52 protein-coding genes and 1 pseudogene (2 of these 53 only partly in view) are annotated in these 55,537 nt (G+C 72.3%); 23 read left to right on the top strand and 30 right to left on the bottom strand.

The window, feature by feature from the left end; translation table 11 throughout:
* The 4 genes in view from IE153_RS03380 to IE153_RS03365 are tightly spaced (at most 56 nt apart) and all read left to right on the top strand, a layout consistent with a single transcriptional unit that may run on beyond the window.
* On the top strand, nucleotides 1-1,152 hold the 3' portion of the coding sequence (locus IE153_RS03380; protein WP_189588252.1) for an FAD/NAD(P)-dependent oxidoreductase. Its footprint begins 213 nt before the window's first position; the window shows 1,152 of its 1,365 coding nt (coding positions 214-1,365); its start codon lies beyond the left edge, outside the window; its stop codon occupies nucleotides 1,150-1,152.
* The gene (locus tag IE153_RS03375; protein ID WP_189588251.1) at nucleotides 1,149-2,039 is read left to right on the top strand and encodes a dihydrodipicolinate synthase family protein; all 891 of its coding nucleotides are present in this window, start codon (nucleotides 1,149-1,151) and stop codon (nucleotides 2,037-2,039) included. The genes IE153_RS03380 and IE153_RS03375 overlap by 4 nt, the downstream gene beginning before the upstream one ends.
* A gap of 56 nt (nucleotides 2,040-2,095) precedes the next feature.
* Nucleotides 2,096-3,097 carry a proline racemase family protein gene (locus tag IE153_RS03370; RefSeq protein ID WP_189588250.1) on the top strand — a complete coding sequence of 334 codons (1,002 nt, stop codon included), beginning with the start codon at nucleotides 2,096-2,098 and terminating at the stop codon, nucleotides 3,095-3,097.
* Nucleotides 3,098-3,138: 41 nt separating this feature from the next.
* Complete coding sequence (locus IE153_RS03365) at nucleotides 3,139-3,810, top strand: GntR family transcriptional regulator (RefSeq protein ID WP_189588249.1); 672 nt, start codon at nucleotides 3,139-3,141, stop codon at nucleotides 3,808-3,810.
* An 83-nt stretch (nucleotides 3,811-3,893) separates the two neighbouring features.
* Here IE153_RS03365 and IE153_RS03360 read toward each other — a convergent pair whose 3' ends face one another.
* The 3 genes from IE153_RS03360 to IE153_RS03350 are packed head-to-tail and all read right to left on the bottom strand — an operon-like array spanning nucleotide 3,894 to nucleotide 6,072.
* Nucleotides 3,894-4,829 carry a PDR/VanB family oxidoreductase gene (locus IE153_RS03360; RefSeq protein ID WP_189588248.1) on the bottom strand — a complete coding sequence of 312 codons (936 nt, stop codon included), beginning with the start codon at nucleotides 4,827-4,829 and terminating at the stop codon, nucleotides 3,894-3,896.
* Complete coding sequence (locus IE153_RS03355) at nucleotides 4,826-5,005, bottom strand: hypothetical protein (RefSeq protein ID WP_189588247.1); 180 nt, start codon at nucleotides 5,003-5,005, stop codon at nucleotides 4,826-4,828. Before IE153_RS03355 ends, IE153_RS03360 begins: the two co-directional genes overlap by 4 nt.
* Nucleotides 5,002-6,072 (bottom strand): Rieske 2Fe-2S domain-containing protein, encoded by a 1,071-nt coding sequence (locus tag IE153_RS03350; protein WP_189588246.1) that lies wholly within the window; start codon nucleotides 6,070-6,072, stop codon nucleotides 5,002-5,004. Before IE153_RS03350 ends, IE153_RS03355 begins: the two co-directional genes overlap by 4 nt.
* 162 nt (nucleotides 6,073-6,234) lie before the next feature.
* On the opposite strand from IE153_RS03350, the gene IE153_RS42860 reads away from it, so the two are divergent.
* Both IE153_RS42860 and IE153_RS03340 read left to right on the top strand, forming a co-directional pair.
* The gene (locus IE153_RS42860) at nucleotides 6,235-6,660 is read left to right on the top strand and encodes a peptidoglycan-binding protein (RefSeq protein ID WP_189588245.1); all 426 of its coding nucleotides are present in this window, start codon (nucleotides 6,235-6,237) and stop codon (nucleotides 6,658-6,660) included.
* Entirely contained in the window at nucleotides 6,657-7,862 is a 1,206-nt protein-coding gene (locus tag IE153_RS03340) for a hypothetical protein (protein WP_189588244.1), read from the top strand. The genes IE153_RS42860 and IE153_RS03340 overlap by 4 nt, the downstream gene beginning before the upstream one ends.
* Here IE153_RS03340 and IE153_RS03335 read toward each other — a convergent pair.
* Nucleotides 7,841-9,124 carry an MFS transporter gene (locus IE153_RS03335; protein WP_189588243.1) on the bottom strand — a complete coding sequence of 428 codons (1,284 nt, stop codon included), beginning with the start codon at nucleotides 9,122-9,124 and terminating at the stop codon, nucleotides 7,841-7,843. The genes IE153_RS03340 and IE153_RS03335 overlap by 22 nt on opposite strands.
* Before the next feature lie 169 nt (nucleotides 9,125-9,293).
* Here IE153_RS03335 and IE153_RS03330 point away from each other — a divergent pair, with 169 nt between their 5' ends.
* The gene (locus IE153_RS03330; protein WP_189588242.1) at nucleotides 9,294-11,345 is read left to right on the top strand and encodes a phosphocholine-specific phospholipase C; all 2,052 of its coding nucleotides are present in this window, start codon (nucleotides 9,294-9,296) and stop codon (nucleotides 11,343-11,345) included.
* On the opposite strand, the gene IE153_RS03325 is transcribed toward IE153_RS03330, so the two are convergent.
* Entirely contained in the window at nucleotides 11,335-12,282 is a 948-nt protein-coding gene (locus tag IE153_RS03325; protein WP_189588241.1) for a DMT family protein, read from the bottom strand. The two genes, IE153_RS03330 and IE153_RS03325, sit on opposite strands and share 11 nt — an antisense overlap.
* Nucleotides 12,279-13,082 (bottom strand): phosphatase PAP2 family protein, encoded by an 804-nt coding sequence (locus IE153_RS03320; RefSeq protein WP_189588240.1) that lies wholly within the window; start codon nucleotides 13,080-13,082, stop codon nucleotides 12,279-12,281. The genes IE153_RS03325 and IE153_RS03320 overlap by 4 nt, the downstream gene beginning before the upstream one ends.
* 167 nt (nucleotides 13,083-13,249) lie before the next feature.
* Between IE153_RS03320 and IE153_RS03315 the strand changes: the two genes are divergently transcribed.
* Nucleotides 13,250-13,858, top strand: coding sequence for a TetR/AcrR family transcriptional regulator (locus IE153_RS03315; RefSeq protein WP_189588239.1), 609 nt, complete (start codon nucleotides 13,250-13,252; stop codon nucleotides 13,856-13,858).
* A gap of 159 nt (nucleotides 13,859-14,017) precedes the next feature.
* Here IE153_RS03315 and IE153_RS03310 read toward each other — a convergent pair whose 3' ends face one another.
* From IE153_RS03310 to IE153_RS03295, 4 genes and pseudogenes are all read right to left on the bottom strand, one after another.
* Nucleotides 14,018-15,139, bottom strand: a complete 1,122-nt coding sequence (locus tag IE153_RS03310) for a hypothetical protein (protein ID WP_438817897.1) — start codon at nucleotides 15,137-15,139, stop codon at nucleotides 14,018-14,020.
* 246 nt (nucleotides 15,140-15,385) lie between these two features.
* Nucleotides 15,386-15,466, bottom strand: a pseudogene (locus IE153_RS41415) (DUF2510 domain-containing protein); the annotation flags it as partial.
* Between the two features lie 53 nt (nucleotides 15,467-15,519).
* The gene (locus tag IE153_RS03300; protein ID WP_189588238.1) at nucleotides 15,520-16,674 is read right to left on the bottom strand and encodes an anhydro-N-acetylmuramic acid kinase; all 1,155 of its coding nucleotides are present in this window, start codon (nucleotides 16,672-16,674) and stop codon (nucleotides 15,520-15,522) included.
* 18 nt (nucleotides 16,675-16,692) lie between these two features.
* Nucleotides 16,693-17,997, bottom strand: a complete 1,305-nt coding sequence (locus tag IE153_RS03295; protein ID WP_189588237.1) for an MFS transporter — start codon at nucleotides 17,995-17,997, stop codon at nucleotides 16,693-16,695.
* A 180-nt stretch (nucleotides 17,998-18,177) separates the two neighbouring features.
* On the opposite strand from IE153_RS03295, the gene IE153_RS03290 reads away from it, so the two are divergent.
* The gene (locus tag IE153_RS03290) at nucleotides 18,178-20,862 is read left to right on the top strand and encodes an ATP-binding protein (protein ID WP_189588236.1); all 2,685 of its coding nucleotides are present in this window, start codon (nucleotides 18,178-18,180) and stop codon (nucleotides 20,860-20,862) included.
* A gap of 66 nt (nucleotides 20,863-20,928) precedes the next feature.
* Here the strand turns inward: IE153_RS03290 and pcaDC are convergent, their stop codons facing one another.
* The 7 genes from pcaDC to IE153_RS03255 form a co-directional block, all read right to left on the bottom strand.
* Nucleotides 20,929-22,047 carry a bifunctional 3-oxoadipate enol-lactonase/4-carboxymuconolactone decarboxylase PcaDC gene (gene pcaDC, locus IE153_RS03285; RefSeq protein ID WP_189588235.1) on the bottom strand — a complete coding sequence of 373 codons (1,119 nt, stop codon included), beginning with the start codon at nucleotides 22,045-22,047 and terminating at the stop codon, nucleotides 20,929-20,931.
* Nucleotides 22,044-23,339, bottom strand: coding sequence for a 3-carboxy-cis,cis-muconate cycloisomerase (pcaB, locus tag IE153_RS03280; RefSeq protein WP_189588234.1), 1,296 nt, complete (start codon nucleotides 23,337-23,339; stop codon nucleotides 22,044-22,046). Before pcaB ends, pcaDC begins: the two co-directional genes overlap by 4 nt.
* A complete protein-coding gene (gene pcaG / locus IE153_RS03275) occupies nucleotides 23,336-23,941 on the bottom strand; it encodes a protocatechuate 3,4-dioxygenase subunit alpha (RefSeq protein ID WP_189588233.1) in 606 nt (201 codons plus the stop codon). Before pcaG ends, pcaB begins: the two co-directional genes overlap by 4 nt.
* A gap of 6 nt (nucleotides 23,942-23,947) precedes the next feature.
* A complete protein-coding gene (pcaH, locus tag IE153_RS03270; RefSeq protein WP_189588232.1) occupies nucleotides 23,948-24,721 on the bottom strand; it encodes a protocatechuate 3,4-dioxygenase subunit beta in 774 nt (257 codons plus the stop codon).
* Between the two features lie 115 nt (nucleotides 24,722-24,836).
* The gene (locus IE153_RS03265) at nucleotides 24,837-26,039 is read right to left on the bottom strand and encodes a thiolase family protein (protein ID WP_189588231.1); all 1,203 of its coding nucleotides are present in this window, start codon (nucleotides 26,037-26,039) and stop codon (nucleotides 24,837-24,839) included.
* A complete protein-coding gene (locus IE153_RS03260) occupies nucleotides 26,036-26,680 on the bottom strand; it encodes a CoA transferase subunit B (protein ID WP_189588229.1) in 645 nt (214 codons plus the stop codon). Before IE153_RS03260 ends, IE153_RS03265 begins: the two co-directional genes overlap by 4 nt.
* Entirely contained in the window at nucleotides 26,680-27,435 is a 756-nt protein-coding gene (locus IE153_RS03255) for a CoA transferase subunit A (RefSeq protein ID WP_189588225.1), read from the bottom strand. Before IE153_RS03255 ends, IE153_RS03260 begins: the two co-directional genes overlap by 1 nt.
* A 206-nt stretch (nucleotides 27,436-27,641) precedes the next feature.
* On the opposite strand from IE153_RS03255, the gene IE153_RS03250 reads away from it, so the two are divergent.
* Nucleotides 27,642-28,106, top strand: coding sequence for a MarR family winged helix-turn-helix transcriptional regulator (locus tag IE153_RS03250; RefSeq protein ID WP_189588220.1), 465 nt, complete (start codon nucleotides 27,642-27,644; stop codon nucleotides 28,104-28,106).
* Nucleotides 28,107-28,155: 49 nt separating this feature from the next.
* Here the strand turns inward: IE153_RS03250 and IE153_RS03245 are convergent, their stop codons facing one another.
* Nucleotides 28,156-29,169, bottom strand: a complete 1,014-nt coding sequence (locus tag IE153_RS03245) for a DUF3048 domain-containing protein (RefSeq protein ID WP_438817895.1) — start codon at nucleotides 29,167-29,169, stop codon at nucleotides 28,156-28,158.
* Between the two features lie 173 nt (nucleotides 29,170-29,342).
* On the opposite strand from IE153_RS03245, the gene IE153_RS03240 reads away from it, so the two are divergent.
* Nucleotides 29,343-30,533: a zinc-dependent alcohol dehydrogenase gene (locus tag IE153_RS03240; RefSeq protein ID WP_189588216.1), complete on the top strand. Its 1,191-nt coding sequence runs from the start codon at nucleotides 29,343-29,345 to the stop codon at nucleotides 30,531-30,533.
* Between the two features lie 7 nt (nucleotides 30,534-30,540).
* Here the strand turns inward: IE153_RS03240 and IE153_RS03235 are convergent, their stop codons facing one another.
* Nucleotides 30,541-31,605: an ATP-dependent DNA ligase gene (locus IE153_RS03235; protein ID WP_189588212.1), complete on the bottom strand. Its 1,065-nt coding sequence runs from the start codon at nucleotides 31,603-31,605 to the stop codon at nucleotides 30,541-30,543.
* 74 nt (nucleotides 31,606-31,679) lie between these two features.
* On the opposite strand from IE153_RS03235, the gene ligD reads away from it, so the two are divergent.
* Nucleotides 31,680-32,711, top strand: coding sequence for a non-homologous end-joining DNA ligase (gene ligD / locus IE153_RS03230; RefSeq protein WP_189588211.1), 1,032 nt, complete (start codon nucleotides 31,680-31,682; stop codon nucleotides 32,709-32,711).
* Here the strand turns inward: ligD and IE153_RS03225 are convergent.
* Nucleotides 32,698-34,842, bottom strand: coding sequence for an OmpL47-type beta-barrel domain-containing protein (locus IE153_RS03225; RefSeq protein WP_189588540.1), 2,145 nt, complete (start codon nucleotides 34,840-34,842; stop codon nucleotides 32,698-32,700). The genes ligD and IE153_RS03225 overlap by 14 nt on opposite strands.
* Nucleotides 34,843-34,886: 44 nt before the next feature.
* The gene (locus IE153_RS03220) at nucleotides 34,887-37,367 is read right to left on the bottom strand and encodes a ThuA domain-containing protein (RefSeq protein ID WP_189588210.1); all 2,481 of its coding nucleotides are present in this window, start codon (nucleotides 37,365-37,367) and stop codon (nucleotides 34,887-34,889) included.
* 189 nt (nucleotides 37,368-37,556) lie between these two features.
* Between IE153_RS03220 and IE153_RS03215 the strand changes: the two genes are divergently transcribed.
* Nucleotides 37,557-38,567, top strand: coding sequence for a multicopper oxidase domain-containing protein (locus IE153_RS03215; protein WP_189588209.1), 1,011 nt, complete (start codon nucleotides 37,557-37,559; stop codon nucleotides 38,565-38,567).
* A gap of 107 nt (nucleotides 38,568-38,674) precedes the next feature.
* Nucleotides 38,675-39,712: a LacI family DNA-binding transcriptional regulator gene (locus tag IE153_RS03210; RefSeq protein ID WP_189588207.1), complete on the top strand. Its 1,038-nt coding sequence runs from the start codon at nucleotides 38,675-38,677 to the stop codon at nucleotides 39,710-39,712.
* A gap of 289 nt (nucleotides 39,713-40,001) precedes the next feature.
* Here IE153_RS03210 and IE153_RS03205 read toward each other — a convergent pair whose 3' ends face one another.
* Nucleotides 40,002-40,787, bottom strand: a complete 786-nt coding sequence (locus IE153_RS03205) for a VOC family protein (protein ID WP_189588205.1) — start codon at nucleotides 40,785-40,787, stop codon at nucleotides 40,002-40,004.
* Nucleotides 40,788-41,022: 235 nt separating this feature from the next.
* Here IE153_RS03205 and IE153_RS03200 point away from each other — a divergent pair, with 235 nt between their 5' ends.
* Nucleotides 41,023-41,268, top strand: a complete 246-nt coding sequence (locus tag IE153_RS03200) for a WhiB family transcriptional regulator (protein ID WP_030841026.1) — start codon at nucleotides 41,023-41,025, stop codon at nucleotides 41,266-41,268.
* 172 nt (nucleotides 41,269-41,440) lie between these two features.
* Here IE153_RS03200 and IE153_RS03195 read toward each other — a convergent pair whose 3' ends face one another.
* The 4 genes from IE153_RS03195 to IE153_RS03180 form a co-directional block, all read right to left on the bottom strand.
* Nucleotides 41,441-42,418 (bottom strand): acyl-ACP desaturase, encoded by a 978-nt coding sequence (locus IE153_RS03195; RefSeq protein WP_189588204.1) that lies wholly within the window; start codon nucleotides 42,416-42,418, stop codon nucleotides 41,441-41,443.
* 192 nt (nucleotides 42,419-42,610) lie between these two features.
* Nucleotides 42,611-43,387 (bottom strand): dimethylargininase, encoded by a 777-nt coding sequence (gene ddaH / locus IE153_RS03190; protein ID WP_189588202.1) that lies wholly within the window; start codon nucleotides 43,385-43,387, stop codon nucleotides 42,611-42,613.
* Nucleotides 43,388-43,578: 191 nt separating this feature from the next.
* Nucleotides 43,579-45,870, bottom strand: coding sequence for an ATP-binding cassette domain-containing protein (locus IE153_RS03185; protein WP_189588200.1), 2,292 nt, complete (start codon nucleotides 45,868-45,870; stop codon nucleotides 43,579-43,581).
* Between the two features lie 10 nt (nucleotides 45,871-45,880).
* Nucleotides 45,881-47,506: an ABC-F family ATP-binding cassette domain-containing protein gene (locus IE153_RS03180; protein ID WP_189588198.1), complete on the bottom strand. Its 1,626-nt coding sequence runs from the start codon at nucleotides 47,504-47,506 to the stop codon at nucleotides 45,881-45,883.
* Between the two features lie 309 nt (nucleotides 47,507-47,815).
* Here IE153_RS03180 and IE153_RS03175 point away from each other — a divergent pair, with 309 nt between their 5' ends.
* Nucleotides 47,816-48,460 carry a GOLPH3/VPS74 family protein gene (locus IE153_RS03175; RefSeq protein ID WP_189588196.1) on the top strand — a complete coding sequence of 215 codons (645 nt, stop codon included), beginning with the start codon at nucleotides 47,816-47,818 and terminating at the stop codon, nucleotides 48,458-48,460.
* 95 nt (nucleotides 48,461-48,555) lie between these two features.
* Here the strand turns inward: IE153_RS03175 and ssgD are convergent, their stop codons facing one another.
* Nucleotides 48,556-48,972, bottom strand: coding sequence for a spore wall synthesis regulator SsgD (gene ssgD, locus IE153_RS03170; protein ID WP_031109063.1), 417 nt, complete (start codon nucleotides 48,970-48,972; stop codon nucleotides 48,556-48,558).
* Between the two features lie 317 nt (nucleotides 48,973-49,289).
* On the opposite strand from ssgD, the gene IE153_RS03165 reads away from it, so the two are divergent.
* Nucleotides 49,290-50,336 carry a WD40/YVTN/BNR-like repeat-containing protein gene (locus IE153_RS03165; protein WP_189588194.1) on the top strand — a complete coding sequence of 349 codons (1,047 nt, stop codon included), beginning with the start codon at nucleotides 49,290-49,292 and terminating at the stop codon, nucleotides 50,334-50,336.
* Between the two features lie 70 nt (nucleotides 50,337-50,406).
* A complete protein-coding gene (locus IE153_RS03160; protein ID WP_030840999.1) occupies nucleotides 50,407-50,730 on the top strand; it encodes a hypothetical protein in 324 nt (107 codons plus the stop codon).
* Between the two features lie 10 nt (nucleotides 50,731-50,740).
* On the opposite strand, the gene IE153_RS03155 is transcribed toward IE153_RS03160, so the two are convergent.
* Nucleotides 50,741-51,034 carry a YciI family protein gene (locus IE153_RS03155; RefSeq protein ID WP_107453970.1) on the bottom strand — a complete coding sequence of 98 codons (294 nt, stop codon included), beginning with the start codon at nucleotides 51,032-51,034 and terminating at the stop codon, nucleotides 50,741-50,743.
* A 65-nt stretch (nucleotides 51,035-51,099) separates the two neighbouring features.
* Here IE153_RS03155 and IE153_RS03150 point away from each other — a divergent pair, with 65 nt between their 5' ends.
* Nucleotides 51,100-51,792 (top strand): endonuclease V, encoded by a 693-nt coding sequence (locus IE153_RS03150; protein WP_189588193.1) that lies wholly within the window; start codon nucleotides 51,100-51,102, stop codon nucleotides 51,790-51,792.
* Here IE153_RS03150 and IE153_RS41410 read toward each other — a convergent pair.
* On the bottom strand, nucleotides 51,780-51,968 hold the full coding sequence (locus IE153_RS41410; RefSeq protein WP_229828782.1) for a hypothetical protein: 189 nt from the start codon (nucleotides 51,966-51,968) through the stop codon (nucleotides 51,780-51,782). The genes IE153_RS03150 and IE153_RS41410 overlap by 13 nt on opposite strands.
* A 65-nt stretch (nucleotides 51,969-52,033) precedes the next feature.
* Here IE153_RS41410 and mmpA point away from each other — a divergent pair, with 65 nt between their 5' ends.
* Nucleotides 52,034-52,180, top strand: a complete 147-nt coding sequence (mmpA, locus tag IE153_RS03145; RefSeq protein WP_189588191.1) for a morphogenic membrane protein MmpA — start codon at nucleotides 52,034-52,036, stop codon at nucleotides 52,178-52,180.
* Nucleotides 52,181-52,223: 43 nt separating this feature from the next.
* On the opposite strand, the gene IE153_RS03140 is transcribed toward mmpA, so the two are convergent.
* Nucleotides 52,224-53,402, bottom strand: coding sequence for a saccharopine dehydrogenase family protein (locus IE153_RS03140; protein ID WP_189588188.1), 1,179 nt, complete (start codon nucleotides 53,400-53,402; stop codon nucleotides 52,224-52,226).
* Nucleotides 53,403-53,493: 91 nt separating this feature from the next.
* Here IE153_RS03140 and IE153_RS03135 point away from each other — a divergent pair, with 91 nt between their 5' ends.
* The 3 genes from IE153_RS03135 to IE153_RS03125 form a co-directional block, all read left to right on the top strand.
* Nucleotides 53,494-53,874 (top strand): MmcQ/YjbR family DNA-binding protein, encoded by a 381-nt coding sequence (locus IE153_RS03135; RefSeq protein WP_189588186.1) that lies wholly within the window; start codon nucleotides 53,494-53,496, stop codon nucleotides 53,872-53,874.
* Nucleotides 53,875-53,983: 109 nt separating this feature from the next.
* On the top strand, nucleotides 53,984-55,129 hold the full coding sequence (locus IE153_RS03130) for a CaiB/BaiF CoA transferase family protein (protein ID WP_189588184.1): 1,146 nt from the start codon (nucleotides 53,984-53,986) through the stop codon (nucleotides 55,127-55,129).
* Between the two features lie 11 nt (nucleotides 55,130-55,140).
* A protein-coding gene (locus tag IE153_RS03125) for an acetyl-CoA C-acetyltransferase (RefSeq protein WP_189588182.1) crosses the window boundary here: on the top strand, nucleotides 55,141-55,537 show its 5' portion. 818 nt of this gene lie beyond the right edge of the window; the window shows 397 of its 1,215 coding nt (coding positions 1-397); its start codon is at nucleotides 55,141-55,143; its stop codon lies off the right edge, out of view.

Here is a 55,537-nt window from a genome sequence, read left to right as displayed (position 1 = left end):
GCCGCCGGCCCCGTACGCGTCCTGACGGAACACCACGTGTGGTGCGTGGAGCGCACGTCGGACGGCTTCACCGTGCACGCCCTGCTCGGCCCGGAGCAGGAGGAGCCCGTCGAGGTGCACGCGCACGCCGTGCTCCTGGCCACCGGCGGCTACGAGCACGTGCTGCCCTTCCCCGGCTGGACCCTCCCGGGCGTCGTCACGGCCGGGGGAGCTCAGGCCATGCTCAAGGGCGGTCTCGTGGTGCCGGGGCACCGAGCCGTGGTGGCCGGGTCCGGGCCACTGCTGCTGCCCGTGGCGACCGGGCTCGCAGCGGCCGGCGTCGAGGTCGCCGCACTCGTCGAGTCCACCGACCCGGGGCGCCTCGCCCGGCACGCCCCCGCCCTGGCCGGCAAGCTCCCCGAGGGCGCCGGACACGCCGCCGGGCTGCTGCGCCACCGCGTCCCGGTCCTCACCCGGCACACCGTCGTCCGCGCCCACGGCGACGACCGGCTGACCGGCGTCACCGTCGCCGCGCTCGACGCCGACGGGCGCGTCCGGCCCGGCACCGCACGGCACCTGCCCTGCGACACCCTCGCCGTCGGCCACGGCATGCTCCCGCACACCGACCTCGCCGAGACCCTCGGCTGCCGGCTCGACGGCCTCACTGTGGCCGTCGACACCGAGCAGCGCACCGACGTGCCCGGCGTGTGGGCGGCCGGCGAGGCCACCGGCATCGGCGGCGCCGCCCTGGCCCTCGCCGAGGGGCACATCGCCGGCTGCTCGGCCGCCGCCCACCTGTACGGCACCGCCCCGGATCCGGCCCCGGCCGCCCTCAAGGCCCGCGCGAAGCTCAGACGATCGGCAGCCGCCCTCGACGCCGCCTGCGCGCCGCCCGTCCACTGGCCCGAGCACCTGACCGACGACACCGTGGTCTGCCGCTGCGAGGAGGTCACCGCGGGGTCCGTGCGCGAGGCCCTGGACCTCGGGGCGGGCGACGAACGCACCGTGAAGCTGCTCACCCGGGCCGGGATGGGCTGGTGCCAGGGCCGGATGTGCGGCACCGCGATCGCCGGTCTCGCCGGCCGCGCACCCACCCCGGCCAAGCGCCCGTTCGCCCGGCCCGTGCCGCTCGGCGTCCTCGCCCGGCAACACCCCCAGGAGGGACAGTCATGACCGAACACCGCCCCTGGCGCGGCGTCCTCGTCGCCACCGCGCTCCCGCTGAACGACGACCTCTCGGTGAACCACGACCGGTACGCCGAGCACTGCGCCTGGCTGGTCGAGAACGGTTGCGACGGCGTCGTGCCCAACGGCTCCCTCGGCGAGTACCAGGTGCTCACACCCGAGGAGCGTGCGCGGGTCGTCGAGACGGCCGTCTCCGCGATCGGCGGGGAGCGCGTGATGCCCGGCGTCGCCGCGTACGGATCCGCCGAGTCCCGGCGCTGGGCCGAGCAGGCCGGCGAGGCCGGCTGCCGGGCGGTGATGCTGCTGCCGCCGAACGCCTACCGCGCCGACGAGCGTTCCGTCCTCGCCCACTACGCCGAGGTCGCCCGGTCCGGCCTGCCGGTCGTCGCGTACAACAACCCGATCGACACCAAGGTCGACCTCGTGCCCGAGTTGCTCGCCCGACTGCACGGCGAGGGGCACATCCAGGGCGTGAAGGAGTTCTCGGGCGATGTCCGCCGGGCCTACCGGATCGCCGAACTCGCCCCCGAGCTGGACCTGTTGATCGGCGCGGACGACGTCCTGCTGGAGCTGGCCGTCGCGGGCGCCAAGGGCTGGGTGGCGGGCTACCCGAACGCGCTGCCGCGGGCCTCGGTGGAGCTGTACCGCGCGGCGGTCGACGGCGACCTCGACACCGCGCTGCCCCTGTACCGGCAGCTGCATCCGCTGCTGCGCTGGGACTCACAAGTGGAATTCGTCCAGGCCATCAAGCTGTCCATGGACATCGTCGGCCGTCACGGCGGGCCCTGCCGCCCGCCCCGGGCGACCCTGCTGCCCGGGCAAGAGGCGGCGGTCCGCGCCGCCACGGAGAAGGCCGTCGCGGCCGGACTGGCCTAGGTCGTGTCCGCAAAGCCCGACCTAGGCCGTGTCCGCACAAGAATCTGGGGACCGACATGCGCAGCAAACTCGTCCTGCACGCCGTCGACTCGCACACCGAGGGCATGCCGACCCGCGTGATCACCGGCGGCATCGGCACCATCCCCGGCGCCACCATGAACGAACGACGGCTGTGGTTCCGTGAACACCGCGACGACGTCAAGCAGTTGCTGATGAACGAGCCGCGCGGCCACTCCGCCATGAGCGGCGCGATCCTCCAGCCGCCGACCCGCCCCGACTGCGACTGGGGCGTCGTCTACATCGAGGTCTCCGGCTATCTGCCGATGTGCGGGCACGGCACCATCGGTGTGGCGACCGTGCTCGTCGAGACCGGCATGGTCGAGGTCGTCGAGCCGGTCACCACCATCCGGCTCGACACCCCGGCCGGCCCGGTCGTCGCCGAGGTGGCCGTCGAGGACGGGGCGGCCCAGGCGGTCACCCTGCGGAACGTGCCCTCCTTCGCCGTGGATCTCGACCGCAAGGCCACTCTCCCCGACGGCCGGACGGTGACGTACGACCTCGCCTTCGGCGGCAACTTCTACGCGATCCTGCCGCTGGAGCAGTTCGGCCTGCCCTTCGACCGGGAACGCAAGGACGACATCCTTGCGGCCGGCCTGTCCCTGATGGCGGCCGTCAACGCCGAGGACCCGCCCGTCCACCCGGAGGACCCGTCCATCCACGGCCTCCACCACGTCTACCTGGCCGCCCCCGGCTCGGACGCCCGCCACTCCCGGCACGCCATGGCCATCCACCCCGGCTGGTTCGACCGCTCGCCCTGCGGCACCGGCACCAGCGCCCGCATGGCCCAGCTGCACGCCCGGGGCGAACTCCCGCTGCACACCGAGTTCGTGAACGAGTCCTTCATCGGCACCCGGTTCACCGGCAGACTGCTCGGCACGACCGAGGTCGCCGGACGCCCGGCCGTGCTGCCCAGTTTCACCGGACGCGCCTGGATCACCGGCACCGCCCAGTACCTGCTGGATCCCGAGGACCCGTTCCCGGCCGGGTTCGTCCTGTAGACACACCCCTGTACGAGGACACGAGAGGAACCCCGACCGTCATGGCCCCGCAGCACACCCCCGCCCTGCCCGTGCTGGGCAGCAGGAAGCCCAGCCACCGGGAGCGGGTCGCGGACGCGCTGCGGGCCGCCCTGATCGCCGGCGAACTGCGGCCCGGCGAGGTCTACTCGGCCCCCGGCCTCGCCGCCCGCTTCGGAGTCTCCGCCACGCCCGTGCGCGAGGCCATGCTCGACCTGGCCAAGGAGGGCCTGGTCGACACCGTGCCCAACAAGGGCTTCCGGGTCACCGCCGTCTCCGAGCAACAGCTCGACGAGTACAAGCACATCCGGGCGCTGATCGAGATCCCCACCACGGCGGAGCTGGCCCGCACCGCCGACCCGGTGGCCCTGGAAGCACTCCGCCCGGTCGCCCGGGAGATCGTCACCTCCGCCGCGTCCGGCGACCTCATCGCCTACGTCGAGGCCGACCTGCGCTTCCACCTCGGCCTGCTCGCCCTCGCGGGCAACGGCCATCTCGTCGACGTCGTACGCGACCTCAGACGCCGCTCGCGGCTCTACGGCCTGACGTCGCTGGTGGAACAGGGGCGGCTGGAGGCGTCGGCCGAGGAGCACCTGGAGATCCTCGACGCGCTGCTCGCCCGGGACGAGGAGGCCGTACGGGCCGTGATGGCCCGGCACCTCGGGCATGTCCGGGGGCTGTGGGCCGCGCCCTGACGGGCCGGTCCGCCCGTCAGGGCTGCACGAGATCGAGCGCCGCCCCGGTGCCTACGGGCCGGGACGGCGCTCGGGCGACCGGTTCACAGGTCCAGCACGAGCCGCTTCCCGCGGCAGCGGGACACACAGATCAGCATGGTCCCGCCGACCGCGCGTTCGTCCTCGGTCAGCACCGAGTCACGGTGGTCCGGCTCGCCGTCGAGGACGTCGGTCTCGCACGTGCCGCAGGTGCCCTCGGTGCAGGAGTACAGCACCTCGACCCCTGCCTCGCGCACGGCGTCGAGCACGGACACGTCCGGGGCGACGGTGAGCGTCTTGCCGCTGCGCGCCAGCTCCACCTCGAACTCGGTGTCGCCGCCGGTCTCCTGCTCCTTCGGCCGGAACCGCTCGACGCGCAGGACCCCGGACGGGCACCGGGCCTCGACCGCGTCCAGCAGCGGCCCGGGGCCGCAGCAGTAGACGAGCGTGCCCTCGGGCACGTCGTCCAGCACGGAGGGCAGGTCCAGCAGGCCCGTCTCGTCCTCGGGCGCGATCGTCACGCGGCCCCCGTAGCGGCTCAGTTCCTCGCCGAACGCCATGGAGCCGCGGGTGCGCCCGCCGTACAGCAGCGTCCACTCGGCGCCCGCCGCCTCGGCCGCCGCCAGCATCGGCAGCATCGGCGTGATGCCGATGCCGCCCGCGACGAACCGGTACCGGGCGGCGGGCTCCAGGCCGAAGTTGTTCCGGGGACCGCGCACCCGCACCTCGGCCCCCTCGCCCAACCGCTCGTGCACATGGGCCGAACCGCCCCGCCCGGCGCTCTCGCGCAGCACCGCGATCCGCCAGGCCGACCGGTCCGCCGGATCGCCGCACAGCGAGTACTGCCGCTCCAGACCGGGCTCCAGCAGGACGTCGACATGGGCACCCGGCTCCCAGGCCGGAAGCAGCTCGCCCAGCGGATGGCGCAGGGTCAGGGCGAGCACGCCATCGGCCGCGAACTCCTTCCGCTCGACGACGAGTTCGGCCTCGTACACGCTCATGAGCTGTTTCCTCGCGGCTCGTCGACGGAGTGCCCCTGCGGATGGGCGAGCATCCACTCCCACATCTCGACCGGGTCCTGCGCGGTGTGCTCACGGCCGCAGTGGCAGGTGCCGTGCAGGGTGTCGGTGCCGGGCAGCCAGTCGATGCGGTAGACCTCGCCGGTCGGAGCGGTCACCGGACCTTCTCCACGGGCTTCTCGCCCTGCTCCACCAGCCGGGCGAGGATGCGGCGGGCGGCCAGTCCACCGGTGTCGATGTTGATGCTCAGCTCCTGATAGCCGGTGCGTTCGGTGCCGAGCGTCTTCTGCAGCAGGTTGAGCGCGGTGACGTCCTGCATCACGACCGTGTGGTTGTTGCCCCGCAGGAACTCGGTCACTTCGGCGTCGTCCGTCGCCCAGTCCCGGGAAACCGCCCAGAAGTCGTACACCGTGCCGTCGCCGGACGGTGTGATCGCGTACGTGATCTCGGTGTGGAAGCCGTTCGGGTCGCTGCCGTCCGCCTCGGGCAGCACCCCGGCCGGGGCGATGCGGCTGTGCAGCAGATACAGACAGGGGGCGTGGTACTCGATGTCCTGCCAGCGGGTGATCCGGCCCTCGATGCCGGTCGACCTGGCGTAGAACGGCGGGCATTCGGCGTCGTCCATGTGCCGGCTCACCCGGACGATCCCGGCACCCTCGTCGACCTCGGTGGTGATCGGCGTCTCGGCGACCTCGGGGGTGCCGATGTAACCGCCGTGCAGATACGTCTCGTGGGACAGGTCGAGGAGGTTGTCGACGAGCAGTCCGTAGTCGCAGTCGATGGGCTCCATGCCGCGCACGGTGACCCAGCCGGGGGAGTCGAGGTGCCGGGCCCGGGGGATGGTCTGCGCGTCGGCGAGGGCCGGGTCGCCGATCCACACCCAGATCAGCGAGTCCTGCTCGACGACCGGGTAGGAGGCGATCCGGGCCGTGCGCGGCACCCGTTTCTGCCCGGGCACGTACACGCACGTACCGGACGTGTCGTACGTGAACCCGTGGTACCCGCACACGATCCGGTCCCCGTCCAGCCGCGTCGGCGCCTCCGACAGCGGATAACGGCGGTGCACGCACCGGTCGTGCAGCACGACCGGCGTCCCGTCCTCCTCGCTCCGGTACAGCACGAGCGTCTCACCGAGGATCGTCCGGCCGAGCAACTCCCGCCCCACCTCGTGACTGTAGGCGGCGACGTACCACTGGTTCCTGGCGAAGGCGGTCATGTGAGGCATGGGCGCTGGCTCCCGTCTCTGGTCGTGCCGTCATCGTCGGCGCGGCTCTCCCGGCGCCGCAACGGGCCTTCCGTCAGACGGAAGCAGTTGCCGCATCAAAAAGTGAAAGCGCAACGGAATTCCCGACTTTTTCATCACGGTGAATCCGCTTAATCTGGGCATATGGAAAAGACGCAGTTCTATGTGGTCAAGCGCGGTGACACCCTCATCAAGATCGCGTCCATGCATCATGTGACGCTCGATCAGATTCTCGAATGGAATCCCGAGATCGAGAATCCTGACATCATCCATCCCGGTCAGCGGATCCGTGTGGCCGCGCCGGCCATGCACGGGGATTTCGAGCCGTTCCCGGGCGCCGACTTCTTCCAGTCCTCCGTGACGAGCCCGGTCATCGAGGCGATGGGCTTCCGCCTCATCGAGGAGGAGTGCTCGGCGTACGCCGCCGGGCCCGATTCGCAGTGGAGCGAGGCGGACCGGAAGTCGTACGCGATGTGGCAGCGCAAGCTCGGATTCACAGGCCACGACGCTGACGGCACGCCGGGCCGGAAGTCATGGGAGAGGCTTCACGTACCCGCCGTCTTCGAATGATCGGCTTCGCGTCGGGCCGGCCTCCGCGGACGGCCTGGCGCGCTCGGGCCCGGGCTCGTATCGCCTATCTCGAAGCGGAACTGGAACACGAAAGCGCCAGACGGGTTCGCGGAGACAGGACGGCGCTCGTCGAGGGAATGCGGGGGCATCTCGAAAAGGCCCGTGCGGCTGCGGACGAGGATTTCGGGTGGCGGAAGCCGTGGTCTGGCTCGGCGGCCCGTGAGGGCGTGTGCTCGAATATTCGCAGCGCCGAGGTATTGCTGATTCAACTGGTTTCCGACGAAGAAGCCGCGGGCCGCGCCAGCGAAGTCATGGCGCTGGTCAAGGATCACATGGACGCCGACGACCCCCGCCGGGTCCGGCTCGCCCTGCGGCTCCGTCCCATCATCTCCGGTGACATCACGCCGAGCGACCGGGACCTCATGGCGCGGGCGCTCGACGCCGCGTACAGCCACTTGGACGACGAACTGGCCCGGGTACGCAGCCTGCGCAACATCCTGTGGGCCGCGACGGTCCTCGTGCTGTTCGGGGTGGTGAGCCTGGCTCTCTACGGGTGGTTCTCGCCCAGCTCGCTGAGCCTGTGCTTCTCGCCCGGAAGCGGCTCCTCGCGCGACGTCGATGTCGTCTGCCCTACCGCGGAGCATCACATCGTGCAGAAACCGGGCGAGGCGAAAGTCGATCCCAGCAGCAAGGCCGACCCCACGGACATCGTCACCATCGAGATCGCCGGAATCGCCGGTGCCGCCCTCACCGTCATCGCCTCGCTGCGCCGCATCCGGGGGACCGATTCCCCCTACATGCTGCCCCTGGCGTCGGCGGTACTGAAGCTCCCGACCGGTGCCCTGTCGGCCTTCCTGGGGCTGCTGCTGATCAGAGGGGCCTTCGTCCCCGGGCTCAGTGACCTCGACACCAGGGCCCAGGTCCTCGCCTGGGCCGCGGCCTTCGGCGCCGCACAGCACCTGGTGACCCGACTCGTCGACGACCGCGCCCAGATGACGCTGTCGGAGGTGGGCAGGACCACCGACGCCGTGGTGGATCCCGAGCGGGTCGCCGTCAAGGAGGGGCTGCCGGCCCCTGCCGCCGCCGGGTCGCCCAACGGAGCGGGACCGCACGACGAACAGGACGGGGGAGCGCGCGAGAAGAGCGAGGACGGCGAGCCCGCCCCCGACGGCGCCTCCGCTCACCGCCGCAGCGGTGCGTGAGCCGTCTCCGGAAGCCGCAGATACACCACCGAGGACACCAGGCAGAGCACCGCGACGTACCAGGGGAACAGCCCCGCGTGCCCCAGCTCCTTGAACAGGGTGCCGACGTAGGGGGCCGTGCCGCCGAAGAGGGCCACCGTCAGGGAGTAGGGGAAGCCGATGCCCGCCGCGCGGACCCGGGGCGGGAAGATCTCCGCGTTCACGGCCGCGCTGATCGAGGTGAACCCGGTCAGCAGCACCATGCCGGCGCACTGCACGAGCAGCAGCACGGCGAACGAGTCGCGCAGGGTGTGCAGCAGCGGCACCGCGAGCAGCGCGAAGCCCAGGCCGAAGAAGAGCAGCAGGGGACGGCGGCCGAAACGGTCCGAGAGCAGGCCGCCGAGCGGTTGCAGCAGCGCGAAGAAGGCCAGTGAGATCGTGCCCGCGAGCAGCGCGTCCGACTTCTCGATGCCCGCGTTGAGTTCGGCGTACGTCGGCAGGTACGACGTCCACGTGTAGTACGCGATGGTGCCACCCGCCGTGATGCCGCCGATGAGGAGCGACTCGCGAGGGTGCCGGCGCAGCGCCTCGAACAGGCCGGGGCGCGGCGCCTGCTGCTGCTCGGCGCTGCGGGTCTCCTGCGCGCCCTGCCGGATCCAGAAGCCGACCAGGCTCAGCACGGCCCCGAGCACGAACGGCACCCGCCAGCCCCAGCCGTTCATCTGCCCGTCGCTGAGCGTGTCCACCAGCAGCGTCGCGATACCGGAGGCGACCAGCTGTCCCACGGTCGTCGACACGTACTGGAAGCTGGAGAACAGGCCGCGCCGGCCGGGGCCCGCCGACTCCACCAGGAAGGTCGTCGAGGCCGCGAACTCGCCGCCCACGGAGAGGCCCTGGAGCAGCCGCGCCAGCACCAGGATCACCGGCGCGAGCACGCCCACCGCGGCGTACGTCGGGGTCAGTCCGACCAGCAGACTGCTGCCGCCCATGAGCAGGATCGTGACGGTGAGGGCCGCCCGCCGCCCGTGCCGGTCCGCGACGGCGCCCATCAGCAGCCCGCCCACCGGCCGCATGAAGAAGCCGACCGCGAACACCGCGAAGGTGGACAGCAGCGGCACCAGCGAGTTGTCCGCGCTCTTGGGGAAGACCTGGGTGGCTATGTAGGTGGCCAGAAACGTGTACGCGTACCAGTCGTACCACTCGACCGCGTTGCCCACGGAGGCGGCGAGGAGCTGGCGAACGGGCCGTTTCGTCGGCGGGGAAACCGTCTGCGTCTCTGTCACGCCCCTCACCCTCCCCTGACAACGCCCCGGCACACCCTCCGTACCGGCGACTTTCACATGAGTGTCACGCGCCCCTTCCTTGTCGTTTGGTGTCCCTGAAACACTCCTTCCGCGCAGATTCCGTCACGTTCCGGCCATCCCGTACCTCAGGATGAGAGGTCTGTCCTTCATGTCCGAAGTCAACCGGCGCCGCTTCCTCCAACTCGCGGGCGTCACCACGGCCTTCAGTGCGCTGTCCGCCAGCATCCAGCGTGCCGCCGCCCTTCCGGCGAACCACCGCACCGGGTCGATCGAGGATGTCGAGCACATCGTCGTCCTCATGCAGGAGAACCGTTCCTTCGACCACTACTTCGGCACCCTGAGAGGCGTCCGCGGGTTCGGCGACCCTCGCCCGGTCACCCTCGACAACGGCAAACCGGTCTGGCACCAGGAGAAGGACGGCAAGGAGATCCTGCCGTTCCATCCGGACGCCGACGACCTCGGCATGCAGTTCCTGGAGGGCCTGCCGCACTCCTGGCCCGACGGCCACCAGGCCTACGACGGCGGCAAGTACGACCGGTGGGTGCCCGCCAAGGGCACCACGACCATGGCGTACCTGACCCGCGAGGACATCCCGTTCCACTACGCCCTCGCCGACTCCTTCACCGTCTGCGACGCCTACCACTGCTCGTTCATCGGCTCGACCGACCCGAACCGCTACTACATGTGGTCCGGCTACACGGGCAACGACGGCACCGGCGGCGGGCCGGTCCTCGGCAACGACGAACTCGGCTACGGCTGGACGACCTACCCCGAGCGCCTGGAGCAGGCCGGCATCTCCTGGAAGATCTACCAGGACATCGGCGACGGCCTCGACGCCCAGGGCTCCTGGGGCTGGATCCAGGACGCCTACCGCGGCAACTACGGCGACAACTCGCTGCTGTACTTCAACAAGTACCGCGACGCCAAGCCCGGCGACCCCTGGTACGACAAGGCCCGCACCGGCACGAACGCCAAGGCGGGCGAGGGCTACTTCGACCGGCTGAAGGCGGACGTCAAGGCCGGTGAGCTGCCCCAGATCTCCTGGATCGCCGCCCCCGAGGCCTTCTCCGAGCACTCCAACTGGCCCTCGAACTACGGTGCCTGGTACATCGCCCAGGTCCTGGACGCCCTCACCTCCAACCCGGAGGTCTGGTCCAAGACGGCCCTGTTCATCACCTACGACGAGAACGACGGCTTCTTCGACCACGTGGTGCCGCCGCTGCCGCCCAAGGACGCCTCCCGGGGCCTGTCCACCGTCGACGTCTCCCTCGACCTCTTTCCGGGGGACGCCAAGAACACGGCCGGCCCCTACGGCCTCGGCCCCCGGGTGCCGATGCTGGTCGTCTCGCCGTGGAGCAAGGGCGGCTACGTCTGCTCCGAGACCCTGGATCACACCTCGATCCTGCGGTTCATGGAGCGCCGCTTCGGCGTGCGCGAGACCAACATCTCGCCGTGGCGCCGGGCCATCTGCGGTGACCTGACCGCCGCGTTCGACTTCTCCCGCAAGGACGCCCGCCCGGCGCCGCTGCCCGGCACCGACGGGTACGAGCCCCAGGACCGCGAACGCCACCCGGACTACAAGCCGGTCCCGCCCGCCGACCCGCGCATGCCCCGGCAGGAACGCGGCCTGCGCCGCTCCCGGCCGCTGAAGTACGCCCCGCGCGTGGACGCCTCGGTCGACGCGGCGGCCGGGAAGCTCACCCTCACCTTCGCCTCCGGCGCGAAGGCCGGCGCCGCCTTCCACATCACCTCCGGCAACCGCGCCGACGGCCCCTGGATGTACACCACCGAGGCCGGCAAGACACTCTCCGACACCTGGAACTCGGCGTACTCCGGGGGCTCCTACGACCTGACCGTGCACGGCCCGGGCGGCTTCGTGCGCGTCTTCAAGGGCGCGAACAAGACGGCCGGCTGCGAGGTCACCGCCCGCCACACCGGTGACGACATCGAGCTGACCTTCACCAACAAGGGCTCGGGCACGGCCCGTCTGAAGGTGGCCAACGGCTACGGCGGACGGCCCACGACCGTCACCGTGCGGCCGGGCGCGACCGTGTGCCGGACCGTGGAACTCGCAGCCAGCCGCCGCTGGTACGACCTGACCGTCACCGCCGAGGGCGACCAGGCGTTCCTGCGGCGGTTCGCGGGGCACGTCGAGAACGGGCAGCCGGGGGTGAGCGACCCGGCGATCATCACCGCGTAGCGGGAGTGAGGTGCCCCGGATCGTGCGGCCGGGGCACCAGCGCCGGTTCGGCCGTCGCCGAACCGGGTTCCAGCGCCAGGACGACGGCCACCGGATGGTCGTCGTCCACCGGGGCGGCCGCGGGTGCCGCCCGGCTGAGCAGCACCACGCCCCAGGACGCCAGCCCCGCCCCGGCGAGCGCGAGCAGCACCCCCGCCGGGCCGCCCTGGAGGCGTTCACCCAGCAGAGACAGGCCGATCACCGCGGCGGCCAGCGGGTTGGCCAGCGTCACCATCGCGAGCGGTCCGCCCAGGCCGCCCCGGTACGCCGTCTGCGACAGCAGCAGCCCGCCGGCCGCGAAGGCCGCCACGAGCAGGGCCACGCCGACCACCTGGACACTCAGTACCGGACCGGACCGGTCCGTCGCGGCCACCGTCACCGTCTGCGTGAGGGCCGAGGCGACCCCGGAGGCCAGACCCGACGCGGAGGCGTGCCGCAGGCCGGGGCGCGCGCCCGGCCGGGACAGCACCCCGATGAGGGCCGCGGTGGCGCCCGCCACCGCCAGTGCCTCGGGAACGCTCAGCGCATCGTCCGGCGCCGGGCCCGACGCCGTGACCAGGATCGCGCCCAGGCCGAGCAGCGTCAGCGCGGTGCCCTTCCACTCGACCGCGCTCACCCGCCGGCCCGCCAGCCGCGCCCCCATGGGTACGGCCGCGACCAGGGTGAGCGCGCCGAGCGGCTGCACGACGGTCAGCGGACCGTACCGCAGGGCGACGACGTGCAGCAGCGCGGCCGACGCGTTCAGCCCGACCGACCACCACCAGGCGCCGCTGCCGAGCAGCCGCAGCGTGCCGGCGCCGGGGGAGCGGGACGCGAGCCGCTCCTGGGCGACCGCGGCGGCCGCGTAGGCGACGGCGGAGACGAGAGACAGGGCGACGGCGATCAGGACGGCGTTCATCGGCTCGCTCCCACGAGCGCCTGCTCGTCCCGCTGAGCCGGTACGAGGGTGCCGTGGCCCCGGCCGGCCGTGGTCGCCGTGCGGTGCGGAACGGGGACCACGGCGAGCGCGAGACCGAGCAGGGCCGCCGCGACGATCGCGTCGAGCCAGTAGTGGTTCGCCGTACCGACGATCACCAGCAGTGTCAGCAGCGGATGCGCCAGCCAGAGCCGGCGCCATCGCGAGCGGGTCGCGACGACGAGTCCGATGGCCACCATGAGGGCCCAGCCGAAGTGGAGCGACGGCATCGCCGCGAACTGGTTGGACAGGGAGTCGGTCGCGGGATCGCCGTACACCGAGGGCCCGTACAGCCGTGCCGTGTCGACCAGACCGGTCGCCGCCAGTATGCGCGGCGGGGCGAGCGGGAACAGCAGGTGCAGCGCCAGGGCTGCGGCGGTGACCGCGGCCAGCACCCGGCGGGCCCAGACGTAGTGGGCCGGGCGGCGCAGATAGAGCCAGATCAGGAAGGCGGCGGTGGCCGGGAAGTGGACGGCCGCGTAGTAGGTGTTCGCGAGGTGCACCAGGCCGTCGCCGTGCAGCAGCAGGGACTGCACCGCCCCCTCGCCGGGCAGATGGACCGCTCGCTCGAAGTCCCACAGGCGATGCGCGTTGTGGACGGCCTCACCGGTGTGGCCCGTGGCCAGCTGACGGCCGAACTTGTAGACGAGGAAGAGCCCTGCGACGAGCAGGAGCTCCCGGACGAGCGGCGGTCGCGCTATCGCGTCGGACCCCGCCGGCGCAGGCTCGGTGCGGGCATTCATCCCCCGGCCCCTTCGGTGACGGTGGTGCTGTTATCGGTACGAGAGCGTACCGATACGCCAGTGTACCGATACGGCCGCGTACCGGTACACTGGCGTATCGATAGACGTAGAACACATCGCGGGCCGGGAATTTTCCGGCCGCCCGACGAAAGCCAGGAGCACCGCCCATGACGTCGCAGGCTGCGGACCGGCCCGAGCCGGTCGGTGTCACGCGCCGCTCCAAGATCACGCCCGAGCGTGAGCAGGAGTTCTACGACGCCGTGCTGGAGCAGCTGAGGGAGTGCGGCTACGACTCCGTCACCATGGAGGGGATCGCCGCCAGCACCCGGTGCAGCAAGTCCACGCTCTACCGCCAGTGGAAGACCAAGCCCCAGTTGGTGGCGGCGGCGCTGCGCTCGCACCGGCGGACGCGCTGCATCGACACCGGCTCGCTCGCGGACGACCTGCGTGAGGCGGCCCGGGCGGCGGGAGAGCTGTCGGGCCGGGACACCAAGCTCCTCCAGGCGCTCGTGCACGCGGCCCCTCAGGACCCGGAGTTGCAGCGCGCCCTGCGCGAGGCGCTGGTCGAGCCGGAGATCGCCGCGCTGAAGGAGATCATCCGGCGCGGGGTCGAGCGGGGCGAAGTGCCGGCCGATCACCCGGCGCTGGAGTACATCCCGGCGCAGATGTTCGGCGTCCTGCGCATCCGGCCCGTCCTGGAGGGCGAGTACGCCGACCCGGACTACCTGGTCCGCTTCGTGGAGGCGGCCGTGTTGCCGACGCTGGGCCTGACCTGAGACCCGGGCCGCCGTCCGCCGGATGACCGGACGGTGACCCGACCGCGCCGACCCGTGGGGACGGGGGCGGCGCGCACCCCCCGGCCGGGTGGGGTTCCCCTGTGAGCGGCAGGGGCGCCCCACCCGGCCGACCGGTGTCCGCGGGGCGCCCGCTCGCGGTCAGATGTCCTGGCCGTTGCCGCTGCCCGTCGACACCTTGATGCCCTGGGCGATGTCGTCGAGCACGGTCTCCTTCTGGTCCGCGTCGACGCCGAACCGCACGACCACCATCTGCTTCGCGTTGGCGGGGGAGGGGAACGCGAGCGACTCCACGATGCCGTCGGCGCCCTTGCTCGTGACGGCCTTCCAGCGGACCAGGTAGCCCTTCTGCCCGGCCACGGTCACGGCCTTGGAGTCCAGCACGTCGTGGGAGGTGATCCCGCCGTACGACTTGCCGCCGTAGGACTCCTCGGCGTTCTTCGCGATGTCCGCCTTCGCGATCTCCTCGGCGTTGGCGCCCTTGGTGCCGAGCAGCAGGGCCGGTGCCGAGTAGGCGCCGCCCTTCGTGCAGGTCGATGAGGTGTCGCCGGGGCACTTGTAGGAGTCGTCGGACGTCACCTGGGCGCCGGCGTTGGCCTGCTGGCCGTACCAGCCCTTCGGGATCGGCAGGCTGATCCCGCTGACCGAATCGGTCACCGACCCGCTCCGGATCTTCGGCGGCTCGGACTGCTCGGGCCGCGGACTCTGCCCACCGGAGCCGCCGTCGCCGCCGGATCCTCCCGATCCGCCGGAGCCCCCGGACCCGCCCGATCCTCCGGACCCGCCCGATCCTCCGGACCCGCCCGATCCTCCGGATCCGCCCGGCCCGCCGAACGGGCCGCCCTGGCCTCCGGGGGCACCCGGCCCGCCGGGTCCCTGCGAGGTGGGCGTGCCGCCACCGCCGCCGTCGTCCGTCAGCGCGTACACGCCCACGCCGATACTGGCGAGGACGACCACGGCCGCGGCGACGGCGGCGCCCATGCGAAGCCGCCGCCCCTTTCCGCCCTCGGGCGCGGCGGGATAGGCGGGGTAGGCGGGATACCCGGCGGCCCCCGGGTACGCACCGCTACCGGGCTGCCCCCCGACTCCCGGCTGCCCGGCGGCACCTGGATACGCGGCGGCCCCGGAGCCCCAGGCGCCCGCGGGCTGCCCGGCCCCGCTGAACTGCCCGGCGGATCCCGGACCCCCTGCGGAACCGGGACCTCCGGCGGAACCGGGACCCCCTGTGGATGCCGGACCCCCGGCCTCGGCCGGCTGCCCGATTCCCGCCGCCTCGGCGGCACTCGGCTGTCCCGTTCCCGGTATCTCGCTCCCGGCCTGCTCACCGGCTCCCGACGCTCCGGCCCCGGTCGGCGCCCCGGCCGCGGCCGGCTGGTCCGCCGGTGCCGTCGAAGTCCCGGCAAGGGGCGCCTGATCCGTCGGCGTGGGACCGGCGGACGCCGGACCTGTCGGGGGACCCCAGGTCGCGGGCGGCTGCGCCGGGCGGATGCGGTCCGTCCAGGTCTTGCCGTCCCACCAGCGCTCGGTGGCGGGCCCGTCATTTGTCTGTCCGGGATCGGCGTACCACCCGGGAGGAGTCTCCTGCGTCATGCCCCCACCGTATGAGGCGTCGGTGAAAGAGGCATGAGAGGAGTCGGAACCGGCTATTCCAGGAGCAGCCGCGACGGCTGTCGAACCGCCCGCGGCGGAAGCCGCAGCCCCTCCCGGCCCGGGGTCACCGACCCCAGCACGCTGGGATGCCGGGCCCCCGTGCTCGCCGGGTCCGTGCCCGGCAGGCCGTGCAGGGTCAGAAACCCCAGCACCGCGAAGGCGTACGCCTCCTTGGCGTCGGACGGCAGACCCAGATCGTCGGAGGTGCGCAGGGCCACGCCCCGCAGCAGATCCGCGAGCATCGCCATCAGCACCGGGTTGCGCGTCCCGCCGCCCGAGGCGACCACCTCCGTCGCACCCACCGACCCCACGGCGTCCGCCACGGTCCGGGCCGTGAGCATCGTGAGCGTCGCGACGACGTCCTCGGCCGGCAGCGTTCCGAACCCGGCCAGCGCGTCCCGCAGATGACCGAGGTGGAACAGTTCCTTGCCCGTCGTCTTCGGCGCGGGCAGCGCGTAGTACGGCTCCTGGAGCAGCCGGTCCAGCAACGGCCCGTGCACCCGGCCCCGCGCGGCCAGCACCCCGTCCGTGTCGTGGGCCAGCGCCCCGCCGCTGAACCCCCGGGCCGCCGCGTCGATCAGCGCGCATCCCGGCCCGGTGTCGAAGGCCGTCCCGTCGGGCGCGGTGAGGTTGGCGATCCCGCCGACGTTGAGGGCGACGGGCCTGCCCGGCCGGCCGCGCAGCCACAGCAGGTCGACCAGGCTGACCAGCGGCGCGCCCTGCCCGCCGGCGGCGATGTCACGCGGCCGGAAGTCGGCGACCACGGGCAGCCCGGTCGCCTCGGCGATCCACGCCGGCTGCCCCAGCTGGAGCGTGCCGTGGACCTCGGCGCCGGCGACCCAGTGGTACACGGTCTGCCCGTGCGAGGCGACCAACTCCGCCCGTCCCTCGCACAGTTCGCGGTCGGCCCGGACCGCCGTCGCCGCGAAGGCCTGCCCGATCCGGGTGTCCAGCCGGCACACCTCGCCCAGCGTGGTGGTCCCCGGCGGCAGCGCGGCGGCCAGCGCCTCGCGCACTTCCGCGTCGTACGGTTCGCTCACCCTGCCGAGCGGCTTCAGCACCAGGCCGTCGCCGACGAGGTCCAGCTCGGCCGCCGCCGCGTCGATCGCGTCGTACGACGTGCCCGACATGAGACCGATCACCCGCATCCGATCACCCGCATCCGCTCAACCAGCCCTCTCCACCCCCGCTTTCGGTACCCCGGCCCGCCGCGCGGACGGCAGCGTGAGAAGCGCCGGCACGCTCACCGCGCACGCCGCGGCCGCATAGTACGCGGGGACGTCCACGCTGCCCGTCCGCTCGACCGTCTCCGTGATGATGAGCCCGGCACACCCCGAGAACACGGCATTGGACAGCGCGTAGGCGAGTCCCAGGCCCGTGCAGCGGACCCGGGTCGGGAACATCTCCGACAGCATCGCGGGCCCCGGCCCCGCCATCAGCCCCACCACCGCTCCCGCGCCGCACACCGCCACACCCTTCACGGCGTTCGAAACGCCGGGCTGCCGCAGAAGGTTGAGCAGCGGCACCGCGAGGACCACCACCAGCACCGCCCCCGACACCATCACCGCCCGCCGTCCGAGCCGGTCGCTGAGCAGCCCCGCCGGCACGATCGTCGCCGCGAAACCGAGATTGGCCAGCACGGTCGCCACCAGCGCCTGCTGGAACGTCGCGCCCAGCGAGCTCTGCAGATACGAGGGCAGCACGACGAGGAACGTGTACCCCGCCGCCGCCCAGCCCATGATCCGCCCCGCGCCCAGCACGACGGCCCGGACCACCTCGCGCGGAGGAGGCGTCTCCTCGGACCGCTCCGCCACGAACGCCGGTGTCTCGTCCAGCCGCAGCCTCAGCCACAACGCGCCCAGCCCCAGGGGCAACGTCAGCAGGAACGGCAGCCGCCATCCCCACGCGCCCAGTTGCTCCGCCGTCAGCACGGTGGCGAGCAGCGCCGCCGCCCCCGCACCGGCCAGCAGGCCCAGCGCCACCGTGAACGACTGCAACGACCCGTACAGCCCACGCCGGCCCGGCGGCGCGAACTCCGTCATCACCGACACCGCCCCGCCGAACTCCCCACCCGCCGACAGTCCTTGGAGCACCCGCAGGAACGTCAGCAGCCAGGGCGCCAGGGCACCCGCCTGCGCGTACGTCGGCAGCGCGCCGATCAGCGTCGTCGCCACGGTCATCAGCGTGATCACGAGGACCAGCACCGGACGCCTCCCGATCCGGTCGCCGAGTCGGCCGAAAAGCGCCGCGCCGACGGGTCGGAAGAAGAACGCGAGCGCGAAGGACGCGTACGTCTTCACCAGGGCCTCGGCCTCGCTGCCGCCCTCCGGAGTGAAGAACCGCGCCGCGATGATCGTCGCGAAGTAGCCGTAGACGCCGAACTCGTACCACTCGATGAGATTGCCCACCGACCCCGCGACCAGCGCCCGGCGGCCGATTCGTGTGTCCCGTTGCTTCTGAATGAACGTCACCTCCCGTTACTTTGCGCGCCGTTGACTCGAAGGCGGCTGGTGGCGGGCCCGTCGCGTCGCCCCGCTGCACCCGGTGTCACCCGTCACGGCAAGAGGTGCCCCGACCACCCTCCACTCAGGCAATCGGACGGCTACGCTCGACGTCTGTACGTCGTTCGGGCGACTTGGGGAGGTAGCGGGATGACGGAGGTACGGCCCACGGCCGCCGCCTCGGCTTCCCTGTGGGAGCGCGACGAGGAGGTCGCCGCCGTCGCGCGGGCGGTCGACAGCCTGTGCACGGACCGATCCTCGTCCGGCGCACTGCTGGTCTTCCGCGGCGAGGCGGGACTCGGCAAGACCGCGCTGCTGGCCGAAACCCGCCGCATCGCGGAGGCCCGCGGCTGCACGGTCTGGTCGGCGCGCGGCGGCGAGACCCTCAGGTCGGTCCCCTTCAACGTGGTACGGCAGTTGCTGCAGCCGGCCCTGGTGTCGATGCTTCCGGAGGAGGCCCGCGAGTACCTCGGCGACTGGTACGACATCGCCGGCCCCGCCCTCGGCATAGCGGAGCCCGGCGACCGGCGGGCCGACCCGCAGGGCGTGTGCGACGGCCTGGTCGCGGCCGTGCGCCGGCTCGCCCGCCGGGACTGGCCACTGGTGCTGCTGATCGACGACGCCCACTGGGCGGACCAGGAGACCCTGCACTGGCTCGCGGGGTTCGCCGAGCGCCTCGACGAGATGTCCGTCCTGGTCGTTGTCGCCCGCCGCTCCGAGGAGGTCTCCGGTCCGAGCGCCCGCCACCTCGACACCGTCGCCGCCGCGGCGGACGGCCCCGTCACGACCCTGAGCGCACTCACCCCGGACGCCACGGCCGGGCTCACCCGCGCCACCCTGGGCCGGCACGCCGACGCCGCGTTCTGCCGCGAGGTCTGGGCCGTCACCGCCGGCAACCCCTACGAGACCGTCGAACTCCTCGCCAAGGTGCAGGACAGCGAGCTCGACCCGGTCGAGGCCCGGGCCGGCGAACTGCGCGAGCTGAACCGCTCGGCCCGCGGCGGCGGCCTCGTCGCCCGCCTGGAGGAACTCGGCATCGACGCCACCCGGTTCGCCTGGGCCGCCGCCATCCTCGGCGCCGGCATCTCCGTCGGCCTGGTCGCCAAGCTCGCCACCCTGCGGCCGGACGACGCCCGCCGCTGCGCCGAACTGCTGCGCACCGCCCGCATCCTCACCGCGCCCGACCCCGCGACCGGCCGCAGCACCGACGGCGACCTGGAGTTCGTCCACCCGCTGATCGCGACCGCCGTCTACAACTCCATCCCCGACGCCCTGCGCACCGCCATGCACGGCATCGCCGCCCGGATCGTCTCCGACGAGGGACACGGCGCCGCGGCCGCCGCCCGCCACCTCCTGGAGGTCCACCCGGACGACGACGAGGAACTCGTCGGGCAGCTGCGCGAGGCCGCCCGCGAGCACCTCGCCGTGGGCGCCCCGGACGCCGCGCGCCGCTGCCTGGAGCGCGCACTGAAGGAACCGCCGCGGCCCGACTCCCACCCGCACGTGCTCTACGAACTCGCCGGGGCCACGTTCCTCACCGCGCCGGCCCGCACCATCGGCCATCTGCGGACCGCGCTCGGCATGCCCGGCCTCGACGGCGACCAGCGGGTGGACGCCGTCTTCCGGCTCTCCCAGGCGCTCCTGCACAACGACCAGCTGGAGGAGGCCGTCCGCACGGTCGAGGCGGAGGCCGCCCGGCTCCGGCCCGGACCCGCCCGGATGCGGCTCCAGGCCGTGCACTTCATGTGGGAGGGCCTGCACGCCGGCGAGGCCACCTCACCCGACCGCTCCCAGCGGCTCGCCGACCTCGCGAGCACCTGCACCGGCCGGAACAACTCCGAACGCGCCCTGCTCATCCTGCGCGGCTTCGACGCCCTGATGCACGGCGAGAACGCCGAGGAGGTCGCCGAACTGTGCGACCGCGCCCTCGTCAACGGCCGGCTGGCCCCCGGACTCGGCTGGACCGACACCGAGTGGGGCATCGAACTGCTGCTGATGCTGGCCAACGCCTACGGCTTCACCGACCGCCTCGACCGCGCCGAGACCCTCTACAACGAAGCGCTGCGCGCCTACGAGACGGCCGGCTGGAGCGGTGGCCACCTCGCCCTGGCCCACGCCTATGTCGGGATCGGCCACCGCAGGCGGGGCCGGCTGAAGGAGGCCGAGGCGTCCCTGCGCGAGGCGCTGCGCCTCGCCGAGCGCGTCGGCCGCGGTCTGCCCCTGTACTGGTCGGCGACCTGCAGCCTGGTCGACACCCTGCTGGCCCGCGGCCATGTCGAGGAGGCCTGGGACGTCGCCGAACGGCACGGCTTCGCCCCGCCCTACCCGTCCACCATCGTCCTGCCGGATCCCCGCTCGGTGCGCGGGCGGCTGCTGCTGGCCGTCGGCCGGACCAAGGACGGCATCAACGAACTGGAGGCGGCGGAGAAGGCCGCGGCGGCCCGGGGGCACCACAACCCCGTGCTCGTCCCCTGGGCGGCCGACCTCGCCCGCGCCCTGCGCACCGAGGACCCGGCCCGGGCCGCCCGGCTCGCCGTCGACGTCCGCCGCCAGGCGGAGCGCTTCGGCACGGACACGGCGATAGGGGAGGCCCTGCGCTGCGCCGCCGACCTGGAGACCGGTCAGCGTGCGGTCCGGCTCTACGCCCAGGCCGTCACCTACCTGGAGGCCTCGCCCTGCCAGTACGAGTACGCGGCGGCCCGCATCGAGTTCGGCGTCGCCGCCCGCTCGGTGAGCGACCTCGAGCGCGGCCTGGACCTGGCGGTCTCGTGCGGCGCCGACGGACTGGCGGAGCGGGCGCGGGCGGCGCTCACGTCCGGCGTCGGACCGGCGTAGTCCGGGCGCGCGGTCAGGCGTGCGCGGTCATGTGCGCGGTCAGGCGTGCGCTTCATGTCCGCGCCGTCATGAGGTGCCGTCCTCCTCCGCCAGCACCCGCTGGGCCGTAGCGAACGCCGAGTTCGCCGCCGGCACCCCGCAGTACACCGCCGTCTGGAGCAGCACCGCGCCGATCTCCTCCGGGGTGAGGCCGCCCCGGCGGGCCGCGCGGACGTGCATGGCCAGTTCGTCGTAGTGGCCGTGCGCGACCAGCGCGGTGAGCGTGATCATGCTGCGCTCGCGGCGGGACAGGGTCGGGTCGGTCCAGATCTCGCCCCAGGCGTAGCGTGAGATGAAGTCCTGGAAGCGGGCCGTGAACGGTGTCTGACGGGCCTGCGCCCGGTCGACGTGAGCGTCGCCGAGCACCTCCCGCCGTACGGCCATGCCCCGCGGGGCCCCTGGGCCGAGGTGGGCGCGCAGGGCGGTCAGCACCGCCTCCGGGCACTGCGCGGGCGCCAGATGGGAGGCGCCCGGCAGTTCCACGAGCGTCGCGCGCGGCACGGCGTCGGCGATCTCCCGCAGATGCGAAGGGGGCGTCGCCGGGTCCTCCCGGCCCGCGACCAGCAGGGTCGGTACGGCGATCTCCGTGAGCCGGTCCCGCAGGTCGAACGCGGCGAGCGCGTCACAGCAGGCGGCGTACGCCTCCGGGTCGGCGTCCCGGTGGTCGCGGACCAGGCGCGGCACGGTGAAGTCACCGGCGAACCAGCGCGCGTCGGCGTTCTCCGCCAGCCCGGCGAGCCCCTCGCGCCGTACCAGGGCGGCCCGCTCCTCCCAGGGCTTGGACCCGTTGAAGTGCGCCGACGAACAGATCACGGCGAGCGACGACAGCCGCTCGGGACGGTGCGTCGCGAGATGCAGCCCGACGGCCCCGCCCAGGGACACGCCCGCGTACGCGAACCGCTCGATGCCGAGCGAGTCGGCGAGCGCCAGCACCAACCCGGCGAGATCAGCGACCGTCGCGCCCGCTTCGATGAGGCCGGCCGCCGAACCGCCGTGCCCCGGCAGGTCCCAGCGCACCACCCGGTGGCTGATCGACAACTCGGGCGCCACCTCGTCCCACAGGGCGTACGACGTGCCGAGCGACGGGCCGAGCAGCAGCGGGGGAGCGGAGGCGGGCCCTTCGGCGTGGTGGTTCAGGAGGGTCAACGTCGCTCCAGAGAACGGTCGGTGAGGGCCCCGGCGGAGCCCGTGTAATGGGTGGGGTCGAGGTCGACGTCCGTCAACTCCGGCGCCTCTGCGAGCGGTTGCCCCGTGGAGGCCAGCCGGGTGAGGAGTTCCGCGGCGCGGGCGCGGCCCAGCACCGGGGCCAGCTCGGCGGACAGCCGCTCGGAGACGATCAGCCCGTGGGTGAGATCCAGGTGTGCGCGCATGGCCTCGGGCCTGACCCGCAGCCCCTCCGCCAGGTCGGCGGCGTCCCGGGCGGTCCCGCCGACCAGCCTCAGGAGGTCGCGCAGCGGCTCCCACTCGGCGTGCCAGGCCCCGGCCGGGCGTTCGTCCTCGGCGGCCATGGACCCGTAGAGCGTGGCCGCGAGCTGCGGTGCCCGCCGCGCGGCGGAGGCGATCAGGGTGGACCGTACGGGATTGGACTTGTGCGGCATGGCGGACGATCCGCCGCCACTGCCCTCGGCGACCTCGGCGATCTCGGTGCGCGACAGGGTCAGGACGTCCACGGCGAGCTTGCCGAGCGCGCCGGCCGCGAAGGCCAGGCACCCGGCGAGATCGCCGATCGGCGTCCGCAGGGTGTGCCAGGGCAGACCGGGCGCACGGAGGCCGAGTTCGCGGGCGTAGATCTCCGGCAGCCCGGCCGGATCGCTCGCGCCGTACGCCCCGAAGGCCGCCAGCGTCCCCGCCGCGCCGCCGAGTTGGGCCGGCAACGACTCCCGTACGGCTCGCACCCGGTCCCGTGCGTCGAGCACCAGCGACCGCCATCCGGCCGCCTTCAGGCCGAACGTGGTCGGTACGGCGTGCTGGGTGAGGGTCCGCCCGGGCATCGCCGTGTCACGGTGCGCGGCGGCCAGCCGGGACAGGGCCTGTTCGGTACGGCCGAGGTCGGCGAGGACCGGGTCGAGGGTCCGCGCGGCCACCAGCATCATCGCCGTGTCCATGATGTCCTGGCTGGTCGCGCCCCGGTGGACGTAGGGACCGTGGGTGTCGCCCACGGCCTTCGTCAGATCGGCGACCAGGGGGATGACGGGGTTGCCGCCCGTGCGTGCCCGCTCGGCGAGGGACCGTACGTCGAAGGCGCCGGCGCCCGCCGCTTCGGTCACCGCCGTCGCCGCCTCGGCCGGGGCGAGGCCCGCGGCGGCCTGGGCCCGGGTCAGCGCGGCCTCCGCGTCGAGCAGCGCCCGCAGGAACGCGTCGTCACTCGTGGCGGAGGCCGCCGCGGAGTCGGACCACCCGGGGGCGAGCAGGCCGGTGTCGCCGGGGTGAGCTGTCACTGGAACTCCAGGAAGACCGTTTCGCCTTCGCCCTGAAGGCGGATGTCGAAACGGTACGTGCCGTCCCCCTCCTCCGCGGCGATCAGCGTGTCGCGGCGAGCGTCCTCCAGCCCGGACAGCAGCGGATCGGCGGCGAGCACCGCCGCGTCGCCCGGCAGGTAGATCCGGGTGTACAGGTGCACGAGCAGCCCGCGCGCGAAGACGCACACGCTGAGGTACGGGGCGCTGCGCCCCCGTGCACCGGGCCGCAGTGTCCGCGCGTACCAGTGGCCGTTCGCGTCGGTCTGAATGCGTCCCCAGCCGGTGAACTCCACGCCGTTGCGCCCGAGGAAACCGCCCGAGGCCGGGTCGCGCCGCATCGAGCCGTCGGCGGTCGGGATGTTGCCGTCGGGGTCAGGGCCCCACAGTTCGATGAGGGCGTCCGGCAGCGGGTCGCCCTCGCCGTCGGTGACGTAGCCGTGCACGGTGACGGTGTCGGGGTGCCCGAGTGGTGCGATGTCCTCGCCGCCGCGGAAGGGCAGGGCGTGGCCGTAGAACGGGCCGACGGTGTGCGAGGGGGTGGGCAGCACGCTGTCCGGACGGCTGGTATCGATCTTCGTCATGGCTGGTCAGCGCCCTTCTTCGATCCAGGTGGCCTGCGGGCCGTCCAGCACGATGTCCCAGTGGTAGCCCATCGAGAACTCGGGCACCGACAGGCTGTGGTCGTACGTCGCGACCAGCCGCTGTCGGGCCGCGTCGTCCGTCACGGACTGGATGATCGGGTCGTAGGGGAACAGCGGGTCGCTCGGGAAGTACATCTGCGTCACGAGCCGCTGGGTGAACGCCGAGCCGAAGAGCGAGAAGTGGATGTGCGCCGGCCGCCAGGCGTTGACGTGCTGGCGCCACGGGTACGGGCCCGGCTGGACGGTGGTGAAGCGGTAGTGGCCGTCGGCGTCGGTCAGGGTGCGGCCCACGCCGGTGAAGTTGGGGTCCAGCGGGGCGTCGTGCTGCTCGCGCTGGTGGGCGTAGCGGCCCGCCGAGTTGGCCTGCCAGATCTCCACGAGCTGACCGCGCACCGGCCGTCCGTGGCGGTCCAGCAGCCGTCCGGAGACGGTGATGCGCTCACCGATCGGCTCGCCCTCGTGCTGCCGGGTGAGGTCGTTGTCGATCTCGGTGATGTCCCGCTCCCCGAAGGCGGGGGAGGACAGTTCCACCAGCTCCGGATCCTTGCCGACGTCGATGGTGACCGGCGGCTGCTTGGGGTGCCGGAGCAGTGAGGACCGGTACGGCGCGTAGTCGCGCCGCGGCTGGTGCTCGACGGGCCCGCCGTCGGCGAGGCGCTTCTCGTACGCGGCGTGCTGGGCCGCGATCTCCTGGTCGATGTCGTGCTGCGTGAGAGTCATGGGGGTCCCTGAGGTTCTTGACGGTCGTGCCCCATCAGGGGCGCGGGCCGGATCGATATGCGGCTCCGCCGCGCGGGCGCGACCGGCCACGTGCGGCCCGCAGTCTTGAACGGCGCTAGCGCTCCAGGACAAGGGCAAGGCCTTGGCCCACCCCGATGCACAGCGTGGCGACGCCGACGCCGCTGCCACTCCGGGCCAGCTGATGCGCGACCGTCCCGGCGAGCCGCGCCCCGGACGCCCCCAGCGGATGACCCAGGGCGATCGCGCCGCCCTGCGGATTGAGGATCGCGGGATCGAACGCGGGCCACTCGGCCACACACCCCAGCACCTGCGCCGCGAACGCCTCGTTCAGCTCCAGCACGGACAGGTCGTCGAACCCTCTGCCCGCCTTGGCCAGCGCCCGGTTGACCGCCTCCACGGGCGCCAGCCCGAAGTAGTGCGGGTCGGTGGCCGAGACACCCGTCGCACCGACGCGGGCGAGCGGCTCGCGGCCCGTCGCCCTCAGCCCCTCCTCGTCGACGAGCAGCAGCGCCGCCGCACCGTCGTTCAGGGGCGAGGCGTTGCCCGCCGTCACCGTGCCGGCCTCCGTGCGGAAGGACGGCTTCAGCCGGGCCATCGCCGCCAGGGAAGCGTCCGGGCGGACGCACTCGTCGGCCGCGAAGACCACCGGATCGCCCTTGCGCTGCGGGATCGCCACGGAGGTCAGCTCGACGTCGAACAGGCCCTCGGACCGCGCCCGGGCGGCCTTCTCGTGGCTGCGCAGGGCGAACTCGTCCTGCTGCTCCCGGTCGATCTTGTGCTTGTCCGCGATGAGTTCGGCCGACTCGCCCAGCGGGATCGTCCACTGCGGCTCCATCCGCGGGTTGACCATCCGCCAGCCGAGCGTCGTCGAGTACAGCTCGGTGTGCCCGGCCGGGAAGGGCCTGTCGCTCTTCGGCAGCACGTACGGTGCCCGGGTCATGGACTCCACACCACCGGCCAGCACGACGGACGCGTCGCCGAGCGCGATGGCCCGGGCCGCCTGGATCACGGCCTCCAGGCCGGACGCGCACAGCCGGTTGACCGTCACGCCCGGCACGGACGTGGGCAGACCGGCGAGCAGCGCGGCCATCCGGCCGACGTTGCGGTTCTCCTCACCGGCCCCGTTCGCGTTGCCGAAGTACACGTCCTCGACCCGGGCCGGGTCCAGCTCCGGCGTGCGGCCGAGGAGTTCGCGGACGGCGTGCGCGGCCAGGTCGTCGGGGCGCACGCTCGCGAGGCCGCCGTTGTAGCGGCCGATCGGCGTGCGGACCGCGTCGACGATGTAGACGTCCTTCACTTCAGGCCCTCCGGCACGGTCAGTTCGGCGTCGGTCCTGGCGACGATCTCGCCGGCGGTCACACCCGGCGCGGTCTCGACCAGGACGAGTCCGTCGTCGGTGACGTCGAGGACGCCGAGGTCGGTGATGATCCGGTTCACGCATCCCTTGCCGGTCAGCGGCAGGGCGCACTCGGCGAGGATCTTCGGCGAGCCGTCCTTGGCGGTGTGCGTCATGACGACGACGACCGTGCGGGCGCCGTGCACCAGGTCCATCGCCCCGCCGATACCGGTGATCAGCTTGCCGGGGACGGCCCAGTTGGCCAGGTCGCCCCGCTCGGACACCTGCATGGCACCGAGCACGGCGACGTCGATGTGCCCGCCCCGGATCATCGAGAACGACAGCGCCGAGTCGAAGAAGGACGCGCCCGGCAGGACCGTCACCGTCTCCTTCCCGGCGTTGATCAGATCCGGGTCGACGGCGTCCTCGGTGGGGTAGGGGCCGGTGCCCAGGATGCCGTTCTCCGATTCGAGGACGACCTCGACGCCCTCGGGGAGGTGGTTCGGGATGAGCGTGGGCAGGCCGATGCCGAGATTGACGTACTGGCCGTCCCGCAGCTCCCGCGCCGCCCGTGCGGCCATCTCCTCGCGCGTCCAGGCCATCAGGACCTCACCGTCCGCTGCTCGATCTTCTTGTCCGCCGCCTGCTCCGGGGTGAGCGCGAGCACCCGCTGCACGAAGATGCCCGGCAGGTGCACCGCGTCCGGGTCGATCTCGCCGGGCTCCACCAGCTCCTCCACCTCGGCGATCGTGACCCGCCCGGCCATCGCGGCCAGCGGGTTGAAGTTCCGGGAGGACTTGTTGAAGACCAGGTTGCCGTGCCGGTCGCCCTTCCAGGCCCGGACCAGGGCGAAGTCGGTGCGGATGCCCCGCTCCAGCACGTACTCGGTGCCGTCGAACTCCCGGACCTCCTTGGGCGGCGAGGCGAGGGCGACCCCGCCCTCACCGTCGTAGCGCCAGGGCAGTCCGCCGTCGGCGACCTGGGTGCCGACGCCGGCCGGGGTGTAGAAGGCGGGGATCCCGGCGCCGCCGGCCCGCAGCCGCTCGGCCAGCGTGCCCTGCGGGATCAGCTCGACCTCCAGCTCCCCGGCCAGGTACTGCCGGGCGAACTCCTTGTTGGCGCCGATGTAGGAGCCCGTGACCCGGGCGATCCGGCCGGCGGCCAGCAGCACCGCCAGGCCCGACTCCATCGCCCCGCAGTTGTTGGAGACCACCGACAGCCCGGCCACGCCGCGCTCGTACAGCGCCTCGATCAGCACGTTCGGCACACCGCTCAGCCCGAAACCGCCCACCGCGAGCGACGCGCCGTCCGGCACGTCGGCCACCGCCTCCAGGGCTGTGGCGACCACCTTGTCCATCCGAGAAGCCCCATCTCTTCCGAGCGACCCGACCGAATTAATCAGGGCACTGAGTATTTCTGCAAGCTGTTCTCTCACGCTGCCATCGGGGCGGTGGGGCGTCAAGACCTCGGCATACAGGCCTGTGATCCTTTGCGAAGGCGGCAGACAGTACCCGATGGGTTGAGTATTGTTCAGTGCACCGACGAAACGACCGAGGGGTGCACATGGCGGCCGCGGACCTCACCACCCACCCCGGGCACCTGGCCCGGCGGCTCCAGCAGGCGCACTACCTGCTGTGGAACGCGATGGTCTCCGAGGAGATCACCTCGCCTCAGTTCGCCGTCCTCAACACCCTCGTCGCCGAGCCCGGCCTGGACCAGCGCACGGTGGGGGAGCGGGTGGGGCTCGACCGGTCCACCATCGCCGAGGTGATCAGCCGGCTCAGCCGGCGGGGACTGCTCGACAAGGTCCGCGATCCCCAGGACGGGCGCCGCTCCCTGCTGCACCTCACGGACGAGGGGGCGCGCACGCATCGCAAGCTGACCGTGCGCACCGCCCGGATGAACCAGGTCTTCCTCGCCCCGCTGACCGCCGACGAGCGGACGGTCTTCTTCGACCTCATCCGGCGGGTCGCGGATGCGGCCGAGGGGCTCCGCAATCCGGAGGAGCCCCTGGTGGCGCCCCGCTGACGGACGCCGCCCGGGTGGGCCGGGCGGGGTCCGGCGGACGGCGGGCCGGTCAGGGCGTTCTGGCGAACACCACCCACACCTGGCCGTTCGCGAAGTTCACCGGCGTGCCGTCACCGGTGGTGAACGTCGTGCCGTCCGCTGCCTTCTCCCGCTTCCAGTGCACGTCCCAGGCCCGCCCGTCGCGCAGCACCGTCGCCTTCCCCGAGCCGACCGTCTCGGTGTACGGCGTGTTGTTGCCGAGGAAGTCCCGGAAGGCGGACTCGCGTACCTTCACGTACTGCACGACGACCGTCGCGGCCGCCATCCGCTCACCGTCGGCCGTCGTCGCGGGCGTGCCGTCCATGCCGACCAGCCAGCGGTCGCGGGAGTCCGACCAGGTGAAGGTGAAACCGGCCGCCGGGTAGCGCACCGTCCGGGACGCCGTCGCCGTGCCGCCCGCGGGCGGCGCCCCGTAGTGGAATCCGGTGGTCAGGGCGGCCTTCCCCGGGACCTCGGGCACGATCCGCTCGGGCCGCAGGTAGAGGTTGTGCGGGGCGGGCCTGCCGGAGTCGCGGAAGAAGGCGTTGGCGGCGTTGCCCGGTGTCTCCGCCCGCAGCGGCGCCTTGTCGATCAGCGGCAGGAGCTTCTTCTGCGCGCCGGAGAAGGCCAGCGTGGGCCGGTCGAACTGGCGCAGCAGCTCCAGATCCGACTCGCGTGCGCTGCGCACCGGCCCCACGGTCTTCGGCAGCCGGGTCGCGTACACGGCCATCAGCCGGCTCAGCCCGCCCTCGACCTGTTCCGCGTAGACCACGTCCGCGGCGTCGACGCCCGTGTGCGGGCGGGCCGGGGCGGCGTTGTCGATCTTGACGACGAGAGGGGCGGGGACGCTCGCCGAGGGCGATTCCTCCTGCCTCGACTCCTTCGGTGACCCCCGTCCGTCGTCGCTCGGGCCACCGCCCCCGGTCGTGCAGCCCGCCGCCAGCGCGGGCGTCACCGTGGCGGCCAGCAGCGCCGCCGTCGTCGCGGCACGCCGTCCGCGCGCCCCTCGTCCCATGCCCACCGTCGCCACCGCGCCTCTTGTCATCGATCTGTCTTGATTGTGCGCTTATCTGAACATCGATGGCCACAGGCGACCGTTCTGGACGAGGAAGTGTCTCCGCCGCGTCCGTCGATCGGCGCAAGGTTCAGCGCGGGGCGTCCGGGTACCCGGACGGCGCCGTACGACCGACGCGCACGCTACGGAGGGAGCGCGAGGCGATGAGGGCAGTGACCTGGCAGGGCAAGCGGGACGTGCGGGTGGAGAACGTGCCCGATCCGACGATCCAGGAGCCGACGGACGCGGTCATCCGCATCACCTCCACCGGGCTGTGCGGGTCCGACCTGCACTTGTACGAAGTGCTCACCCCGTTCATGACGCCGGGCGACATCCTCGGCCATGAGCCCATGGGCATCGTCGAGGAGGTCGGCGCCGGCGTGCCGGACCTCCAGGTGGGGGACCGGGTCGTCGTGCCGTTCCAGATCGCCTGCGGCACCTGCTGGATGTGCCTCACCGGCCTTCCCACCCAGTGCGAGACCACCCAGGTCCAGGGCGAGGGCATGGGCGCCGCCCTGTTCGGCTACACCCGCCTGTACGGCGCGGTGCCCGGCGCCCAGGCCGAGTACCTGCGCGTTCCACAGGCGCAGTTCGGCCCGATCAAGGTCCCCGAGGGCCCGCCCGACGACCGCTTCGTCTACCTCTCCGACGTCCTGCCCACCGCCTGGCAGGCCGTCGCCTACGCCGACGTCCCGAAGGGCGGCAGCGTCGCGGTGCTCGGTCTGGGCCCCATCGGCGACATGGCCTGCCGTGTCGCCCAGGTGCAGGGCGCCGGGCAGGTGTTCGGCGTCGACCTGGTCCCGGAGCGGCTGCGCCGGGCGAAGGCGCGGGGCGTGGAGACCTTCGACCTGAGGTCCTTCGACGACGAGAAGGAACTCGTCGAAGCGATCCGTGACCAGACCGACGGCCGCGGACCCGACGCCGTGATCGACGCCGTCGGCACCGAGGCCCACGGCAGCGCGGCCGCGCGCATGGTGCAGAACGCCGCGGCGATCCTGCCCCGCAAGATCGGCGCCCCCATCGCCGAGCGCTTCAGCGTCGACCGCCTCGCCGCGCTCTACACCGCCATCGACCTGGTGCGCCGCGGCGGCACCATCTCGCTGTCCGGCGTCTACGGCGGCATGGCGGACCCGCTGCCGCTGCTCACCCTGTTCGACAAGCAGATCCAGATGCGGATGGGCCAGGCCAACGTCCGCCGCTGGAGCGACGACATCGTCCCGTACCTGACCGACGAGGACCCCCTCGGCGTGGACGACTTCGCCACCCACCATGTGCCGCTGTCCGAGGCGCCGCACGCCTACGAGATGTTCCAGCGCAAGCAGGACGGCGCGGTCAAGGTCCTCATGCAGCCGTGAGGCGCTGCTAGCCGCCGAGGATCTCCGCCAAGTCGTAGCGGACCGGCTCCTCCAGCTGTGCGTACGTGCAGCTCTCGGGGGTCCGGTCCGGGCGCCAGCGGCGGAAACGGGCAGTGTGCCGGAAGCGCTGCCCGTTCTCCATGTGGTCGTACGCCACCTCGGCCACCCGGTCCGGCCTGAGCGGCACCCACGACAGGTCCTTGCGGCCCGACCAGCGGCTCGGCGCCCCCGGCAGCCGGGCCTTTTCGTGCGCGGCCTCCTCGGACCAGGCCGCCCACGGATGCCCCGTCACGTCGTCCAGGCGCAGCGGCTCCAGCTCCTCCACCAGCTCCGCACGCCGCTTCATCGTGAAGGCGGCGGAGACACCCACGTGCTGGAGGGTCCCGCGGTCGTCGTACAGGCCGAGCAGCAGCGAACCGACCACCGGACCGCTCTTGTGCAGCCGGTACCCGGCGACCACGACGTCCGCCGTCCGCTCGTGCTTGATCTTGAACATGGCGCGCTGGTCCGGCCGGTAGCGCACCGTCAGGGGCTTGGCGATGACCCCGTCCAGTCCTGCGCCCTCGTACTCCTCGAACCACTGCCGTGCCACCTCGATGTCGGTGGTCGCCGGCGCCAGGTGCACCGGCGCCCGCACCCCGGACAGCGCAGCGGTCAGCCGCTCCCGCCGCTCGGTCAGCGGCGTGTCCATCAGCGCCTCGTCCCCCAGCGCCAGCACATCGAACACGACGAGCGACGCCGGAGTCCGCTCCGCCAGCGTCCGCACCCGGGAGTCCGCCGGATGGATCCGCTCCGTCAGCGCGTCGAAGTCCAGATGCCCCTCGCGCGCGATCACGATCTCCCCGTCCACCACGCACCGCTCGGGCAGCCGCTCCCGCACGGCCGTCACAAGCTCGGGAAAGTACCTGGTCAGAGGCTTCCCCGTGCGGCTGCCCAGCTCGACCTCGTCCCCGTCACGGAACACGATCGCCCGGAACCCGTCCCACTTCGCCTCGTACTGCATGCCCGCGGGGATCGCCGCCACGGACTTGGCGAGCATCGGCAGGACAGGGGGCATCACCGGCAGATCCATGGATCGATTCTGCTCTGATGCGCCCCGAGGCGCCCGATATGCGGGGTGTGCGGGCTACGCCTACCGTGGCGGGCATGGGTGACGCGGTGGAACTGGAGGTGGCCGGCCGGACCGTACGGCTGTCCAGCCCGGACAAGATGTTCTTCCCGGAGCGCGGCTTCACCAAGCTGGACCTCGCCCGCTACTACATCGCCGTCGGCCCCGGCATCCTGCGCGCCCTGCGCGACCGGCCCACCACCCTGGAGCGCTACCCGGAAGGCGTGAACGGCGAGAACTTCTTCCAGAAGCGGGCGCCGAAGAACATGCCCGACTGGATCCCGACCGCGCACATCACCTTCCCCAGCGGCCGCAGCGCCGACGAGATGTGCCCCACCGAGGCCGGAGCGGTGGTGTGGGCCGCCCAGTTCGGCACCCTCACCTTCCACCCCTGGCCGGTACGCCGCGACGACGTCGACCACCCGGACGAACTCCGCATCGACCTCGACCCGCAGCCCGGCACCGACTACGACGACGCCGCCCGCGCCGCCCACGAACTGCGGGCGGTGCTCGACGAGTTCGGCGGACTGCGGGGCTTCCCCAAGACCTCCGGCGGCCGGGGACTGCACGTCTTCGTGCCCATCGAGCCGCGCTGGACCTTCACCCAGGTCCGCCGCGCCGCCATCGCCGTCGGCCGGGAGATGGAACGGCGGATGCCCGAGCACGTGACCATCAAGTGGTGGAAGGAGGAGCGCGGCGAGCGCATCTTCATCGACTACAACCAGACGGCACGCGACCGCACGATCGCCTCCGCCTACTCCGTACGCCCCCGCCCGCACGCCCCCGTCTCCGCGCCCCTGCGCTGGGACGAGGTCGGCATCGCGCACCCCCAGGACTTCGACCTCGCGACCATGCCCGCGCGCTTCGCCGAACTCGGCGACGTGCACGCGGACATGGACGACCACCGCTACTCCCTGGAAGCCCTGCTCGACCTCGCCCGCCGCGACGAACACGACCACGGACTGGGCGATCTGCCGTACCCGCCCGAGTATCCGAAGATGCCGGGGGAGCCCAGACGGGTACAGCCGAGCAGAGCCCGCAAGGAGAAGGAACCTCCTACAGCTCCTTGATCCGGATGTCCCGGTACGAGACCACATCCGCCGTGCCGTGCACCTGGAGCCCGATGTAGCCGGAGGCGAACCGCCGCCCGTCCGTGCCCGGGTCGTCCGAGCGCGGCGGGCTGAACTCCTGGCCGCCGGTGTTGTCGAACTCGTTGATCAGTACACCGTTGCGGAACACCGAGTAGTGCTGGCCCTCCACCCGGATCTCGTAGTCGTTCCAGGTGCCCTTCTGCGTCACGCCCGCGCCGGCCAGGCCCACCCGGTCGAAGCCGTAGACCGAGCCCGTCTTGTACATGTCGCCGTCGGGCCGGTCGAGCACCTGCACCTCGTGCCCGTACTTGATCGCGACCCACTCGGGGCGGGACTCCTCCGGATGGTCGTGGACCCACGGGAAGCGCACGAACACACCGGAGTTGGCGTTGCCCGTGCCCGGGGCGTCGTCACGCCACTGGAGCTTCAGCGAGAAGTCGCCGTACTTGCGCTCCGGGAACCACAGCATGCCCATCCCGGGCGTCGTGGTGCTGGAGGTGATCGTCCCGTCCGGGTTCAGCCCGAACGAACCGCCGCCCACCTGCTGCCACTTGGCCAGGGACTCCGCGGTGCCGTCGAAGAGCGCACGGTAGCCCTCGGTCTGCCCCGGCTTGCCGATCGCGGACTGCCGGGCCGCCTTCCGGATCGCCTTGGACTCCCGCTCGTCGACCACGCCTTCCTTCAGCAGCGCGTCCAGGACGGAGTTCACGTGCTTGAGGAACAGCGCCTGGGACGTCCACTCCTTCTCGTCCTCGATCAGCTCGCCGATCCGGCATCGGTTGTCGGTCACCCGGTTGCGCACGCCGGAGTCGACCGTGCCGACGATCACCGTCAGCCGCTCGTCGTACTCCGGGCAGTCGGGTGCCGGTACCTGCCCGGAGACGACCGTGAAGGTCACCGTGCGGGCCGCGGCGGTGTTGCCCGCCTTGTCCGTCGCCCGGTACGCCACGGTGTGGGCGCCCGCCCGGTCGACCACCACCGGCGCCGAGTACGCCAGGTACGGGCCGCCGTCCAGCGAGTACTCGATCCGCTCGACGCCCGAGCCGTGCTCGTCGGTCGCGGTGACCGTCACCCGGGCACTGTTGACGTAGGCGCCGTTCGCGTTCTTCGTGCCCTCCACGGTCACGCCCGTCACCGGCGCTGTGGTGTCCGCGGGCGGCGCCGCGACGACCGTGAACCGCACGTTCTTCTCCGCCGCCACGTTGCCCGCCTTGTCGGTGGCGCGGTAGCGGACGGTGTGCGTCCCCACCTGGTGCACCATGACGGGCGCGGTGTACGGCTGCCAGGCGCCGGAGCCGATCGCGTACTCGATCGTGTTGACCCCGGTTCCCGTGTCGGAGGCCGAGACGGTGACCGTCGCCATGTCGATGTACGCCCCGTCGGCGTCGCGCTCACCGCTCACCGTCGCCGAGGTGTCCGGCGCGGTGGTGTCGTCCGACTGGGGTGCGACGACGGTGAACGCGGCGTTCTTCTCGGCGGACACGTTCCCCGCCTTGTCGAACGCGCGGTAGCGGACCGTGTGGCTGCCGACCTGGTCGACGACGACCGGCGCGGTGTACGGCTGCCAGGCGCCCGCGTCGCCGATCGCGTACTCGATCCGCTCCACGCCGGAGCCGCCCTCGTCGGTGGCGTGCAGCGCCACGCTCGCCGAACCGACGTACTCGCCCTGCGCGTTCTGCGTGCCGCTCACGTGCGCCGACGCCTCGGGCGCCGTGGTGTCCTCGCCGGTGCCCTCGGTCACCGTCAGGATGCCCTGCATCTGGCCGTGGCCGGGGATCGTGCAGTGGTAGAAGTACCGGCCGGGCGTGAGCGTGACCTGGGCGGTGTGCTTGCCGCCCTGGGCGTCGTTCGGGTTGGCCAGGATGTTGAGCTGCACATCGCTGTTGAACTCGGGGTCGCTGGTCACGAACGTCAGGGTGTGCGGCATGCCCGTGGTGTTGCCGGTGGCCGCGCTGTTCTCGAAGACGATCGTGGCCGTGCCGGCGACCGCCGTCTTCGGCGCCGAGAGGTACTTGTCGATGTCGTTGCCGGCCGTCCAGGTGAGCACCTGGTCGGCGGCCTGTTTCCCGGGCTGCCCGGCGGCGGGCAGTGCCTGCACGCCGAGCATCATCAGCAGGGCGGCCAGCAGGGCGGCCCAGACTCTTCGGTGCCGGATCACTCGCTCCCCCTCGCCAACTGGCCTGCGGCCGGTGTGGGCCCGCCGCCCTTGTAGGTGACCCGCCACAGAGCCGACTTGGAGTCCGAGGTGAAGAAGCCGCGCCCGTAGTCGAGGACGTACAGCGCGCCGTCCGGACCGAACTTCCAGTCCATCAGGTTCTTGATGCCGTCGTTGCCGATCGGCACGATCTTCTTCAGCGACTCCGAGTGCACCGGCAGACCGCCGTCGCCTTGCGTCTTCGGGTCCATGAGCACCGCGTTGCGCGGCTGGTCGGCGTCGTAGAAGTCACCGACGAACCACTTGCCGTCCCAGTACGCCGGCCACTTCACGGCGCTGTCGGCCGCGACCGTGGCGGAGCGGTAGACCGGCCCGTTCATCGCGGCCTGCCCGCCGCCCTTCAGCCAGGGCAGCCGGTAGGTGGCCTCCGCCGGCTTGTACGACGGGACGCCGTTCGCGTCCCGCGGGTAGTCCGGGCCGCCGCCCGAGGGCGAGTACCAGATGTTGTTGCCGGCCACCGGCGGCAGGTCGACCAGGCCGTCGTTGTTCGGCGACTCGTTCTTCGGGTGGTCGCAGTCGTACCAGCCCAGCGGCTTGGACGGGTCCGGCAGATTCCGGTCCCGGTAGGGCTGCTTGTTGCCCATGCAGTACGGCCAGCCGCGGTTGCCCGCCTCGGTGATGGCGGCGAACGTGTCGTACTTCGCCGGGCCCCAGGTCGTCGAGGGCGCACTCGCGTCCGGGCCGACCCAGCCCGCGTAGAGCACGTCGGTCGACTTGTCGACGGAGATGCGTGCCGGGTTGCGGACGCCCATCACATAGATCTCGCCGCGCGTCTTGCCGCCGCCCTCGTCGGGCTCCTTACCGGTGAAGAGATTGCCCTGGGGCAGCGTGTACGTCCCGTCCGGCTCCGGGTGGATGCGCAGGATCTTGCCGTTGAGGTTGTTGGTGTTGCCCGCGGTGCGGCGCGCGTCCGCGAAGGAGACGCCCTTGTAGTTCGGCTCCGGGTTGTTGCCCGAGTAGCCGGAGCTGAAGCCACTGGAGTTGTTGTCGCCGGTGGCGATGTACAGGTTGCCCTTGGAGTCCCAGGCCATCCCGCCGCCCGCGTGACAGCAACTGTGGATCTGCACCGGCCACTTCAGCAGGACCTTCTCACTGGCGAGATCCAGCTTGTTCGTGGCCTGGTCGAGCGTGAACCGGGAGACCCGCCGCTCCGCCATCCGCGTCTCGCGGTTGATCCGCTCGTGCGGCGTGTAGTGCAGATACACCCAGCCGTTCTGCGCGAACCCGGGGTCCAGCTCGATGCCGAGGAGCCCCTCCTCGACCTTGACCAGCTCGTCGCCGCCGCCCTTGTTGCCGAAGACGGAGAGCGCGCCGGCCAGGGTGACCTGCTTGGTCTTCGGGTCGTAGACGTGGATCTCGCCCTTGCCCTTGCCGATGTCGGGGTTGTTCCAGTCCGTGATCACGGGCTGCGAGGAGTCGGCGCCGCCCCGGCCGATGTAGAAGACCCGGCCGTCGGGCGCGGTGACCATCCCGTGCGGCTCGCCGATCTGGTCGTTCTGTCCTGGCTGGTTGGGCTTGGTCAGCCGCTCCGCCGCGTAGTTGGCGTTGATGGTCGCCTTGCAGTCGGCCTGCTCCAGCCGTGTCGTCCACATCAGCGCGCCGCGCAGATGATCGCGGAAGTCGGTCTCGTCGTACGACGACACCGTCCCGCCCATGCCCGTGTAGAAGGACCGTCCGCCGTCGTAGTCACGGCACCAGCTGACCGGATGGTCCCAGCCGTTGGAGCCCGAGCCCGGCTGGTAGGTCGCCTCGCGGACCCGCGCCACCGTGTGCACGTCGCCCGAGGGGTTCTTCACCCAGTTCAGCCACTGGTCCGGGCGCTTCCACTGCACCGGCAGATCCTTGCTGGCGGGGTGCCGGCGGTCGCCGACCTCGACGGTCGCGCGCTGCACGGCCGTCGGGCTCGAGGCGGCCGGGCGGGCACCCACCAGGCCGGTGAACCAGTCCGAGTACGGCTCCGCGCGGGCCGCGTCATGAATGCCGACGAATCCGCCGCCGGCCTCCATGTAGGCCTCCAGGCCCGCCTCCTGCTCCGCGTCGAGGACATCGCCTCCGCCGGTCAGGAAGACGATCGCGTTGAAGCGGCCGAGCCTCGTGGAGTCGGTGAACACCGAGGCGTCACCGGTGGCCTGCACCTTGAAGCGGCGGTTCTCCGGGCCCGTCAGACCGATGTCCTCGATGGCCTCGATCCCGGCGTTCACCACCGGCGACTCCTCCCCGGCCGCCGCGGAACCGTGGAAGATCAGCACCCGTACGTTCGCGCCGCCCGGCGGCGACTTGATCGACATCGTTGTCAGCGGGGGTTCGGGGAAAGGGCGCGCGTTCGCGGCGGGGCCCGACAGCAGCCCGGCGGTCACGACCCCGGCGGCAACGGACGCCGCCCAGACGCGTCTTGACTTGCTCAACCCTCGTAAGCGCATGGGCACCTCCTCGGTCACAGCAACACCGCCAAGGAAGCTAAACCCCTTTGCGCATCTCGCCAATACCTATGACCGGGATGGCACCAACTTTGTCTTGAGTGTGGATAAACGGGAGCCCGGCCGGTACCGTCGCACAGGTTCATCACAGGTACGCCTCCGTAAATGCCTTACCAGGGTGGGGAGTTCCGCATGGACAGACGCAGCTTCAACCGGCGGGTCCTGCTGGGCGGCGCGGCCGTCGCGACATCGTTGTCCGTGGCGCCGGAGGCCGTGAGCGCCGCCGGACCGGCGAAGACGGCGCCCGCCGGGGGCGAGGTGAAGCGCATCAAGCTCTACGCCGAGAAGCTCCCCGACGGGCAGATGGGCTACGGCCTGGAGAAGGGCAAGGCGAGCATCCCCGGCCCGCTGATCGAGCTCAACGAAGGCGACACACTGCACGTCGAGTTCGAGAACACCATGGACGTGGACGTCAGCCTGCACGTCCACGGCCTGGACTACGAGATCACCAGCGACGGCACGAAGATGAACCGCAGTCATGTCGAGCCGGGCGGCACCCGCACCTACACCTGGCGCACCCACGCCCCCGGACGCCGGGGGGACGGCACCTGGCGCTCGGGCAGCGCGGGCTACTGGCACTACCACGACCACGTCGTCGGCACGGAACACGGCACCGTGGGGCTGCAGAAGGGCCTGTTCGGCCCGGTCGTCGTCCGCCGCAAGGGCGACGTCCTGCCCGACCGGACGCACACGGTCGTCTTCAACGACATGCGCATCAACAACAAGCCGCCGCACTCCGGGCCGAACTTCGAGGCCACGGTGGGGGATCGCGTGGAGTTCGTCGTGATCACGCACGGCGAGTTCTACCACACGTTCCACATGCACGGTCACCGCTGGGCGGACAACCGCACCGGCATGCTGACCGGCCCCGAGGACCCCAGCCAGGTCATCGACAACAAGATCACGGGCCCGGCGGACTCCTTCGGCTTCCAGGTGATCGCGGGGGAGGGGGTCGGTGCCGGCGCCTGGATGTACCACTGTCACGTCCAGAGCCACTCCGACATGGGGATGGTCGGACTGTTCCTGGTGAAGAAGCCGGACGGCACCATTCCGGGGTACGACCCGCACGAGCACGGCCAGGAGCCGGCCGGTGGCGGGCACGAGCATGGGGAGGAGCCGGCGGGCGCCGGCCACGAGCACTGACGGGCGGCTGCTCTCCCCGTCCGCGCCGATCGGCACGCGAGAGCGCTCTCACCACGCTGTGTGTCCGGGGCTATCCTGATCCGCAGCCGCAGGTGAGGAGCCCCGAAGTGACCGACACAGCGCCGCGTCCCACCCTGGAGGCCGTGGCCGCCCGGGCCGGTGTCTCGCGGGCCACCGTGTCCCGCGTGGTCAACGGCGGGGACGGGGTGCGGGACGTCCTCGTGGAGCGGGTCCGCAAGGCCGTCGACGAGCTCGGGTACGTGCCCAACCAGGCCGCCCGCTCCCTGGTGACCCGGCGGCACGACGCGATCGCGGTCGTCGTCGCCGAACCGGAGACCCGGGTCTTCGCCGACCCGTTCTTCGCGCTCCAGTTGCGCGGCATCAGCAAGGAGCTCACCGCCCACGACAACCAGCTCGTGCTGCTGCTCACGGAGGGCCGGGACGACCACGCCCGGGTCGCCCGCTACCTCGCCGGCGGACATGTCGACGGGGCCCTCGTCTTCTCCCTGCACCTCGACGACCCGCTGCCGGAGCTGATCCAGCGGGCCGGCATCCCCACCGTCTTCGGCGGGCGGCCCGGCTGGAGCGGTGACCGGCGCGAGGTGGTCTACGTCGACAGCGACAACCGCGGCGGTGCCCGCGACGCCGTCCGCCACCTGGCCGGTCTCGGCCGCACCTGGATCGCGCACATCACCGGCGCCCTCGACCAGACCTCCGCCGCGGACCGCCTCGACGGCTACCGGGACGTCATGGTGGACGCCGACCCGCGGCTGATCGCCGAGGCCGACTTCACCCCGGCCGGCGGCGAGCGGGCGATGCGCGAGCTTCTGGAGCGCTGCCCGGACGTGGACGCGGTGTTCGCCGCCAACGACCTCATGGCCTCCGGGGCGCTGCGCGTCCTGCGCGGCTCGGGCCGCCGGGTCCCCGACGACGTGGCCGTGATCGGCTTCGACGACATGCGGCCCGTCGCGGAACAGACCGATCCGCCCCTCACGACGGTCCGTCAGGACATAGAGGAGATGGGCCGCCTGATGGCCCGCCTGCTCCTGCGCGGCCTCGACCGGGACGCCCCGAGGGAGGGAGTCGGGGCGACCCCTTCGAGCGTGGTGCTGCCGACGACGCTGGTGCGGCGGGGGTCGGCGTAGGGGCCGCGCCGGCAGAGGGCGTCGTCGCCGGAGGCGGCTCGGCGTCCGGTGGGCTTATCGGGCCGCCGAGCGGCTCGGCGTGAGGTGCGGGCGTCCCGGCCCGCCGCCCGGGAGCCTCGGCCGGCCGGGCCGCCGGTGGTACGGCGAAGCCGAGCCCGAGCCGGGCGGAGGGCGAGAGCCCGTACCCGTGGCGCCCGGCCTCGCGCGGCGGATGCCGCTCTTCGTGACAGGCCTCGGCCGCTCTCAGTGACGGGTCTCGGCCGGTCTCAGTGACGGGTCTCGGCCGGTCTCAGCCCTGCTGCGGCTCGCTGCGGATCACCGCGAAGCGGGCGCCGTACGGGTCGGCGAGTTTGGCGAGGCGGCCGACGGACGGGAGGTCCGTCGCGGGGAGGCGGACCGTGCCACCCAGTTCGTCGGCCCTGGCCACGATGGCGTCCGGGTCGGCGACCTCGAAGTACGGCAGCCAGTACGCCTCCTCCTCGCCCGGGTCGTCGGCCAGCGGGACGACACCGCCGAACATGGCGTCCTCGCTCTCCCCGGCGGGGTTGAACGTGGTGTACGTGCCACCGGCGAAGTCCGCGCCGAAGGTCTCCAGACCGAGCACGGAGTGGTAGAAGGCCGCCGTGGCCGGGACGTCCGCCGTGTACAGCTCGACCCAGCACAGCGAGCCGTGCTCCTGGACGACCTCCAGGCCCTTGTTGCGGCCCGGCTGCCACACCCCGAAGGGCACCCCGGCCTGGTCCGCGAGGATCGCCATCCGGCCCAGGTCCTGGACGTCCATCGGCTGCACCGTCACCGCGCCGTGCGCCTGCTCGGCCGCCCGGGCCGTGGCGTCCGCGTCCGGCGACTGGAAGTACACCGTCCAGGACGGCGGGCCCTGCTCCGGCGTGGTCTGCATGCCTCCGGCGGCCGCCCTGCCCCCGAGCCGGAACAGGCCGTACCCGCCGACCTCCGGGCCGCCCGGCTGGAACCGCCAGCCGAACAGCCCGCCGTAGAAGGCGGCGGCGCCGTCGATGTCGGGGGTGCCGAGATCGATCCAGTTCGGAGCGCCGGTGACGTAACGGGTGGTGAGCATCGTCGCCCTCCTCGCACAGGGGGCCCGTCGTCTGCACTGCCGAGTCTTCCACCGCGCGGTGCCGACCGCCGCCGGAGCGCGGCCGCGGCGGGTTTCGGATGTTTCCCCGTGCCGCCGCGCGCCGCCGTGCGCCGGCCTCGTCCGGCGGGGCACCATCGATGCGGCCGGGGCCTGTGAACGCCGTGTTGATCCCGCGTTGATCGAACGTTTTTCGGCGCCCGCGACGCTTTCGGGCATGCACATCGACACGATCACCTCGCCCGAACTCGAATGGCAGCAAGAGGCGTTGTGCGCGCAGACGGGGGCGGACTTCTTCTTCCCCGAGCCGGGCAGTTCGGTGCGGGAGGCGAAGCGGATCTGCGGTATGTGCCCGATCCGCGCGGCCTGCCTGGAGTACGCGCTGGACCACGACGAGCGCTTCGGCGTCTGGGGCGGCCTTTCGGAGAAGGAGCGGCTGGAGCTGCGACGCGTGTCGCGGTAGTCGCCAGGGGAGTGGGAGCCGCCACGGGGGTGGGCCCGCCAGGGGAGTGGGGCCCGCCACGGGGGTGGGGCCCGCCACGGGAGCGGGGTTCCGCGCTGTCCGCTGCCGGAACGCGCAGGGCCCCGGCCGCTCGTGGCGGCCGGGGCCCTGTCTGCGTGGGTGCCGGTCGGCGTCAGGCGCCGGCCCGGGCCGCCATGCGGGCCTTGCGGGCGGCCAGCTTCTCGTCGAACTTCGATGCCTCGGAGTCCAGACCGCCCATGAACAGGCCGAGCTCCTCCTGCGCCTTGCGGCCCTCGGGGCCCAGGCCGTCGATCTCCATGACCTTCAGGAAGCGCAGCACGGGCTGGAGCACGTCGTCGTGGTGGATGCGCATGTTGTAGATCTCGCCGATCGCCATCTGCGCGGCGGCCCGCTCGAAGCCGGGCATGCCGTGGCCGGGCATCCGGAAGTTCACGATGACGTCGCGCACCGCCATCATCGTCAGGTCGGGCGCCAGCTCGAAAGCCGCCTTCAGCAGGTTCCGGTAGAAGACCATGTGCAGGTTCTCGTCGGTGGCGATGCGCGCCAGCATGCGGTCGCAGACCGGGTCCCCGGACTGGTGGCCGGTGTTGCGGTGCGAGACGCGGGTCGCGAGCTCCTGGAAGGCCACGTAGGCGACCGAGTGCAGCATCGAGTGCCGGTTGTCCGACTCGAAGCCCTCGCTCATGTGGGACATCCGGAATTCCTCCAGCTTGTCCGGGTCCACGGCGCGCGAGGTGAGCAGGTAGTCGCGCATCACGATGCCGTGCCGGCCCTCCTCCGCGGTCCAGCGGTGCACCCAGGTGCCCCAGGCGCCGTCGCGGCCGAACAGCGAGGCGATCTCGTGGTGGTAGCTGGGCAGGTTGTCCTCGGTGAGAAGGTTGACGACGAGCGCGATGCGCCCGACCTCGGTGACCTTGGACTGCTCCTTCTCCCAGGCCTCGCCGTCTTCGAAGAGACCGGGGAAGTTGCGCCCGTCGCTGAAGGGCACGTACTCGTGCGGCATCCAGTCCTTGGCGACCTTCAGATGCCGGTTGAGTTCCTTCTCGACCACTTCCTCCAGGGCATACAGCAGCTGGGCGTCGGTCCAGGCGCCGGCCGGGCTGCCGAGGTGGGGAGTGGTGATCGTCATGGACTCTCCAGGGGGACAAGCGGATGAGCGGTGAGCTGTGAACCTACGGCATCGTAGGCTACGTTGCCGTAGGTTACGAGGCCGTAGGTTAAGGGTGCCGTAAAGGCCGCTGATCAGCGGGGTCGCCCAGCCGTGTGTCGGGTTCCCCTGACCCGCAGGTCGGGAGCCCGGACGGGGAATGTGCGCGTCCGGTCAGACGTACAGCTCCCGCAGTCGCACCGAGAGGCACGTCACACATCCCTCGAGCTTCTCGAACTCGCCGATGTCCACGACGACCGGTTCGTACCCGAGGTCGGCGAACAGCTCGGCGGTCTTCGGCGCGCTCGCCGCCATCAGCAGTTTGTCGCCGCCGAGCAGGACGACGTGCGAGCCGGCCTCCTCGGGGACCGGCAGGAAGCGCGCGAACAGCGAGGGCGTGTCCATCTTGGGGATGTGCCCGATGACCGTGCCGTCCGGCAGCGCCGTGACCGCCGACTTCAGGTGCAGGACCTTGCTCACCGGCGCGGAGACGACCCGCGCGCCGAGCGGCTCGAACGCGGCGCGCAGCTGCCGGACGCCGTCGGCGTTGGTGCGACCGCCCCGGCCCACGTAGACGGTGTCGCCGATCTTCAGGACGTCCCCGCCCTCCAGGGTGCCCGGGTCCCAGATCCAGTTCACCGAGCAGCCCAGACCGGCGACGGCCTCCTCGACCCCGGCGGTCTCCTCGCGCCGGGAGTCCGCGCCCGGGCGCGCGATCAGGGCCACGTTCTTGTACATCACGACCGTGTCCTCGACGAACACCGAGTCCGGGCAGTCGTCGGCGGGGTCCACCTCGATGGTCTCCCAGCCGTGCGTGCGCAGGGCCTCCACGTACGCCTCCCACTGCTCGACGGCGAGGTCGACGTCGACCTTCTCCCGCTCGATGTGCGTCACCAGCCCTTCGGCGAGGCGCGGGCTGGGGCGGCGGACGAGGGCCTTCTTGCTGGGCACGAGCGTGACTCCGTATCGGATGGGACGTGTCGGGACCGCACCGGCGGAGCTTTCCGGGATCGACCGGAACCCGTCGGGCGTCGGCCGCCATCATGCAGGGCGAACGGGGGAGAGGACAGCCCCGGGGAGCGGCGGAGACAGGGAGGGGCTGCTCCACCACCCGCCAGTACCCCGTCCACGTCCCCCCGAACTCAACCCGCCGAGCCGGCGCCCGCCGACCCCACCGCCCGCCGCAGATGCTCCCCGGTGAACGAACCCGCCGCCGCCAGGAGATGCCGGGGCGTCCCCTCGAAGACGATCCGGCCGCCGTCCCGGCCGCCGTCCGGGCCCAGGTCGATCACCCAGTCGGCGCGGGCGACCACGGCCAGGTTGTGCTCGACCACCACGACCGTGTTGCCCGCGTCGACCAGCCTGTCCAGCAGGGCGACGAGGCCCTCCACGTCCGCCATGTGCAGGCCGGTCGTCGGTTCGTCGAGCACGTAGACCGCGCCCGTCCGGTGCAGTCGCGTGGCCAGCTTGATGCGCTGCCGCTCGCCGCCGGAGAGGGTGGAGAGGGGCTGGCCGAGGGTGAGGTACGTGAGTCCGACGTCCCGCAGGGCGCTCAGCCGGCGCCGTACGCCCGGGTCGTCGAAGAAGCCGAGGGCCTGCTCGGCCGTCATCTCCAGGACGTCCGCGACGGAACTGCCCCGCACGGTCAGCCGCAGCACCTCCTCCTTGAAGCGCCGCCCCTCGCAGTCGTGGCAGGTCGTCGTCACCGGGTCCATGAAGGCGAGGTCGGTGTAGATGACGCCCCGGCCCTCACAGGTGCCGCAGGCGCCGTGGGAGTTGAAGCTGAACAGGCCCGCCTCGGCCCCCGTCCCGCGGGCGAAGACCTTCCGGACCGTGTCCATGATCCCCAGGTAGGTCGCCGGGGTGGAGCGGCCCGAGATGCCGATCGACGACTGGTCGACGACCACGGCCTCCTCGTGCGCGGCCGTGAACTCCGCTGCCAGGGTGCTCTTTCCCGACCCGGCGACCCCGGTCACGGCGGTGAGCACCCCGGCCGGGAACCGTACGGTCACGTCCCGCAGGTTGTGCCGGTCGGCGCCCTTGACCCACAGCTCACCGGTGGGCTCCCGCACCTCGTCCTTGACCGCCGTGCGGGTGCGCAGGCAGCGCCCGGTGAGCGTGCCGGAGGAGGCCAGTTCCCGCGGGGTCCCCTCGAAGACCACTGTGCCGCCACCGGCACCGGCGCCCGGCCCCATGTCGACGACGTGGTCGGCGAGCGCGATGACATCCGGGTCGTGCTCGACGACCAGCACGGTGTTCCCCTTGTCGCGCAGCCGCAGCAGCAGGTCGCCGAGGCGGCCCACGTCCCGCGGGTGCAGACCGACGCTCGGCTCGTCGAAGATGTACGTCATGCCGGTCAGGCTGGAGCCGAGGTGCCGCACGGTCTTCAGCCGCTGCCCCTCCCCGCCGCTGAGCGTGGCGGTCTCCCGGTCGAGGCTCAGATAGCCGAGGCCGATCGCCTCGATGCGCTCCAGAGCCGAAACGGCGGCCGAGGCGATCGGCCCGGCCACCGGGTCGTCGATCTCGTTCAGTACGGCGATCAGGTCGGTGACCTGCATGCGGACGCAGTCGGCGATCGACCGGCCGTTGATCCGGGTCACGAGCGCCGCCGCGTTCAGCCGTGCCCCGCGGCAGCCCGGGCAGGTGCCCTCCACCAGGAACGCTCGGACCAGGTCCCGGGTCTTCTGGCTCATGGCCGACAGGTCCCGCTTCAGGTACAGCCGCTCGAAGCGGACGGCCAGCCCCTCGTACTCGGTGGTCCAGGTGCCGCCGCTGCCGTTGACGGTGACCTTGCTGCCGGGCCGTCCGCGCATGAGGAACTCCCGCTCGGCGGCCGTGAACCGCCCCACCGGCTTGTGCGGGTCGAGGTCGTCGCTGTTCGTGTACGCCTGGCCCTGCCAGGTCCCGGCGGCGAACGGCGGGAAGCGGACCGCCCCGTCGGCGAGGGAGCGGTCCGGATCCAGGATGCGGTCCCAGTCGGGCCGTACCGTCCGGCCGAGACCGTCGCACTCGGGGCACATGCCCGACGGGTCGTTGAACGAGTAGGCCGTTGCCGGTCCGGCGCTCGGGGTGCCGTGCCGGGAGAACAGCACCCGGATCACCGAGTAGACGTCCGTCATGGTGCCGACGGTCGACCGGGAGTGGCCGCCGACCTGCCGCTGGTCGACGACGATCGCCGGGGTGAGGTCCTCCAGGCCGTCCGCGTGCGGCCGCTCGAACTTGGGCAGCCGGTTGCGGACGAACCACGGGTAGGTCTCGTTGAGCTGGCGCTGCGACTCCACCGCGATCGTGTCGAAGACGACGGACGACTTCCCCGATCCCGAAACGCCGGTGAACACGGTCAGCCGGCCTTTCGGGATGCGGAGGGTGACGTCCTTGAGGTTGTTCTCGCGTGCTCCGGTCAGGGTGATGGCATCGGGTGCGAAGTCGGTCATGCCACCGACGCTAGGAGGAAATCCCGACAGCCTCTGGCGTGATTTCCCGCAGTTCTCCTTCCTCCAGCAGCAGCCAGCGCGTGATGCCGATCGACTCCAGGAACGGCAGGTCGTGGCTGGCCACGACCAGCGCTCCCTCGTACGAATCCAGGGCCGTGGTGAGCTGCCGGACGCTCGCCATGTCGAGGTTGTTGGTCGGCTCGTCCAGCAGGAGCAGCTGCGGTGCGGGCTCGGCCAGCATCAGCGCGGCCAGCGCGGCCCGGAAGCGTTCGCCGCCGGACAGCGTCGCCGCCTTCTGGTCGGCGCGGGCGCCCCGGAACAGGAAGCGCGCCAGCCGCGCCCGGATCCGGTTGTTGGTGGCGTCCGGCGCGTACCGGGCCACGTTCTCGGCGACGGACAGCTCCCCGTCGAGGACGTCGAGCCGCTGCGGCAGGAACCGCAGTGGGACGTGCGCCACCACCTCGCCCGCCTCCGGGGCGAGCTCGCCGGTGATCGTGCGCAGCAGCGTGGTCTTGCCCGCGCCGTTGCGCCCGATCAGCGCGACCCGCTCGGGCCCGCGCAGGTCGAAGCCGCCCTTCACCCGGGCGCCGTACCGGAGCCCGAGATCCTGGAGGGTGAGGACGGTCCGCCCCGGCGGCACCGCCGTGTACGGCAGGTCGACGCGGATCTCGTCGTCGTCCCGTACGGCCTCCACCGCCTCGTCGAGCCGCTCCCTGGCCTCGGCGAGCTTCTCCTCGTGCATGATGCGGTGCTTGCCCGCGGACTCCTGCGCCGCGCGCTTGCGCGCCCCCATGACGATCTTCGGCTCACGCTTCTGGTCCCACATCTTCTGCCCGTACCGCTTGCGGCGGGCCAGTTTGACCTGGGCGTCGGCCAGTTCGCGCTTCTGCTTGCGGAAGTCGGACTCGGCGACGCGCACCATGCGCTCGGCCGCCTCCTGCTCGATCTCCAGTGCCTCCTCGTAGTCGGAGTAGTTGCCGCCGTACCAGGTGATCTCACCGGAACGCAGATCGGCGATCTGGTCGACGAGGTCCAGCAGTTCACGGTCGTGGCTGACGACGACCATGACGCCCGGCCAGGACTGCACGGCCGCGTACAGCCGCCGACGGGCGTACAGGTCGAGGTTGTTGGTCGGCTCGTCCAGCAGCAGCACCTCGGGCCGGCGCAGCAGCAGCGCGGCCAGCCGCAGCAGGACCGACTCGCCCCCGGACACCTCGCCGATGGTGCGGTCCAACTCGACGTGCCCGAGCCCGAGTTCGCCGAGCGTGGCGAGGGCGCGCTCCTCGACGTCCCAGTCGTCGCCGACGGTCTCGAAATGCGCTTCGGAGACGTCGCCCGACTCGATGGCGTGCAGGGCGGCGCGCTGTGCGGCGATGCCGAGGACCTCGTCGACGCGCAGGGCGGTGTCGAGCGTGACGTTCTGCGGCAGGTAGCCGACCTCGCCGGCCACACGGACGGTGCCGTCGCTGGGTGCGAGTTCACCGGCGACCAGCTTCAACAGGGTCGACTTTCCGGACCCGTTGACGCCGACCAGGCCGGTCCGGCCGGGGCCGAACGAGGCGTCCAGGCCCTCGAAGACGGGGGTGCCGTCGGGCCAGGTGAACGCAAGGGACGTGACGGTGATGGAGGTGGACATGGTGGCCTCATTCGCGGTTGCTCGAAGCGGTCAGGGGCAAACGCGTGTCGAGACACCTGCGACCAGGGGGTGAGGCTCCATGGGCACATCACGGACATGAGAAATGCCCTGCACCGGAGGGACGGCTCGAACGCCGAGGTCGCACGCAGCGCACACCACAGAGGGGTGTGACGCGGTGTCTCAGGACCTCAGACGAGCAACGTCCTTCTCCAATCGGCGGCAACAGGGACGCTTTACACCGTAGGAGGGCGCTCTGAGCCTGTCAACGAATTAACGCGCGACTCGATCGTTCCGCCCCGAGGAGGCCCCGTGTCCAACGGTCCGCTCACGCTGTCGGCCCGGCTCTGCCTGCTGGCCTGGGATGCCGCGGGACCGGCCGCCGGCGCCACCGCCCACCGGCCCGCTCCGGTGCGGGCCGGAGCCCTCGTCGAGCTGGCCCGGCGCGGCCTGCTCACCGACGAGGACGGCATCGCCACGCCGGGCGACCTGGACGCGAGCGCGGGTGACGCGGTCCTCGACGGGCTGCTCGAACTCGTCCGCGAGTCGTGCCCGCACCCCTGGCGGACGTGGGTGACGCTGCGGGCACGGGTGACCTTCGACGCCGTGCGGGAGCAGTTGGTGGCCGACGGGATTCTGCGGGCGGAGAAGCGGCGGGTCCTGGGTGTGTTCCCGACCGTGGAGTACGCGCTGGAGCGGGTGGCCGTCGTAGAGGCGCTGCGGGAGGAGACACGGCAGATCCTCCACGGGGCGCTGCCGGTCGCCCGGATCTCCGAGCGGGACGCGGCACTCGCCGTCCTCGCCGCGGCGGCGGACCTCCTCGACGAGGACACCTCTGACCGGCGCATCGAGCAGCTGACGGAACGGGCGGGCGCGTCGGTGCCCGGGCTCGCGTCGATCGTGCGCGAGGTGAGCACGGCGATGACGGCGGGGCGTGCGGTGGCGGCGTCGCCCTGAGGCCTGTCCGGGCCGGCTGAGGCAAGGGCGGCACCGGCCCGGCTCGGGGCCCGGCGCGGCCCACGGGCCCGGCACGGCCCCCGGGGCCCGTCAGCTCAGCACGCGTCCCGCATCAGCTCGGCGAGACCGTGGTCCAGATCCAGCTGGAGGTGCTCCAGACCGACGGGCACGAGCTCGCTCGTGGCCTCGAGGAAGCGTCGGATCTCGCTCGAGCGGACGTGGACCACTGCGGTGCCCTCCGGGGCGTGGAACTCCAGCACCGTGCGGTCGTAGCCGTAGGGCCGCACGCGCACGTCACCCTGCCCCTCGGCGCCCTTCTGGCCCGCGGCGAGCAGCTCGCGGGAGAAGGTCCAGCAGACCTCGACGCCCTCCAGCGTGGCCGGCGCGGGGAAGGTCATGCGGACGGCGAAAGGATCACGCCGGTCGTAGTGGAGCGTCGCGGGAATGCTCGGCATACGCGGCGCGGCGGCGACGAGGCGGGCCTCCACGGGCTGCTCGATGACGATGGACAACGCCTTGCTCCCTTGTGACGGCTGGACGGACACTTCCGGGCGGATGAGGCCGGGCACTGGAAGAGACGACGGAATCAGCCAATCCGTGCACACGAAGTGCGAGTGACCTCTGTCACCGCGTTCATGCACCGGAGTGACGTGACTCTCCTCGTGTGACTTCAAGGGCACGTGTGGCGCCCGCCGCACCGCCCGTCACACCACGCGGAGCACCCGCGAGGCCATCTGGACGGCGCCCGGGCGGTGGGCTAGCTTCCCCGGCCATGAGGCGCATGGGGAGCACGCGACGGACGGGACGAACACGCAGCAGGGCGACCGCGATGGCGGCCTGCGCGGCGGCACTGGCAGCCCTGACCGCCGTACCGGCACAGGCACACGAACCCCAGGGCCGGGGGCCGCACTGGGAACTCAAGGACACCGGCGCTCCGGAGGCACGGTTCCGGGGCCTCGCCGCCGTCAGCCGGACCACCGCCTGGGTCGCCGGCACCGGCGGCACCGTCCTGCGCACCACCGACGGAGGGGCGGCCTGGCGCGACGTCTCGCCGCCGGGCGCGGGGGAGTTGCAGTTCCGGGACGTCGAGGCGTTCGACGCGCGCCGGGCCGTGGTCCTGGCCATCGGCGAGGGAGAGGCGTCCCGGGTCTACCGCACCGACGACGGCGGAGCGACCTGGACCGAGTCCTTCCGCAACACCGACCCCAAGGCGTTCTACGACTGCCTCACCTTCTTCGACCACCGCCACGGTCTCGCGATGAGCGACCCGGTGGACGGGAAGTTCCGCATCCTGTCGACCCGCGACGGCGGCCGGAGCTGGAAGGTGCTGCCGGACCGGGGCATGCCGGCCGCGCAGGAGGGCGAGGCCGGATTCGCCGCGAGCGGCCAGTGCCTGGTGACGTCCGGGCCGAAGGACGTCTGGCTGGCCACCGGCGGGGCGCCGCGCGCGCGTGTGCTGCACTCCGCCGACCGGGGACGCACCTGGACGGCCACCGACACGCCCCTCCCGGCGGGCGACCCCGCCCGGGGCGTCTTCGCGCTGGCCTTCCGCGACCGAGCCCACGGCCTCGCCGTCGGCGGCGACTTCCGCCCCGACCAGCCCTCGCCGAACGCCGCCGCCCGCTCCTTCGACGGCGGCCGCACCTGGCGCCCGGCCGCCACCGCCCCGCCCGCCTACCGCTCCGGCGTCGCCTGGCTCCCGCACAGCCGCACCGCGGCCCTCGCCGTCGGCCCCACCGGCACCGACCTCACCACGGACGCCGGCCGCACCTGGCGGACCGTCGACACGGGTTCCTACGACACCGTCGACTGCACCCCGGACCACGGGTGCTGGGCCGCCGGCGAGAAGGGCCGGGTTGCCCGCCTGGAGCACTGAGCATGCGGGGTGCCCTGATCGTTGGCAGTGTGGGTACCCGTTCACTGATCGGGAAAGGAAGTGAGCGGGTATGCCACGCGGTTCGAGCTCCAAGCGGGAGCGCCAGTACGAGCACATCAAGGAGAGTGCGAAGGACCGGGGCGAGAGCACCGGCCGCGCCAAGGAGATCGCCGCACGGACGGTGAACAAGGAACGCGCCCGCTCCGGCGAGTCGAAGACCGCCAGCCGCACCTCCACCCAGGACATGTCCTCCGGCAAGCGGGGCGGTCAGCGCTCCGGGCAGGGTTCCCAGGGACCCACCTACGACCAGCTGTACCAGGAGGCCAAGCGCAAGGGCGTCGAGGGCCGTTCCAGCATGAACAAGAGCCAGTTGCAGCGCGCACTGGGCAAGTGAGGCGTACGCCTCAGAGGGTCTCCCGGTAGGCCTCCAGCGCGGGCGCCGTCTTCGTCGCCGTGAACTCGGTGACGCGGTACGCGCACACGCCCGCGGTGACGAACGGGTCCTCCGCGGTGATCTCCTCGATCCGCGCGCGGTCCCCCGCGACGGCGATGATAACGCCGCCGTCGCGGGGGTTCTTGCGCCCGGACGCGAGGAAGACCCCCTGCCGGTACTGCTCGTCGAGCCACACCACGTGCTCTTCCAGCACGGCGTCGACGGCTTCCAGCGGGGCGGTGTACGTCAGCTCCAGCACGAACATGGCCGGGAGCCTACCCCCGGGCGTTTCCGTCCGGTCACCGGGGAGCCCGTAGGCTCGGGGCCACCATGACGACCGTACGCATCCCCGAGGACTGGCCCGCCACCGAGGAGCAGGCCCGCGCCGTCCAGGACGCCCTGCGCGAGCGGGTGATCCTCGACGAGCCGGGCCCGCTGCCCGGGACCGGCCGTGTGACAGGTGTCGACGTCGCCTACGACGACGAACGGGACGTCGTCGCGGCGGCCGCGGTCGTCCTCGACGCGGCGAGCCTCGAAGTCGTCGCCGAGGCCACCGCGGTGGGCCGGATCTCCTTCCCCTACGTACCCGGGCTGCTCGCCTTCCGCGAGATCCCCACGGTCCTGGCCGCCCTCGACGCCCTCCCGTGCGGCCCCGGCCTGGTCGTCTGCGACGGCTACGGCATCGCCCACCCCCGGCGCTTCGGCCTCGCCTGCCACCTCGGCGTCCTGACCGGCCTGCCCACGATCGGCGTTGCCAAGAACCCGTTCACCTTCACCCACGACGAGCCGGGCACCTCGCGCGGCAGCGCCTCCGCGCTCCTCGCCGGCTCCGAGGAGGTCGGCCGGGCCCTGCGCACCCGGGACACCGTCAAGCCGGTCTTCGTCTCCGTCGGCCACCGGACGACGCTGGACAACGCCTGCGCCCACACCCTCGCGCTGACCCCCGCCTACCGCCTCCCGGAGACCACCCGCAGGGCGGACGCACTGTGCCGCGAGGCGCTCCGGGAGACCTACTCGGCCTGACCGTCCACCCGCCGGCGGCCCACCTCCCGGTACTCCGAGTCGTAGATCGCCGATTCGTCCCCGGGGGCGAGCGCGCAGTGGCGCAGATTGCCGGCCCAGTACCTGAGGATCCGGCCCAGCTCGCCCGCCGGATCCTTCGGAGGAGGAGGAGGAGCGGGCGGGACGGTCGGCCCGATCTGAGTACCGGCTCTGAGTACCCGTACGGATGCCCGGGGCGGGCCCCGTCGGGAGGCTGGGGTGCATGACAACGCACCGCGCCTCCAAGCCTGTTGCCGGCCCGACCCAGACCGTCGAGCGGGCCGTCACCATAGGGCTGATCCTCGCCGTGCTGGCCGGGCTCGGCTGGATCGCCGGGATGATCTACACCATCGTCGAGTGGCCGCTGTAGGACCCTCAGCGCGCCGACGGACCCTCAGCGCGCCGGCGGACCCTCAGCGCGCCGACGCGACGCGGAAGCGGATGCCCGCCGCGCGCAGCCGGTCGATCAGCGCGTTGCCCATCGCCACCGCCGTGGTGACCTGACCCGCCGTCTCCGGAAGGTCGTCGAAGGCGAGGCACAGCGCCGACTCGGCGAACATCTTGGCCGTCTCGTCGTAGCCGGGATCGCCGCCCGAGACCTCCGTGTACACCCGCTGACCGCCGCCTTCACCCACGAAGCGCACGGAGAACCAGCTCTTCGCCCGCTTCTCGGGGCTCGGCCCGTCGCCGGGCTTGAGCCGGTCCGACAACCAGCGCCGCGCGGGCGGCACCTGAGCCGCCGCGACCAGCGCGCCGACCGCGGCGACCCCGCCGACCGCGACCGGCAGATGCCGGACGGCCGCGTACTGCCGGTAGCGGAAGTCGGGCCCGTACCGGTCGAGGGCCGACGCCGAGCGCCGCACGATCTGCGGGTCGATGGTCGGCATCGGCAGCGCCCACGCACCGACCTCCTTGGCGAACCGCGGCCCGCCCAACGGCGCCGAGGCCCGCCGGCCCACCAGCCGCGGCTCGTGCCGCCGCCGGTCCCGGGCGGCCGCCGCCATCTGACGCTGCCGCGCGAACTGGCCGAGCGCGGAGGCGAAGGTCCCGCCCGAGAACGCCGCGTCCGCGGTGACGAAGCCCTCCACGGCCAGCGGCACGTCCTCGGGCAGCTGCTGCACGGTGAAGTACACGCCCAGGTCGTGCGGGATCGAGTCGAACCCTGCGGCGTGCACCAGCCGCGCCCCGGTCTCCCGAGCTCGGGCGTCGTGCCGGACGTACATCAGATCCACGAACTCCGGCTCGCCACACAGGTCGAGGTAGTCGGTCCCGGCGTCCGCGCAGGCGGCGACGAGCTCCTCGCCGTGACTCACGTACGGGCCGACCGTCGTGGCCAGCACGCGCGCCTTCCCGGCGAGGTCGCGCAGCGAGGCCGGGTCGGAGACGTCCGCCCGCTCCACCCCGACCTTCGTGTCGGCGGGCAGCCGCTCCCGCAGCCGCTCCAGCTTCCCGGCGTTGCGGCCCGCGATCGCCCAGCGCAGCCCCTCGGGCGCGTGGGCGGCCAGGTACTCCGCGGTGAGCGCCCCGGCGAAACTGGTCGCTCCGAAGAGCACGATGTCGTACGGACGGTCCGTCCTGCTTTGCCTGCTCATGACACCCCTCGGTCGTGCAGCCCGTGCCGCTGTCGGTGGCCGAGGCTAGCGTGAGGAGTGCGGAGCCCGACGACGAGCCCGGAGGACGACGATGGCCGTGCCCAGGAATGCCCTGAAGAAGTGGGAGAAAGTGCGCGCGTTCGCACTGGGGCTGCCGGGCGCCGTCGAGGAGTTCCCCTGGGGCGAGTCCGTCGCGAAGGTCAACAAGAAGGTGTTCGTCTTCCTCGGCGTCCAGGACGGCAGTTACCCCTTAGGGGTGACGGTGAAGCTCAAGGACGAGACGGCGCACGCCCACGCGCTGGCCTGCCCCGGCGCCGAGCCCGCCGGATACGGCCTGGGCAAGGCGGGCTGGGTGAGCATCCCCCTGGAGCAGCCGGGCGCCCCCGCCGCCGAGGTGCTCTGCGACTGGGTGGAGGAGAGCTACCGGGTGATCGCGCCGAAGCGGCTGATAGTCGTGCTGGACGGAAGCTGACCCCGTCCGGCAGATTGCTAAGCGCTTGCTCGTTCAGGTCTTGTGCCGAGTGGAACACGTTCTTAGCATCACTGGTGTTACATCAGTTGTGTCACAGCATGGGGGCTGGATGACCATGGCAAGGACGCCAGGACACGGTCCGCTCACCGGCGTGCGCGTCGTCGAGCTGGCCGGCATCGGGCCCGGCCCGTTCGCCGCCATGCTCCTGGCCGACCTCGGAGCCGACGTCGTGCGCGTGGACCGGCCCGGCGGCCCCGGGTTCGCGATCGACCCGGCGTACGACGTCACCAACCGCAACAAGCGCTCGGTGGTCGTCGACCTGAAGGCCCCGGACGGCCCGGAGCGGGTGCTCGACCTCGTGGCCCGCGCCGACGTCCTCGTGGAGGGCTACCGCCCCGGCGTCGCGGAGCGCCTCGGTGTCGGCCCCGGGGACTGCCACGCCCGCAACCCGCGCCTCGTCTACGGCCGGATGACCGGCTGGGGCCAGGACGGCCCCCTCGCCCAGCGCGCCGGGCACGACATCGCGTACATCGCCCCCACCGGCGCCCTCGGCATGATCGGCCGCCCGGACGAACCGCCCGCGGTCCCGGCGAACCTGCTCGGCGACTACGCGGGCGGCTCCCTCTACCTCGTCGTGGGCGTCCTCGCCGCTCTGCACCACGCGCGCGCGAGCGGCACCGGCCAGGTCGTCGACGCCGCCATCGTGGACGGCACCGCCCATCTCGCCACGATGATCCACGGCATGCTCGCCGCGGGCGGCTGGCAGGACCGCCGTGGTGCCAACCTCCTGGACGGCGGCTGCCCCTACTACGGCACGTACGAGACGGCCGACGGCCGGTACATGGCCGTCGGCGCCCTGGAGCCCCAGTTCTACGCGGAGTTCCTCGCCCTGCTCGGCGTCGAGGACCAGGCCGGGGCCCGCAGGGACGTCGGCCGCTGGAGTGAACTGCGCGAGCAGGTCGCCACTCGCTTCAAGAGCCGTACCCGGGACGAGTGGACGGCCGTCTTCGACGGCTCCGACGCCTGCGTGGCGCCCGTGCTGTCGCTGCGCGAGGCCCCGCACCACCCGCACCTGGCCGCCCGCGGCACCTTCACCGACCACGGCGGCATCACCCAGCCCGCCCCGGCCCCCCGCTTCTCCGCGACCCCGACCTCCGTCCGCACCGGCCCGGCGCGGCCGGGCGCCGACACGGCGGACGTCGCCCGGGACTGGGACGTCCCCGGGCTCCTCCCGTCGTCCCGAAACCCTCAGTGAAAGGCCCCCTCGTGAGCACCGAAGCGTACGTCTACGACGCGATCCGCACCCCGCGCGGCCGCGGCAAGGCCAACGGCTCCCTGCACGGCACCAAGCCCATCGACCTGGTCGTCGGACTCATCCACGAGATCCGCGCCCGGTTCCCCGACCTCGACCCGGCCGCCGTCGACGACATCGTCCTCGGCGTCGTCGGCCCGGTCGGCGACCAGGGCTCCGACATCGCCCGGATCGCCGCCATCGCCGCGGGCCTGCCCGACACGGTCGCCGGTGTGCAGGAGAACCGCTTCTGTGCCTCGGGGCTGGAGGCCGTCAACCTGGCCGCCGCCAAGGTGCGTTCCGGCTGGGAGGACCTCGTCCTCGCGGGCGGCGTCGAGTCGATGTCCCGGGTGCCGATGGCCTCCGACGGCG

It is taken from the genome of Streptomyces massasporeus (assembly GCF_014648995.1).
GTDB classification, from domain to species: domain Bacteria; phylum Actinomycetota; class Actinomycetes; order Streptomycetales; family Streptomycetaceae; genus Streptomyces; species Streptomyces massasporeus.
This window is presented reverse-complemented; position numbering and strand designations above follow the sequence as displayed.

Bases quoted from the DNA above. Each gene is read 5' to 3' on its own strand.
- IE153_RS03375 (WP_189588251.1), top strand. From the start codon at position 1,149: ATGACCGAACACCGCCCCTGGCGCGGCGTCCTCGTCGCCACCGCGCTC.
- IE153_RS03370 (WP_189588250.1), top strand. From the start codon at position 2,096: ATGCGCAGCAAACTCGTCCTGCACGCCGTCGACTCGCACACCGAGGGC.
- IE153_RS03365 (WP_189588249.1), top strand. From the start codon at position 3,139: ATGGCCCCGCAGCACACCCCCGCCCTGCCCGTGCTGGGCAGCAGGAAG.
- IE153_RS03360 (WP_189588248.1), bottom strand. From the start codon at position 4,829: ATGAGCGTGTACGAGGCCGAACTCGTCGTCGAGCGGAAGGAGTTCGCG.
- IE153_RS03350 (WP_189588246.1), bottom strand. From the start codon at position 6,072: ATGCCTCACATGACCGCCTTCGCCAGGAACCAGTGGTACGTCGCCGCC.
- IE153_RS42860 (WP_189588245.1), top strand. From the start codon at position 6,235: ATGGAAAAGACGCAGTTCTATGTGGTCAAGCGCGGTGACACCCTCATC.
- IE153_RS03340 (WP_189588244.1), top strand. From the start codon at position 6,657: ATGATCGGCTTCGCGTCGGGCCGGCCTCCGCGGACGGCCTGGCGCGCT.
- IE153_RS03330 (WP_189588242.1), top strand. From the start codon at position 9,294: ATGTCCGAAGTCAACCGGCGCCGCTTCCTCCAACTCGCGGGCGTCACC.
- IE153_RS03325 (WP_189588241.1), bottom strand. From the start codon at position 12,282: ATGAACGCCGTCCTGATCGCCGTCGCCCTGTCTCTCGTCTCCGCCGTC.
- IE153_RS03320 (WP_189588240.1), bottom strand. From the start codon at position 13,082: ATGAATGCCCGCACCGAGCCTGCGCCGGCGGGGTCCGACGCGATAGCG.
- IE153_RS03315 (WP_189588239.1), top strand. From the start codon at position 13,250: ATGACGTCGCAGGCTGCGGACCGGCCCGAGCCGGTCGGTGTCACGCGC.
- IE153_RS03300 (WP_189588238.1), bottom strand. From the start codon at position 16,674: ATGCGGGTGATCGGTCTCATGTCGGGCACGTCGTACGACGCGATCGAC.
- IE153_RS03290 (WP_189588236.1), top strand. From the start codon at position 18,178: ATGACGGAGGTACGGCCCACGGCCGCCGCCTCGGCTTCCCTGTGGGAG.
- pcaG (WP_189588233.1), bottom strand. From the start codon at position 23,941: ATGACGAAGATCGATACCAGCCGTCCGGACAGCGTGCTGCCCACCCCC.
- pcaH (WP_189588232.1), bottom strand. From the start codon at position 24,721: ATGACTCTCACGCAGCACGACATCGACCAGGAGATCGCGGCCCAGCAC.
- IE153_RS03260 (WP_189588229.1), bottom strand. From the start codon at position 26,680: ATGGCCTGGACGCGCGAGGAGATGGCCGCACGGGCGGCGCGGGAGCTG.
- IE153_RS03255 (WP_189588225.1), bottom strand. From the start codon at position 27,435: ATGGACAAGGTGGTCGCCACAGCCCTGGAGGCGGTGGCCGACGTGCCG.
- IE153_RS03250 (WP_189588220.1), top strand. From the start codon at position 27,642: ATGGCGGCCGCGGACCTCACCACCCACCCCGGGCACCTGGCCCGGCGG.
- IE153_RS03245 (WP_438817895.1), bottom strand. From the start codon at position 29,169: ATGACAAGAGGCGCGGTGGCGACGGTGGGCATGGGACGAGGGGCGCGC.
- IE153_RS03240 (WP_189588216.1), top strand. From the start codon at position 29,343: ATGAGGGCAGTGACCTGGCAGGGCAAGCGGGACGTGCGGGTGGAGAAC.
- IE153_RS03235 (WP_189588212.1), bottom strand. From the start codon at position 31,605: ATGGATCTGCCGGTGATGCCCCCTGTCCTGCCGATGCTCGCCAAGTCC.
- ligD (WP_189588211.1), top strand. From the start codon at position 31,680: ATGGGTGACGCGGTGGAACTGGAGGTGGCCGGCCGGACCGTACGGCTG.
- IE153_RS03225 (WP_189588540.1), bottom strand. From the start codon at position 34,842: ATGATGCTCGGCGTGCAGGCACTGCCCGCCGCCGGGCAGCCCGGGAAA.
- IE153_RS03220 (WP_189588210.1), bottom strand. From the start codon at position 37,367: ATGCGCTTACGAGGGTTGAGCAAGTCAAGACGCGTCTGGGCGGCGTCC.
- IE153_RS03215 (WP_189588209.1), top strand. From the start codon at position 37,557: ATGGACAGACGCAGCTTCAACCGGCGGGTCCTGCTGGGCGGCGCGGCC.
- IE153_RS03205 (WP_189588205.1), bottom strand. From the start codon at position 40,787: ATGCTCACCACCCGTTACGTCACCGGCGCTCCGAACTGGATCGATCTC.
- IE153_RS03200 (WP_030841026.1), top strand. From the start codon at position 41,023: ATGCACATCGACACGATCACCTCGCCCGAACTCGAATGGCAGCAAGAG.
- IE153_RS03195 (WP_189588204.1), bottom strand. From the start codon at position 42,418: ATGACGATCACCACTCCCCACCTCGGCAGCCCGGCCGGCGCCTGGACC.
- IE153_RS03185 (WP_189588200.1), bottom strand. From the start codon at position 45,870: ATGACCGACTTCGCACCCGATGCCATCACCCTGACCGGAGCACGCGAG.
- IE153_RS03180 (WP_189588198.1), bottom strand. From the start codon at position 47,506: ATGTCCACCTCCATCACCGTCACGTCCCTTGCGTTCACCTGGCCCGAC.
- IE153_RS03165 (WP_189588194.1), top strand. From the start codon at position 49,290: ATGGCGGCCTGCGCGGCGGCACTGGCAGCCCTGACCGCCGTACCGGCA.
- IE153_RS03160 (WP_030840999.1), top strand. From the start codon at position 50,407: ATGCCACGCGGTTCGAGCTCCAAGCGGGAGCGCCAGTACGAGCACATC.
- IE153_RS03155 (WP_107453970.1), bottom strand. From the start codon at position 51,034: ATGTTCGTGCTGGAGCTGACGTACACCGCCCCGCTGGAAGCCGTCGAC.
- IE153_RS03150 (WP_189588193.1), top strand. From the start codon at position 51,100: ATGACGACCGTACGCATCCCCGAGGACTGGCCCGCCACCGAGGAGCAG.
- mmpA (WP_189588191.1), top strand. From the start codon at position 52,034: ATGACAACGCACCGCGCCTCCAAGCCTGTTGCCGGCCCGACCCAGACC.
- IE153_RS03140 (WP_189588188.1), bottom strand. From the start codon at position 53,402: ATGAGCAGGCAAAGCAGGACGGACCGTCCGTACGACATCGTGCTCTTC.
- IE153_RS03135 (WP_189588186.1), top strand. From the start codon at position 53,494: ATGGCCGTGCCCAGGAATGCCCTGAAGAAGTGGGAGAAAGTGCGCGCG.
- IE153_RS03130 (WP_189588184.1), top strand. From the start codon at position 53,984: ATGACCATGGCAAGGACGCCAGGACACGGTCCGCTCACCGGCGTGCGC.